The sequence below is a fragment of the Blastococcus xanthinilyticus genome (assembly GCF_008124835.1).
GTDB classification, from domain to species: Bacteria; Actinomycetota; Actinomycetes; order Mycobacteriales; family Geodermatophilaceae; genus Blastococcus; species Blastococcus xanthinilyticus.
On sequence record NZ_VNHW01000010.1, the window covers coordinates 111,362 to 169,032 of the forward strand.

The following is a 57,671-nucleotide window of genomic DNA, read 5'->3' on the forward strand; positions in this document are numbered from 1 at the left end:
GACCTTCGCAGCGGTCACGCGCGCCCGCGGCGCCTACTGACGCGGCGCGACCCCGGACCGCCTGACGGCGGCGAGCCGGCTGCTACCGCAGCCGCTCGCCGCCGTCGGGCGTTCGGCCCCTCTGCCGGGGCGTCAGCGCGGTTCGACGATCTCCGAGGGGACGCCCAGTGCGACCCCGCCCGGAGCCACGTCCCGGAGGACGAAGGAGCGCGCCCCGAGGAAGGCGCCGTTTCCGATCCGGACGGGCCCGAGCACCGTGGCGTGCGCGCCGAGGTACACGCCGTTCCCGATCACCGGCGCACCGGGAGTGGGGTAGGCGGCACCGACCGAGGCATACGGAGCCATGACAACGTCGTCTCCGAGTACCGCGTCGCGGACGACGATGATGCCGCGTCCGCCGTGGGCCAGGACGAGCCGGCGTCCGCAGGCCAGACCGCCCGGGAGCTCGCAGTTGAGCCCCAGGCGGGCGAAGGCGACCAGGGGCAGCGAGGCCACCCGGACCGTCGATGCCACGACCCCCGTGTGGCGCGTGCCGTAGTGGTTGAGCCGGAAGATGCCGGCCGCCAGGACGCTCAGCGCGCCTCCGCCGCGTCGGCGGTTCACCTGGGCGTCCTCGGCCATCCACTGCAGGAGCTCCCGGAAGGACGACGGGTGGGTCGGCGCCGCCGGGGCATCGGGGATCGCGTCCACGGCCGCGCCGGCCAGCCTTCCCAGCTCGCCGAGCGTCGGCCGGGGGACGAAGTCGCTGATGGCGACCTCGCGGCCGACCTCGGCGCGCAGCCGCTGGAGCAGGCTCATCACCTGCCGGGAGGTGCCCCCAAGGTCGAAGAAGTGGCTCTCCGGATCGGCGGCGGACAGCCCGAGGGTCTCGCGCCAGATCCGGGCCACCGCCGCCTGGACCTGGGGCCCGGGGACGTCGCCGCTGGTCCGCGGCGCCGGAACGGTCTCTGGCGCCAGCGGTACTGCCTCCGGGCCCGGCACCGCGTTCCGGATGGCGGTGAGGCTGGCGGGGTTCCGCAGCGCCGCCTCGTTGGCCACGGGGTCCCCGTTGACGGCGTCGCGCGCAGCCCGTTCGGAGCGCTTGCCGTTGTGCGTCAGCGGGAGCTCGGGAACGGCGACGACCAGCGAGGGCACGTGCGCCGCCGACGCCTTCCGGCGCAGCGTGCGCCGGATGTCCCGTTCCAGAGCGCCGTCGAGGCGGGCGCCGTCGGCGAGGACGATCAGGAGCACCATGCGGGAGGAGCCGGGGTGCACGGGATCGCGCTGCTCGACGGCCATGGCCTCCGTCACAGCGGTCACCTCGCGCAGGGCCGTGTAGATCTCCGCCGGGCCGATCCGGATGCCGTTCACGTTCAGCACGCCGTCCGACCGGCCGTGCACGCGGGCCGAGCCGTCGGGATCGAAGTCCACCAGGTCACCGTGGGTCCACACGCGCGGATGATCGGCGAAGTACGCGCCGTGGAACCGGCTGCCGTCGGGATCGCGGAGGAAGTGCACGGGACGCGACGGGAAGGGGCTGCGGCAGACGAGTTCGCCGACGGAGCCGACCACCTCCGCGCCGGTCTCGTCGACGGCGACGACGTCCAGTCCGAGGCTGCGTGCCTGGCTGCGCCCGCGACGGACGGGCAGTTCCGGGTGCCCCAGGACGAAGCAGCCAATGATGTCGGTGCCGCCGGAGATGGACTGCAGGGGCTGCGGTCCCACCGCTTCGGCGACCCAGTCGAACTGCCAGTCGTGCAGCACGGCGCCGGTGGAGAGCACGGCCCTCAGCGCGTGGAGGTCGACGGCGTCGACGGGCCGGTAGTTCTCGTCTTGGCACATCTGCAGGTACGGCGGACTGGTGCCCAGGACCGCCACCTGGTGCTCGGCGGCCAGCTCCCACAGCGTGTGCGGCCCGGCGATCGGGCCGTCGTAGACGACGACGTGGGCGCCGACGGCCAGGGCGGACAGCTGCCAGTTCCACATCATCCACGCGGTGGTGGTGTGGAAGTACAGGGTCTCGCCGGCGCGGAGGTCCCCGTGCAGCCGGTGCTCCTTGACGTGCTCCAGGAGCGTGCCGCCTGCCCCGTGGACCATCGCCTTGGGTGGGCCGGTGGTGCCCGACGAAAACATGACGAAGAGCGAGTGATCGAACGGCAGGCGGGGCCACTCCACCCGCGGGCCGTCGGCCGCCGCGGTGACGAGGTCGGCCCAGCGGTGCACGGGGAGGGCGGGGACGTCGGGCAGCGGGGCGTCGTCCAGGACGACCAGGCTCCGGACCGTGGGCAACCCTACGAGGAGGGCGCGCGTCGCCTCGTCGGGGTCGTCCATCGACGTGCGGTCCAGGACCAGCAGTGCCGGCTCCACCTGCTCGAAGCGGCCGAGGAGGGCTCCGGGGCCCATGTCGGGTGTCGACGTGGACAGCGTCGCCCCGAGGGCCGCCACCGACAGGGCCGCGACGGCGGCGCCCGCGGTGTTCGGGGCGACAAGGACGGCGCGGTCCCCGACCGTCAGGCCGAGGCCGGCGAGTGCACCGGCGCCGTGCTCGACCGCCTCCCGGAGCTCGCGACGGGTATAGGTCTCCGATGGCCGGCCCGCGTGCGCGCCGGTGAGGGCAGGTGCATCGTCGTCGCCACCGTCGAGAGGCTGCAGCAGGGCCTCGGCGTAGTTCAGGCGGACGTCGGGGAAGAAGCGTGCGGTCTCGACGTCGGAGCCGGTGAGTACGCGCTCCGCGGACCCGGACCAGGGGAGTGCCGTCCAGTCGAGGAGGGTCCGCCAGAACAGGTCCGGGTGTCCGACGGAGAAGGCGTGGAGCGCTTCCGGGTCGCCCAGATCGAGGCCGGTGAGCTCCTCGCAGCGACTCCGAAACCCGGCCAGCTGGGTGCCGGGCACCGGGTGACCGGTGCCCGTCGTCTCAGTGGTGGGCGTGGCCATGGGAGCTCCGCTCTGGGGTGGGCGTGCCGAAGGGGTCCGTGCCGACGGGGAGCATCGCGATGCTCGCGACCGCACCGGGCGGGACGGGGACGTCGTGGACCCGCCAGCCGGCGACGAGGACGACGTCCTCGCCGATGCCTGCCTCGAGGTCCGCGACCGCGTCGGTCATTCCGGTGCCGATGCCCTTGAGCACCGCCTCCTTGCGAGTCCAGCAGCGGGTCGCGGCGGCGGCTCTGGCGCCGGGATCGAGCCACCGGAGCGCGTGCTGCTCCGCGGGGGAGAGCCAGTCCTCGTCGAGCACGTCGTCGTGCCACGGGGTGATCGCTTCGACGTCGATCCCCAGCCGCAGCCCGGCGGCGACGGCGATGAGTCCCACGTCACCGGTCCGGGAACAGGCGACGTCCACGCCGTCCACGTCGAGCTCCGGGCGGCCGTGGGAGCCCGACCGGAGGGGGACCGTCGCCGGGGGGACGGCGAGGACCTCGCCGACGAGTCGACGCAGCCCGGCGCGCAGCATCGCGCGGCGACGGGCGACCGACGTCGTTCCCCGGTCGGCGTGCGCCCGTTCTGCAGGGGCGAGGAGCAGCCGTTCCCGTTCGAGCGCGCGGTCGTCGGCGGCCAGGGGGACGACCCGTACTTCGGGCGAACGCAGGTGCGCGGGCGGTCGGGGACCACCCGCGGGAGCGCGACGTCCTCCGACGGTGACCGGCATGCTCCGAGGGTGTCACCGCGGGCACCCCCGGGACGTCCCTCGAAGTGGCGAAAGTGCAGGTGGACCAGCCTGAGGGAGGACGTCGGGTCACTCGTCCGGGAAGCCGCCTCGCCGACGCCCCGCGCCACTCGGACTAACCTCGGGGGCGGCCCCCGCCGCGATGGACGGTGCGCGCGGCCCGCAGAACCCTCAGGAGTGAATAGCCCGTGACCTTGCGCGGCGTGCTCGACGTCGTCCTCACCGACCCCGGCATGGCCCGCGTCGTCGCCGCCGCCGGGAACGCCGAGCTGTCGGTCACCGCGCCGCCGTCGGTGCAGCCGCTGGTGGCCGCCGCGCTGGCCCGCGGCGGCGACGTCCCGGTGCTGGTGGTCACGGCCGGTGAGCGGGACGCCGACGTCACCGCGGAGCTGCTGCGCTGCTTCCTCCCCGGCCGGCGGGTGGAGACCTTCCCCGCCTGGGAGACGCTGCCCCACGAGCGGCTGAGCCCGCGTGCCGACACCGTCGGCCGCCGGCTGGCCGTGCTGCGCGACCTCACGCACCCCGGCGAGAACGGCACCGTCGACGTGCTGGTGGCCCCCGTGCGCAGCGTGCTCCAGCCGCTCGCCCCGGGGCTGGGCGACCTCGTGCCGGTCGAGCTCAAGCCGGGCGACGCCGCCGACCTCGACGACATCGCCCGCGCGCTCTCCGACGCCGCCTACACCCGGGTCGAGCTGGTCGAGAAGCGCGGCGAGTTCGCCGTCCGCGGCGGGCTGCTCGACGTCTTCCCGCCGACCGAGCCGCACCCGGTGCGGGTCGAGTTCTGGGGCGACGAGGTCGACGAGCTGCGCTACTTCTCCGCCGCCGACCAGCGGTCCCTCGACGAGCGCCCCGACCGGCTGTGGGCGGCGCCGTGCCGGGAGCTGCTGCTCACCGACGAGGTGCGCGCCCGCGCCGCCGCCCTCGGGGTCGAGCACCCCGGCCTGCTGGAGATCCTCGGCAAGCTGGCCGAGGGCATCGCGGTCGAGGGCATGGAGTCGCTGACGCCGGCGCTCATCGGGGACACCGGTGGGGAGGGTGGGGACAGTTCCGCCATGCAGCTGCTCACCGACCTGCTGCCGGCGGGCACGCACGTGCTGGTCTGCGACCCCGAGCGGGTGCGCAGCCGCTCGGTGGACCTCGTGCGCACCGCCGAGGAGTTCCTCGCCGCCTCCTGGGCCACCGCCGCCGAGGCGGGCGAGGCGCCGCTGGACCTCGGGGCGTCGACCTTCCGCGACCTCGCGGACGTCGAGGCCGCCGCCCGCGGCCGGGGCCTGCCGTGGTGGACGACGGGGTCGTTCACCGTCCAGTCCGAGGATGACGAGCACCAGGTCACCCTCGACGCCACGGTCGTCGACCGCTTCGCCGGCGACGTGCCCAAGGCGATCGAGACGATGCGGAGCTGGCACCGCGAGGGCTGGCGGGTCGTGGTCACCTTCGCCGGCCCGGGCCCCGCCCAGCGCGCCGCCGAGCAGTTCGCGCAGGCCGAGCTGGGCGCCGCCCTGGTCCCGGGCGTGGAAACCGCACCCGAGCCCCGGCTGACCTCGGTCACGCAGGGCAACCTCGAGGCCGGTTTCGCCTTCCCGGTCATCGGGCTGGCCCTGCTCACCGAGCACGACCTGACCGGTCAGCGCGGCACCTCGATGCGCGACGCGGTGAAGATGCCCGCTCGTCGGCGCAACGCCGTCGACCTGGTGCAGCTGCAGCCCGGCGATCTCGTCGTCCACGAGCAGCACGGGGTCGGCCGCTACATCGAGATGATCAGCCGCACCGTCAACGGTGGCCAGCGCGACTACCTGATCGTCGAGTACGCGCCGTCGCGGCGGAACCAGCCGCCGGACCGGCTGTTCGTGCCCACCGACGCCCTCGACCAGTTGACCCGCTACGTCGGCGGGGAGGCCCCGGCGCTGTCCAAGCTCGGGGGCGCCGACTGGCAGAAGACCAAGAGCTCGGCCCGCAGGGCGGTCAAGCAGATCGCCGGCGAGCTCATCCGGCTGTACTCGGCGCGCATGGCGACGACGGGCCACACCTTCGGCCCCGACACCGTCTGGCAGCGCGAGCTGGAGGACGCCTTCCCGTTCCAGGAGACGCCCGACCAGCTGGCCGCGATCGACGAGGTCAAGGCCGACATGGAGCAGTCGGTGCCGATGGACCGGATCATCTGCGGCGACGTCGGCTACGGGAAGACCGAGATCGCCGTCCGCGCCGCGTTCAAGGCGGTGCAGGACGGCAAGCAGGTCGCCGTCCTGGTGCCGACGACGCTGCTGGCCAACCAGCACTTCAAGACCTTCGCCGAGCGGTTCGCCCAGTTCCCGGTGACGGTGAAGGTGCTGTCCCGGTTCCAGTCCGACGCCGAGACCCGGCAGATCCTCGCCGAGCTCGCCGACGGTCGGATCGACGTGCTCGTCGGCACCCACCGGCTGCTGCAGCCGACCACCCGGTGGAAGGACCTCGGGCTGGTCGTCGTCGACGAGGAGCAGCGCTTCGGCGTCGAGCACAAGGAGTACCTCAAGACGATGCGGACGGCGGTCGACGTGCTGTCGATGTCGGCCACCCCGATCCCGCGCACCCTGGAGATGAGCCTCACCGGCATCCGGGAGATGTCGACAATCCTCACCCCGCCCGAGGAGCGGCACCCGGTGCTCACCTACGTGGGCGCCTGGAACGACAAGCAGATGGCCGCCGCGATCCGCCGCGAGCTGCTGCGCGACGGGCAGGTCTTCGTCATCCACAACCGGGTGCAGTCGATCGACAAGGCGGCGGCGAAGATCCGCTCCCTGGTGCCCGAGGCCCGGATCGCCGTCGGGCACGGCCAGATGAAGGAGCACGAGCTCGAGCGGATCATGGTCGGCTTCTGGGAGAAGGAGTACGACGTCCTGGTCGCGACGACGATCGTCGAGTCGGGCCTGGACATCCCCAACGCCAACACCCTGATCGTCGACCGCGCGGACACCTTCGGGCTCTCCCAGCTGCACCAGATCCGCGGCCGGGTGGGCCGTGGGCGGGAGCGGGCCTACGCCTACTTCACCTACGACCCGACCCGCACGCTCACCGAGACCTCGGTCGACCGGCTGACCACCATCGCGAACAACACCGACCTCGGTGCCGGCATGGCGGTGGCGATGAAGGACCTGGAGATCCGCGGCTCGGGCAACCTGCTCGGCGGCGAGCAGTCCGGGCACATCGCCGGCGTCGGCTTCGACCTCTACGTCCGGCTGGTCGGCGAGGCGGTGGCCGACTACCGCGCGCAGGTCACCGGCGAGGAGGCGCCCGCCGAGCCGGTGGAGGTGCGGGTGGACCTGCCGGTCGACGCGCACCTGCCGCACGACTACGTGCCGGGGGAGCGGCTGCGCATGGAGGCCTACCGGAAGGTGGCCTCGATCCAGGACGACGACGCCGCCCAGGCCGTCCTCGACGAGCTCACCGACCGGTACGGCGCCCCGCCGGCGCCGGTGCTCAACCTGCTGGCCGTCGCCCGGTTCCGGGTGGCCATGCGCGCGCTCGGCGTCAACGAGGTCTCGCTGACCGGGCGCAGCATCCGCATCGGCCCTGTGGACCTACCGGAGTCCAAGCAAATGCGGCTGGCCCGGATGGCCGACGGCGCCTCCTACAAGGCGGCGGTGCGGACCCTCTCGCTCAAGGTGCCGGTCGGCCCGGACCGCCGCACCCCGCTGCGCGACGTTCCCCTGCTGGAGAATCTGCACTCGCTGCTGAAGGCCGTCCTCCAGCAGCCGTAGTAGCACCCGTCTCCCGACCCCCTCGCCAGTCGTGCCGGTCGTTGGGGACCGGGGCTCCACGTCGAGCATCCCGCGTGTCCCTCGAATGCCTGACATGCCCTACCCGGAATGGGCATCGGATGCGCTGTTCCGTTCGCTGTGAGGAATCGGCCCGGAGAATGGACGGCATGGTGGCTACCGTTCCCTTCACCGTGCTCGTGGTGTGTACCGGGAACATCTGCCGTTCCCCGCTGGCGGAACGCGTCGGCCAGGCCCACCTGTCCCGGGTGCTCCCCGACCCCACGGTTCTCCGACTCGACAGTGCCGGTACCCGGGCCGTCGTCGGCTCGGGGATGGACCCCGCGAGCGCCCGTGTTCTGCGCGTCCTCGGCGGGGACCCCGCCGACTTTCGCGCCCAGCAGCTGACCGACGGCATCGTCGGCTCGGCCGACCTCACGCTGACGATGACCCGGTATCACCGCCAGAACGTCCTCGCGCGCGCCCCCCGCGCGCTCTCGCGCACTTTCACGCTCGTCGAGGCCGCTAGCCTGATCGACCTTCTCGGCCCGGACGTCAAACTTCCCGACGGCGATCCCGCCGACCGCGCCCGCGCCCTCGTGAAGCGCATGGCCAAGGCCCGGGCCCTGCGCCCGAGCAGCGCCGCGGACGACGTCGTGGATCCCATCGGGCAGCCGGATGAAGTGCATGCCGCGGTGGGGGAGACCATCGCCGCCGCGACGCGTCCCGTCCTTGGCCGATTCGCCGCACTCCTCGGCGCAACGGCCGACTCGCGGACGTGACCGCTCCTCCTGATCCGCCCGCGCCGGGTCGGCGCGCGCTGGGCCGACGGGGATTCGTCGTCGCCGCGCTCGCCGGCGGGACCGCGGTGGGCGCCGCGGCCGCCACGCAGCTCCCCGGCCTGCGCGGTTCTGAGGCGACCTCGATCGAGGCACCCACCGGCGTCACGGTGCTCGCCGGACCGGAAATCGACGTCTCCGGGACCGGGGACAGCACCGCCGCGCTGCAGGCCGCCATCGACGCCGCCCCCGAGGGTGCGCAGCTGTGGCTGCCCGGGGGGCTCTACCTGGTCGACGGCATCACACTCCGGCACGGCCAGTTTCTCACCGGGCCGTCGGGACGCTCCTACACCGACCGGGCCGAGAGCGGAGCCCGGCTGCGGGCGCGCTCCGCCGACTCACCCGGACCGGTGCTGACCGTCGGCGAGCTCGGCGTCGTCACCGACATCGCCGTCGAGGGGGAGGGGCGGGCCCAGCCGGCAGTCCGGCCGGCCGGCATCGGCGTGGTCCTCGAGCGGGTCACCATGGCCGAGGCATCGGTCGGCTTCGACGCCACCTACGTCAGCGGCAGCATCCTCACCGAGTGCCAGATCCACCAGAACGGGATCGGCATCAAGGACATCGTCGACTCGATGGTGCAGAGCACGGTGATCAACGCCAACGCGGGCGACGGAATCTCGCTGGGCTCTGGCGCCAACGACAACACGTTCCTAGGCAACAAGATCGAGTGGAACGATGGCTGCGGCCTGCGGGCCTTCCAGACCGAGCACAACGTGCTCATCGGCGGAGTGATCGACCGCAACGGCAAGGCCGGCGTCCGGCTGGTCGAGTGCTCGCACGGCACGATCGTGGGCGCGGTGCTCCGCCGCAACGGCCGGCTCGCCGAGGGGATGCCGGACGACGACTGCCACCTCTTCCACGCCGGGTGCACGGCGCTCGTCGTCACAGGGCTCAGCACCAACTCCGGCAGGGACGACGGCGGGACGAAAGGCTACGACTCACCCGCTGTCGCCCTCCGTGCGGACGGCGGCACCGACGTCACGATCATCGGCAACGACCTCACCGGCTCCACGTCCGGAACCGCCATCGCGACCCCCGCGCCGGGTCTCCGCGGGACGCAACTGCTCAACGCCGGCCCCGGCCTGCAGAGCGCCTCCGGGACCCAGGTGCGGATCGGCGCCGCGGAGATCGTGGTGGAGGGCGGGTCCACCGAGCCGGCCGAGTTCGCGGTGGACGCCGGCGACCCGGACGGCCCGGGGCGGGTCTATCGGCTGCTGCTGTCATCCCGGAGCGACGGGTCCGGCGTCCGCGGGGCCGCCGAGGCCCTGGTCCTGGTCAGCCGGGACGACGCCGGCTCCGAGGTCGCCCTGGCAGCGCCCGAGGACCGGATCGGCGCCGAGTTCGGGCCCACCGGACGGCTGCGCGTTACCGCCGACGTCACGGCCGACGGGCTGGTCCTGACTGTGGCGGTCACCAACACCGGTGCCGCCGCGGCGCGGATCCGGCTGGAACTCCTCTAAGGAAGGTCGCCCGACCTGCCGATGAGAGGAGGCCGGGCACAGCTCCGCCCGACTGCTGCACGCGACGACCGGGAAGGACATCGCAGACCACCGTGCCCGCACCGCTGAACTCCTCGCACCCGGTGGATGCCCCGGCCGGCCCCGGCCCCGAGGTGACCGCGGGGGTCGAGGGCGGTCGCGGCAGGGGCGCTCGGATCCGGCGGCGGGCTTTGGGCGGCGCGGGGACGGCCGACCGGGCGAGCTGGTCCGAACGGGTCCTCTACGGAGCGCTGCTGGTGCTCGCCGTCACGGGCGTGGTCTCGCCCGGCGAGTACAACTACAACCTGCTGCCCGCCGGCTCGCTGCTCGAGCTGGCGCTGATTGGCTGCGCCGCGCTCCTGGCCGTCCGTCTCACGGCGGGTGCGTGGCCGATCCTGGTCCTCGGGGGCCTGTACGTCTTCGTGAAAACGCTGACCTGGTTCACCTACAGCTCGGCGAGCGTCGTCGACTTCGTGCAGGCCTACAAGGCCTACATCTACCTCGTGGCGCTGGCGTTCTTCGTCGGGAAGAAGGTCTTCTCGGCCCGCCGCCTGGCGCACTTCACGACCGTGCTCGTCGGCGTCTTCCTGCTGAAGTACAGCTACTCCGTCGTCCTGGGCCTTGCGCAGCGGCCGGGCGTCTACATCGAGAACAACTTCGAGCTGATCCTGCTGATGGGCCTGGTCTACCTGGCCTGGCCACACCTCGGCGAACGCCGGAACTGGCTCTTCCTCGCTCTCGCAGCCACCGTGCTGCTGTCCGGGTCCCGGAGCGCCGCGCTGGCGCTGCTCGTGGTCTACGTCTTCCTCTACGTCCGGACGAGCAACCGCACCTGGCCGTTGCACATCGCGGGTGTTGCGGCGGTCGGCTACGCCGTCTTCGAGGTCATCACCAGCCGGCTCAGCCAGGACGGTGGTCTGTCGAGCCTGGACCGGCTGAACTTCCTCCAGGTGTATCTGGACGACGTCGACAGCTGGCCGGTCTGGCAGTTCTTCACCGGGTCCGCCCCGCTGACGCCGCTGTCCTCCGGCGCGTGCGCCGACCTGTCGTACTACGCACCGCTGTTCAGCTCCACCGACCCCGGTATCTGTTACTCGGTCATCCTGCACTCGTTCGTGCTGCGCGCCCTGTTCGACCACGGGATCCTCGGCCTCGTCCTCCTGTACGCGCTCGTCTGGCTCGGCCTGCGCCGCTCCGGGGTCAGCGTCCGCGACGCGCTCGCGCTCCTGGCGCCCATCACCGCCAGTGCCTTCTCCGTCTCGGCCTTCAACAGCGTCTTCACCGCGATCCTGCTGGCCATCGCCATGGGCCTGGACCGCAGCGGTCCTCCGGTCGCGACGTCGCCGCGACCGGAGCGCGGGCGCCGGCGTCGGTGGCCGGTCGATAAGGGAGAGGACCGTCGACGGCCGGGTGTATCCCGCCGCGCTGCTGCTGTCCGGCGTCGGGTCGTCCGCACCGTGCCGTAGGCCGCCGGCCTCCCGGCACAACGGGGCCCACCACCACGCGCGGTCGTCACGGCGGAGGACGCTCCCGTGAGGCGTACGCGAACGAACGGAGGGGAGGACGGCGAGCAGCCGTCCTCCCCTCCGTTCGTTCAGCGGTGTGTCACTCCAGGGCAGGTAGGCCCGAAGAGACGTTCGCCTCGCCCTGCGGCTCGCGGCCGGCATCGGCCGGGGTCTCGTGGACCATGGCCTCCCCCGGGGTGGGGGTCGGCTCGGTCACCGGGGGCGCCACCGCCTCCGGAACAGCGGTACGGGCAGCGGATGCGGGGACCGGGGGAGCAGGCGCGGTGGCCACTGCCGGAGTGACGTCGGCCTGCGCCGTCCAGGCCTGGACCTCCGACAGCCCGGCGTTGCCGGTCCACTCGCCGACCGAGGTCAGCGTGATGCGCACCCAGCTGACCGAGCGGGCAGGGAAGTCCACCGCGACCGCACCGCCGGCGTTGTCCAGCGCCGGCACGGCGACGGTCGAGCCGTCGGAGAACGTGAGGGTCGCCCCGGTCACGTGCTCCCACTCGGTCGGCCGGTCGTGGAGCACCACTCGGGTCAGGTCGACCGGAGCGGTCCAGTCCAACTGCAGCCAGGCGCCGGCCCGCTCACCGAGGGAAGCCCATTCGGCGGTGTAGTCACCGGGGTAGCCGTCGATGACGTCGTCGATGGCCTTGGCCGCCGTCTGGCCGTGCTCGGTGTTCTCCGAGGACGCCGTCGCCGTCGCGGAGGGGGCGACGTTCGTGCCGAGAGCTGGCTCGGGCTGCGGCTCGGGCTGGGGCTCCGGCTCCGGCTCCGGCTCCGGCTCGGGCTCCGGCTCCGGCTCGGGCTCGGGCTCGGGCTCGGGCTGCGGCTCCGGGTCGGGCGTGCTCCCCGCAGTCCACGTCTGCACTTCGGACAGGCCGGCGTTGGACGTGTACGCGCTGACCGAGGTCAGGGTGATCCGCACCGACGTGGTGGCACGGGCCGGGAAGTCGACCACGGCGGCCGCGCCGGCGTTGTCGAGCGCCGGGACGTTCACCGTGGAGCCGTCGGTGAAGGCGATCGTGGCTCCGGTGACCTGGTCGTACTCGTTCGGTCGGTCGTGCAGCACCAGCCGTGTGAGTGTCGCCGGCGAGGCCCAGGTCAGCTGGAGCCAGCTGCCCGGACCCTCGCCCTGCGTCGCCCACTCCGCGGTGTGGTCGCCGGGGTAGCCGTCGATGACGCCGTCCACGGTCTTGACCCCTGTCTGGCCGGTCTCGGTGTTCTGCGACGACGCCGTCACGGCGGCGGACGCGGCCACGTTCGATCCGAGGGGCGGCTGGGGCTGCGGCTCGGGATCCGGCTCCGGGTCCGGCGCCGAGCCGTCGGTGAAGGCCTCGACCTCAGACAGGCCGGCGTTCGCCGTGCTGCCACTCACCGCGGTGACGTCGATGCGCACCGAGGTGGTGGTGCGCGCGGTGAAGTTCACCTGGGTCGCGGCGCCGCTGTTCTCGAGCTCGCCGGCAGTCATCGTGGAGCCGTCGGAGAACGTGATCGTCGCGGCGGTCACCTGGTCGGAGTCGTTCGGCCGGTCGTGCAGGACAAGGTGGTTGAGCGCGACGGGGGAGGCCCAGGTCAGCTGCAGCCAGCTGCCCGCACCCTCGCCCTGCGTCGCCCACTCGGCGGTGTGGTCGCCGGGCCACCCGTCGACGAGACCGTCGACCGCCTTGGCCGCGGTCTGCTGAGTCTCGGTGTTTTGCGACGAGGCGGTCACCGTCGCCCGGGAGGCGACGTTGATGCCCAGGCTCGGGGGCGGCTCGACCGCGCCCTCACCCGAGGCGAGGTAGGAGCGCTGCAGCCACGCACCCTCTGCGCCCCACGCGCACTCCTGCACCGAGGTGCACACAGCGGAGTCGTGGGCGGCGTAGGCGAACAGCGCCGCCCGCTTCGCGTCGAGGTCGGTGCCGACGACGTTGGCCGGCAGCTCCTCGCTGTCGTAACCCATGTAACCGGTGAAACCGGCCGAGGGAACGGAGAGCGTGCGCGCCTCGGCCGCGAGCCGGCCCACCGCGTAGTGGTCGCTGTGGTCGCCGTCTCCGAAGTCACCCAGGTGGTCCAGCGAGCGGACCACGGACGGGGACGCCGAGGCCATCAGCTCGCCGAGCGACGTCACCAGCTCGGTGCGGGTGTAGGTCTGCGCCGGGGAGCTCTCGACGGTGAAGAGGGCGGGGATCTCGCCGGTGTAGAGCTGCTGGAGGCTGGTGTAGTCCGAGCGCGGGCTGCCGGTTCCCTCGGGGTAGCCGTCGGGCAGGCGCATGAAGTACAGCTCGACACCCGGCCGGCCCACGAGCTCGCTGCGCACGACCGATTTGCCCGCGAACGTGACGCGCGAGGTGGTCCAGTTGCTGGCGACGCCGGCCATCTGGGCATACGCGGCTCGGGCGCCGACCTCGCGGCCCTGGTAGTAGGCGTCGGTGCCGCCCGCGTCCGCGGCGGTCACGTAGATCGTGGTGCTGCAGCGGCCGGCCCGGATGTCCTTGAGGATCGCCGGGTTGACGAAGAAGAAGTCGTCGTCGGGGTGGGCGACGACGTTCACCGCACCCGCCCCGCAGGTGGCCGCGCTGGCCGGAGCGGCGGTCAGGCAGCCCGCGGCGACCATCCCGGCGAGGACGACGAGGGCACGGACGAGACCCGGCCGGCGGAACCTGCGCCCGGAGGCGTCGCCGCGCCGATGACGGCGCAGTGCCTCGGCCGGGTTCCTTGCGGACAACGGGCCAGCCACGATGGTCCCCCTCGGTGCGTCTGAATCTCTCGGTAAGAGCACGGACAGTAAGTGGGCTGCTGCCCGATCTGGCCCTCTGCTGGGGTTCCTCCGTCTATGGAGTGAGGGCGAGGGGCCCATTTCTTACTGAGAGTTACCGGATGGCTGCGCCACGCACCGGGAGAGTCGCGTGCGCCCGCCTACCCCGAAAAGTCCGGGTCAGTGCCGCTTGTCGCCCGTGAGAAGAGCGCGCCGAATGCGTCCGGGTACAGCGATTCGCCTGTCCGGGGGACGAGTCGACCTCCCCCATGGGGGTGATGAAGGGCTCTAAACCAGGGCTTTTCCGTCCGGAATCAACTTAGCTCTAGTCGCTTCTCGTGATGTGCGACTCGTCAATTCCCGGGTCGTAAGACTAACGCGACGACAAAGGATTCCCGATGGCGGCGACACATCCGGCCTCACTCAAAGAACTCGTCGAGTGGATGGCTGAGGACATCAACGTGAACCGCCGTCGCGGCGGCCTGCTGAGTGTTGCCGCGGTCGTGGCATTTCGGCTGAACCAGTTCGGCGTGCGAGCGTCCGGGCCGGCCGCTGCCGTCGCCCGCATCGTCTCGCTGCCGGTGGTCGCCTTCGCCCGTCTCGGGATCGGGGTCGAGATTCCGGGCAGCCTGGCCTGCGGCCGCCGCTTGGTCCTCGCTCACGGTGGACGCGGCGTGATCTTCCACCCCGACGCACGCCTCGGCGACGACGTCGCGGTCGCCTCCGGCTGCGGCGCCGGCGTCGCCTTCCCGCACCCCGGCGCACCGGTGATCGGTGACCGCGTCTACTTCGGCGCCAACTCCAGCATCATCGGGGACGTCACGGTAGGCGACGACGCCGTCATCGGCGCCCACACGCTGGTCACCCGGTCGGTGCCGGCCGGCATGGTCGCGGTCGGCGTGCCTGCGAAGGTCCTGGGTGCCGCACCAGGCCGGCCCGCCGACCCGACGATCCCCACGCCGGTGGACGGTGCGGCCGACACCGCTGCCGCTTCTGCGGGCGACCCCCGGCGGTCGTCATGGTGACGGTGGTCCCCGTCCCTGTCGAACCCGCCGAGCGGTTCGCCCAGATGCTCGCCGACAACCTGGCGGCGGGCGTCGGCGGCACGCTCACCTGGCTCAACCACTACACGGCGCTGCAGACCATGCAGGCAGAGGTGCCGCTCGACTGCTTCGACTACGTGGGACTGGACGGCATCCTGCTGTGCCGCCTCGTCCAGGCGGAGTGCGAGCGCACCAGCGCCGACCTCGTCATGCCGGCGCTCCTCGCGCGCACCAGTGGCCTGCGCATCGCGCTGATCGGCTCCACCGAGGAGACGCTGCGCACGGTGGCCGCCGCGATCGAGGAACAGAGCGACCACCGGGTCGTCCTGATCCGCGACGGCTACGAGGGCCTGCCGGAGCCCGCAGTCCTGCGGCGGCAGCTGCGGGCGGCCCGTGCGCAGCTCGTGATCGTCGGGCTCGGCGCTCCGCGTCAGGACTTCTACGTCCTGAGCCTCGCGATGTCCGGGATGCTGATCTCCACCTGCGGTGGCTGGCTGGACCAGTACGCCGGGGACGGCGACTATTACCCGGCCTGGGCCTACCCGCTGCGGCTGAACTGGCTCGTCCGGCTGGTGCGGGAACCGCGCCGGCTGTGGCGGCGTTACAGCATCGACGTCGTGCGCGCGCTCCGGATGAGGCGGGCGCTGACCGAGTTCGTCACCGGCCTGGGTGGCGAGCCCCTCCGGGCTGCAGGTGGCGCTTCGGCGCGCGTCGCCGGCCGACCCGCTGCCTAACGGGGAACCGTGCTGATCAGCGTGCAACCGCACCTCCGCTTCGGCGGCGCGGAGCGGCAGACCGTCCTGCTCGCCAACGTCTTGCAGCGGCGGGGGAACCGCACCGCTGTCGTCCTCCACGAGAAGGTCGGCGGCCTGCTGCCCGAGCTGCACCCCGACGTCCGAATCGAGGCGCTCGGGCTGGACAACCATCTACTCACCCCCGTGGTCGCCCGGCGGCTGCGATCGCTGCTGGACCGGAAGTTCCGGGACGGTGAGAAGTCGATGGTGTCGCTGCACCTCTGGGGCAGCGTGCTCGCGGGCGCCCTGGCCGAGCGGCGCCGGGACGACGACTTCACGTTCGTCTACTACGAGGACCTCGATCCCTCTGAGCACGCTCGGTTCATCCGGCTCGGCGGGCTCAAGCAGCGGCTGGTGCGGCCGATCTACCGCCGCAGCGACGTCGTGGTGGCGAACACCGAGCGGGTGGCCGACGCGATGGTGCGCGTCTACGGTCTCGAGCGCCGTCCCCGGGTCATCAGCCCTGCCGTCGACCTCCTGGCCCTCCGCGCCGCCGCGGAGGCGCAGGGACCTGCCGCCGAGCGGGTGCGCCCGCTCAAGGTCGTCACCGTCGGCTCGCTGGTGCCCCTCAAGGGTCTCGATGTCGTCTACGAAGGGCTGCTCGCCTCCCGCCTGGAGGTCGAGTGGCACGTCATCGGCGAGGGGCCGCTCCGTGGGTGGCTGGACTCCCTGCCGGTCGACGGTCCAGTCGTCGTCCGGGCTCACGGCGGCACCCCCCGGCCCTACGAACTCGTCCGCGACGCCGACCTTCTGGTCCACGGCTCGCACTCGGAGGCGCTTGGGCTCGTCCTGCTCGAGGCCATCGGGGTCGGTGTGCCCGTGGTGAGCGCAGCCGCCCTGGGTCCGGCGGAGATCGCCGAGACGCTGGGCGACCGACCTGAGATCCTCAGCCTGTTCCCAGTGGGCCAGGCCGATGCGCTCGCCGTCCTGCTGAAGGAGCGCGCCGCGGAACTGGCCGGCACGCCGGGCCTCGACGAGATGCAGCGCCACATCGCCCGCTTCTCGATCGAGGCGACCGCCGACGCATGGACGGAGCTGGCCGACGAGCATGGCTGCTCCCTCTAGCAACGGGGGGCCGGCGGTCCGCGCGACGCTGCCGTGGCGGCGGCTCGCGTCCTTCGCCAGCCTGCCGTTGATCTCGCTGGTCTCCTCGGTGGTGATCATCCCGGTCATCGCCTCGGTCGCCGGCGCCCAGGGCTGGGCCGCTGTCGCGCTCGGCCAGGCCCTCGGCGCGGGTGCGGCGACCGTCCTGCAGTACGGCTGGGGGTTCACCGGGCCCACCCTGCTGGCGCCCCTCGGCCCCGCCGAACGGGCCCGTCTGCTGTGGGTCAGCACCCTGTCGCGACTGATGCTCGCCGTGATCCTCGTTCCGGCGGCGGCCGGGGTCGCCGCCTTCCTGGCGCCGGACGGCCGGGTGCTGCTCGCCGCCCTCACGACGGTGGCGACGGCGACGTTCGGGCTCTCGGCGTTCTGGTTCTTCGTCGGCACGGGGCGTGCAGGTCACGCCGCGCGGTACGAGACGGTGCCACGGTTGCTGGCGGTCTCGGGCTCCGCCGCGCTGGTGCTCGCGACCGGTGACCCCATCTACTACCCGGTGGTCTTCCTGGCCGGCCAGGTGCTGGCCCTGGGCTGGCTCACGGTGAAGCTGGCGTCGATCTCGTTCTCCGCGCAGACCTGGTCGGAGGCGTTCGCTGCCTTTCGCACCCAGCGCTTCGCAGCTGGCAGCGACGTCGTCGTCGCCGTCTCCCAGTCGGTGCCCACCAGCATCGTGGCCGGCGTCGCGCACGACGCGCTTGCCGTCTTCGCCGCGGGCGACCGGCTGCAGAAGCTCGCCCAGTCGGCGATCCAACCGCTGTTCAACGCCTTCCAGGGGTGGGTGTCGGAGTCGCCCCGGGAGAGCCGGGCGAGCCGAATGAAGCTGTCCGTCCTCGCCACCTCGGTCTCCGGGGTGCTCGTCGGCGCGGTTCTCGCGATCGGACTGCCACTCGTCGACGACGTGCTCTTCGCCGGTGAGGTGGAGGTGCGCTACGGCGTCGCCATCCCGGTCGGCATCGCGCTGGCGCTGTACTCGTTGACGTCGTCCATCAACTTCAACGTCCTGGCGCCGGCCGGGCGCACCGCGCACATCTTCCGCAGCACCGCTGCCGGTGCCGGCGTCTCCGTCGTCGCCGTCGGTTCCCTGGCGCACGAGTTCGGTGCACCGGGTGGCGCGTGGGCGATCGTCCTGGCGCAGCTGACCGTGCTCGTGGTCCAGCTCTCCGGACGTCGCCGTCCGCAGCGCGCCGGCGCTCCTGCGCCGGCCGAGGTCGCCGGTGGGGTGTCGGTCGCCTAGACATCACCCGAATGGTGCAGGCAGTCCCTGGATCGGGGGACGCGCGCATTCCAGCCGTGGCACGCTGTGTCCAGAGAAAATGGGCGTGGCAGTGGCCTTTCCGGCCAATTCACACATGGGGGTAGTTCGTGGATCCGAGGGCTGTGTGGTCCGCCCTGCGAAAGGGCTGGAAATTCTCCGTCGCGGGTCTGGTTCTCGGCGCCCTTCTCGGATTCGGCGTGGGCTTCGTCGTGGGCCCCAGCTATTCGACGAGCATGCAGTTCTTCGTCTCCACGACGGAATCGGCATCGACCTCCGAGGCGTTTCAGGGCTCTCAGCTCGCCCAGCAGCGGGTGGCGTCCTACGCCGACCTGCTGACCGGCAAGGAGCTGGGTGAGCGCGTCGCGCAGCGGCTGGACTCGGACATGGCTCCGGAGGAGCTGGCGGGCAAGGTCTCCGCCTCGACCGTCACCGGCACCATCCTCATCGACGTGACGGTCAGCGACTCCACCCCGGACCGGGCAGAGGAGATCGCCGAGGCGATCGGCATCGAGTTCCCCGAGCTCGTCGCCGACCTGGAGAATCCCACCGGTGAGGCGCAATCCCCGGTGTACGTGGCCCAGACCGACAAGCCGGGCGCTGCCTTCGCCCCCTCGCCTCCGCTGACGGTGCGCAACGCGCTGTTCGGCGCCGTCCTCGGACTTCTGGCCGGTGCCGCCCTCGCGATCACCCGGGTGCTTCTCGACCGCTCGGTCACCACCCAGGAGGACGTCGAGGAGCTCACCGGCGCCGCGGTGATCGGCATCGTCTTCCGGGACGACGCTCTGGATGAACGGCACACGTTCGAGCAGGTGGAGAGCCGCACTGCCGAGCACTACCGGCAGCTACGCACCAACCTGCAGTTCCTCAGCGTCGACGACCCTCCCGAGGTCATCATGGTGTCGAGCTCCGTTCCCGCCGAGGGAAAGACCACCATGGCGATCAACCTCGCCATCGCCCTCGCCGACGCCGGCCGCCGCGTCACCGTGGTGGAGGCCGATCTGCGTCGTCCCAAGGTGACCGAGTACCTGCAGCTGGTCTCCGGCGTCGGCCTGACCAACCTGTTGGCGGGGACCGCCGACGTCGACGACGTCGCCCAGCAGGTCGGCGACCGCGACCTGTACGTCATCGCTGCGGGCCCGACTCCGCCGAACCCGAGCGAGCTGCTCGGCTCGAGCAGCATGGCGGCGCTGCTGGAGAAGCTGCGCAGCGAGAACGACTACGTCATCGTCGACGCCGCGCCGCTGCTACCGGTCGCCGACTCCTGGGGCCTGGCCGCGCACACCGACGGCGTCCTCCTCTCCGTGCGCCACGGCAGTACCCGGATGGAGCAGCTCGCGGAGGCAGGCGTAGCGATCACGCGCGTGGGGGCCAAGCTGCTGGGCGTCGTGCTGAACATGGTCCCGCTCAAGGGGGAGCTGGCCGCCGCGCACGCCCAGGGCTACGACTACGGCTATGCCGCCCACCGGCGGCCGACCGGGTCGGCCGCCCCGTCTCCGTCGGCCGTGGCGGCGCGCCCCGGGGTGTCCGACGGCGCGGTCGCGAGGGTGCCCACCTCGGTGGCGCGCCCGCCGGCCGGGGGCGAGTGGAGCTTCATGGAGCCGGCCGGTCAGCGCGCGGCTCCGGTGCCGCCGGTCCCGGCCATCCCCAGGACCAACCGCGTCAAACCGCGCACGTTGCCAAAGTCGGCTCACCCCGATTCCGCTGGCTGACTGTCTTACTTTCCTGATCTTGGTCGTGGCGGGGTGGATGCGTGGAGGGCATGAGTGGTCTGCCGGTCGTATCCGGCTGCTCCACCTCGTGTCGTTCCTCACGCCGCACTGCGGCTGGGGCGGTCAAGTGGTGGCTGTGCCTGGTGGCCCGCAGGCGGTGGTGAAGAGCTGGGGCCAGGCGGTCTCCCACGGCCGGTACCGAAATCGTGGTGCGTAGCCGGCGAGCGGAGCGGGTCGGCCGGAGAACTTAATCAGCCGGACGCGGATCGTGGCGGTGATCGTCTTGGCGTCGAGCACCGAGGCCAGGGCCCCGGCGGCGCGGAAGAGGGCGGAAGAGGATGGATGCAATTGCGAGCGACTGACCCCGATGAGCGAGTCGCGCCCCCGTACCCGGCGAAGAAACCTAGCGTGGGCGCTCGCTGCGTCGGCCGAACGGGCCGTCGCCGAGTCATGGGATGTGGAGGAATGGGCATTCGGACTCGATGGAACCTCGTCGCTCTCGGGGCGGCCGTCTGCGTCCTCGTCACGGCGTCGTGTTCTTCGTCCGAGGCGCCGGATGGCCTCGCTGCCAGCAGCCTGCGCACCAGCGGGAGCTACCTGGCGTTGGGCGATTCACTTCCCTTCGGGTCGTACGACGGCGCAGGGGACGCGTACGAGGACGCCGACAACTTCGTCGGGTATCCACAGCTGGTCGGTGCGCAGCTCGGCCTCGCCGTGAGCAACGCGGCGTGTCCCGGAGAGACGACGGTGTCCTTCCGGGACGGCGGCTGCGGCTACCGGGACTCGTACCCGCTGCACCTGTCATACGGGTCGGCCGGTCAGTCGCAACTGGACTTCGCCCTGGAGAAGCTCGCTGAGCTTGACGACGTGGAGTTGGTGACGGTGCAGCTCGGTGCGAATGACGCGTTCGGGTGCCAGCGATCCACCCGGAGTCGCTGCACTGCTGCAACGGACGTGGAGGCATTCGCGCGGTCGGTACAGACGAACCTGGACTCGATCTTGTCGGCGCTGCGCGAGAAGGCGGGTTACGAAGGGCAGCTCGTCGTCGTGACGTACTACGTTCCCACCGCCGATGACGCGATCGAGCAGGCGCTCCGGGCCTTGGCCGAAGTGATCGACACGGTGGCAAGGGCCCACGACGCTGCCGTCGCGGACGGCTACGAGGCCTTCCGCGAGAAGGCCGAGGCGACCGGTGGCGATCCGGTCGAGGCGGGTCTCGTCTACCCGAACGACGTGCACCCCACCGACGCGGGACAGGAGCTGATCGCCGACGCGGTGCTGGCCGTAGTCAACTGAGTGAAGCGCGCACGAACTCGCCGCAACCGTCGACGCCGTGCGTCACCCCGGGTGTGGCAACCTGCGGGCGTGCTGAAAATCCGAGCTCGCCGGGTGGTCGTGTCCGGGTTTCTCCTGGCCGTCACGGTCTCCGGCCTGTCGGCGTGCCGGTCGGCCCCCGACGTGGCCGCGTACGTGGGCGACGAGCAGATCTCCGTCGACGAGCTCGAGGCGGCCGTGGCCGAACGGCTGTCGGACGAGTACCTGGCCCCCGTCGTCGGGGACAGCACGGACGAGCTGACCCGCCGGGTGCTGGGCCAGCTCCTCGAGGCCGAGGTGCACGACGCCGCCGCCGGGCGCTACGACGTCTCGGTCAGCGAGGGCGAGGTCACCCGGCAGGTCGAGCTGCTGCTGGGCGACGACGACCCCGAGCAGGTGTACGAGCAGCTCGCGCAGCAGCAGGGCGCGACCGCCGCCGACCTCCGCGAGGGCGTGCGCCAGCTGCTGCTGCGCCGCGAGATCGCCGCGGCGCAGGGCGGTGCCGAGGGGCTGGAGGAGACGGCGCTGCGCGCCCGCTACGACGAGGTGCGCGAGCAGCTGGCGCAGGTGGAGTTCGGCTACGTCACGGTGCCCGACCAGGCCACCGCGGACGCGGTTGCCGCCGAGCTGACCGCGAACCCGGCCGGGTACCCGGCGGTGGCCGCCCGGTTCCCCGGCCAGTACACGCTGGCCGAGCTGGACAGCGCGCCGGCCGCGCAGGTGCCGCCCGCACTCGGCCAGCAGCTCGTCACGGCCGCCCCGGGCACCGCGTTCACCGTGCCGGTCCCCGAGGCCGGCGGGGTCGTGGTGGCCTTCCGGGCGGGCACGACCTACCCGTCGTTCGAGGAGCTGCGCCCGCAGCTGGAGGCGGAGGCCGGCCAGGCGGTCGAGGAGGAGGTCCAGCCGCTGCTCGCCGACGTCCGGGACGACCTGGGCATCACGGTGAACCCGCGGTACGGCGTCCTCGGCGAGGACGGTCGGCTCGCGCCGCCGACCGGTGGCGTCGTGGACATCGTCGGGGACGGTGTCGCCGGCCCTTCGGCAGACTGAGCGGGTGCCGATCACCCTCGCCGTCAGCGTCAGCCCCCGGCTCCCCGGCCTGCTGAGCCCCGCCGGGTGGCGGGCGGTCTCGGCCGGCGGCCCGCTGGCCGCCCTGCCGGGTGCGGCGGGCACGGCCGCGGTGCTGCGGGCCGAGGGCTTCGCGGTCGCCGACGTGCCCGACCGGGCCGCGGCCGGCCGGCTGCCCGGGGACGTCGTGCTCCTCGTCCCGGCCGGCGGGGGAGCGGACGGCCCGGCTCCCGTCGACGGCGCCCCGGAGCCCGCCGGGGCCCGGCTGCTCGACGTCGTGGCGGTCATGGACCGGCTGCGCTCGCCCGGCGGCTGCCCCTGGGACGCCGAGCAGACCCACGCCTCGCTGCGCGGCTACCTGCTGGAGGAGGCGCACGAGGCCTACGACGCGATCGTCGACGACGACCCGGTCGGGATGCGGGAGGAGCTCGGCGACGTGCTGCTCCAGGTGGTCTTCCACGCCCGGGTGGCCGCCGAGGCCGCGCCGCAGCGCCGGTTCGACGTCGACGACGTGGCCGGTGACCTGGTGGACAAGCTGGTCCGCCGGCACCCGCACGTCTTCGGCGACGCCGGACCCCGTGACGTGGCGCAGGTCGAGGCCGGCTGGGAGGAGATCAAGAAGGCGGAGAAGCAACGCCGCTCGCCCACCGAGGGGGTCTCCCGCTCCCAGCCCGCCGCCTCGTGGGGCGCGGCCCTGGTGCGCCGGGCCGGGCGGGTGGGGCTGCCCACCCCCGAGCCGGCCGAGCTGGCCGACGCGAGCCCCGAGGCGCTCGGCGAGCGGCTGCTGGCCGTCGTGGCCGCCGCCGAGGCGCGCGGGTGGGACGTGGAGGACGCGCTCCGGGAGGCGGTGCGGCGCTACGCCGGGGAGCTGGACGCCGCGGCGCACCGACCCGACGGGGGGACGCCGGCCTGACGGACGGCGCCCGGCTGGCTAGCGTGGACCCCGCTCACCTGCGCTGATCCTGAGAGGAGCCGGTCCGCTGGCCGCCACGCTGTCCGCCCCCGCGACCGACCCGGTCGGGCCAGACGAGGCCGTCGAAGGCGTCTCCGGGCTGGTCCCGTCGGAGCCCTGGCAGGTCGCCCTCGTCCTGGTCGGCGCGGCCCTGGCGGCCTGGCTGCTCGGCGTGCTCATCGGCGTCGTCGTCCGCCGGGTGGGCCGCGGCTCACCGGTGACCGCCGACCTCTCCCGCCGGGGCCGCACCCCGCTGCGCGCGCTGCTGGTGCTGGTGGCGCTGACCGTGGTCCTGGAGGCGGCCGACGACCTCGGCGACTGGACGGAGGTCGTCGTCCACGTGCTGGCCCTGGCGGTGATCGCGACCGTCGGTTGGCTGGTCGCGGTGGCCGTCTTCGTCGCGGCCGACGCCTGGCTGGCCCGCTACGACGTCGACGTCGCGGACAACCGGCACGCCCGGCGGGTGCGCACCCAGATCTCGCTGCTGCGCCGGCTGGTCGTGGTCCTCGTCGCCGTGCTGACCCTCGCGGCGATGCTGTTGACCTTCCCCGGGGCGCGGGCGGCCGGCGCCAGCATCCTGGCCAGCGCGGGCGTCATCTCCATCGTCGCCGGCCTGGCCGCCCAGACCTCGCTGGCCAACGTCTTCGCCGGCCTGCAGCTGGCGTTCACCGACGCCATCCGGGTGGACGACGTGGTCGTCGTGGAGGAGGAGTGGGGGCGGATCGAGGAGATCACCCTCACCTACGTCGTCGTGCACGTCTGGGACGACCGGCGCCTGGTGCTGCCCTCGACGTACTTCACCACCACGCCGTTCGAGAACTGGACGCGCAAGGAGTCCGCCGTGCTCGGCGCGGTCGAGTTGGACGTGGACTGGACGACGCCGTTCGACCGCATGCGCGAGGAGCTCGACCGGCTCGTCGCCGGGGACGAGAACTGGGACGAGCGGGTCAAGGTCCTGCAGGTGACCGACGCCGTCGGCTCCCTGGTGCGGGTGCGGGTGCTGGTCAGCGCCCAGGACGCGGGGACGCTGTGGGACCTGCGCTGCGCCGTCCGGGAGGGGCTGGTCGGCTGGCTGCAGCGGGAGGCCCCGCACGCGCTGCCGAGGGTCCGCAACGAGGGCGCGCCCGGCTACGAGGTCGCCGGGCGGCGCGGGCCGCGACCGGCTCCGGACCCGCGCACCGCCCCGCGCCCGGCCCGGCCGGCCGACCGGGGGCCGGCTGCCGGGGAGGGGCTGTTCACCGGCAGCCTGGAGGCGCGCCGGCGCTCGCAGGCGTTCGCCGGCCCGAGCGAGGAGGACCAGGCCGAGCGCGCCCGGCACGACCGGTCGGCCGCGGACGGGGGCACCGCGGAGCAGAAGACCGTCCCGCCGGCGCACTGATCCGGGCGGGTACGGCCGGGTGAACGCCGCACCGGGCGTTCGGGCTGGTTAGGCTGCCCCCGTGCCGAGCATCGATGCCGTAGGCGCGCGGGAGATCCTCGACTCGCGCGGAAACCCCACCGTGGAGGTCGAGGTCGCCCTCGACGACGGGACGATCGCCCGGGCCGCCGTGCCCAGCGGCGCCTCCACGGGCGCCTTCGAGGCGGTCGAGCTGCGGGACGGGGGGGACCGCTACGGCGGCAAGGGCGTGACCAAGGCCGTCGACGGCGTCCTCGACGTCATCGGCCCCGAGCTGGTCGGCTACGAGGCCACCGAGCAGCGGCTGGTCGACCAGCGGCTGATCGACCTCGACGGCACGCCGGACAAGTCGCGCCTGGGCGCGAACGCCATCCTCGGCGTCAGCCTCGCCGTGGCCCGGGCCGCCGCTGACTCCACCGGCCTGCCGCTGTTCCGCTACGTCGGCGGCCCGTCGGCGCACCTGCTGCCCGTGCCGATGATGAACATCCTCAACGGGGGAGCGCACGCCGACAGCAACGTCGACGTCCAGGAGTTCATGATCGCTCCGATCGGCGCCGGCAGCTTCGCCGAGGCGCTGGCCATGGGCACCGAGACCTACCACGCGCTGAAGGGCGTCCTGAAGGGCCGCGGGCTGGCCACCGGCCTCGGCGACGAGGGCGGCTTCGCCCCCGACCTCCCGAGCAACCGCGACGCGCTGGACCTGATCGCCGAGGCGGTCGAGAAGGCCGGCTACGCGCTGGGCACGGACATCGCGTTCGCCCTGGACGTGGCCGCGACCGAGTTCCACACCGACGGGGGCTACGACTTCGAGGGCCAGTCCCGCTCGGCGGAGTACCTGGTCGACTACTACCGCGGCCTGGTCGACGCCTACCCGATCGTCTCCATCGAGGACCCGCTCTCGGAGGAGGACTGGGACGGCTGGATCGCGATGACCGCCGCCCTCGGGGACCGGGTGCAGATCGTGGGCGACGACCTGTTCGTCACCAACCCGACGCGGCTGGCCGACGGCATCGCCCGCGGCGCGGCCAACGCGCTGCTGGTGAAGGTGAACCAGATCGGCACGCTGACCGAGACCCTGGACGCGGTCAACCTGGCCCACCGCAACGGCTACCGCTGCATGATGAGCCACCGCTCGGGCGAGACCGAGGACACCACGATCGCCGACCTCGCCGTGGCCACCGACTGCGGTCAGATCAAGACCGGCGCCCCGGCCCGCAGCGAGCGGGTGGCCAAGTACAACCAGCTGCTGCGCATCGAGGAGGAGCTGGACGACGCCGCCCGCTACGCCGGTGCCGCCGCCTTCCCGCGGCTGAACGGCTGAGCAGGGGGCGATGAGCAGCGTTCGGGGCCGGCGGGGCGGGCCCGCGGCCGACGGACGGCGCGCCACCGGCCGGGTCCCGCGGGTGCACTCCACCCGGCCGGTGCGCGCCGGCCTGCGGTCGACCGCGTCCAGCCGCCCCGGCCGGCGGCGGCCCAGCCGCCGGCCCGAACGCCGTCCCGCCGCGGCGGCCCGCCGCAGCCCGCTGTTCACCGGCCGGGCGGTCGTGCTGGTGGGGCTGGTGCTGCTCCTCGCCCTCACCCTGGCCGGACCCATCCGGCAGTACCTCGCCGGCCAGGCCGAGCTGACCCGGCTGGCCGCCGAGGGCGAGGCGCTCGACCGGCGGGCCGCCGACCTGGCGGCCCAGCTGGAGCGGCAGTCCAGCCCGGCGTACGCCGAGCGGCAGGCCCGCGCGCGGCTGGCCTACGTGCTCCCCGGCGACCGGCTGGTGGTCGTGGTGGACGGGGAGGCCGTCGACGGCGATGCCGGCACGCTGGCCGAGGCGGTCGCCGAGCCCGAGCCGGTGCCCTGGTACGAGGGGCTGATGAGCTCGGTGGCCGACGCCGACGGGTGAGGACGTCCGACGGGCCGTCGCAGCCCGTCGCCGGGGGCCGGACGCCGGTCCGCCGGAACTCTCCCGCACACTCATCCGGTGGACGAACGCGTGAGCGACACCGACCGCGAGGTCGTCGCCCGGCAGCTCGGGCGGCCGCCGCGCGCGCTGGTCGGGGTGGCGCACCGCTGCCCGTGCGGCCAGCCCGACGTGGTCGAGACCTCGCCGCGGCTGGAGGACGGCACCCCGTTCCCGACGCTGTACTACCTGACCTGCCCGCGGGCGTCGGCCGCGGCCAGCCGGCTGGAGTCCGCCGGCCGGATGCGGGAGTGGCAGGAGGAGCTGGCCACCGACCAGGAGCTGGCCGCCGGGTACCGCGCGGCGCACGAGGCCTACCTGCACGAGCGCGACGCGCGGGACGTGCTGCCCACCTGCGCCACCGCCGGCGGGATGCCCGACCGGGTGAAGTGCCTGCACGCGCTGGCCGGCCACGCGCTCGCCGCCGGCCCCGGGGTCAACCCGATCGGCGACCGCGCGGTCGAGGGCATGGGGGAGTGGTGGGCCAAGGGGCCCTGCGCGCTGCCCGACGGCGGGACGGACGGGGACGGCGCGTGACGCGGGTGGCCGCCATCGACTGCGGCACCAACTCCATCCGGCTGCTGGTGGCCGACGTGCCGGCGTCCGGCGGGCACGCCGACCTGCTCCGCCGGATGGAGGTCGTCCGGCTCGGGCAGGGCGTCGACGCCACCGGCCGGCTGGCGCCGGAGGCGATCGAGCGCACCCGGCTGGTCCTCGCCGAGTACGCGGCGCAGGCCCGGGAGCTCGGCGCCGCGGACGTCCGGATGGTCGCCACGAGCGCCACCCGGGACGCGGCCAACCGGGCCGACTTCGAGCAGATGGTGCAGGCCACCCTGGGCCGCACGCCGGACGTGGTGACCGGCCGGGAGGAGGCGGAGCTGTCCTTCCTCGGCGCCACCGGTTCGGTCGACGCGGCGGCGGCCGCGCACGGGTTGCAGCCGCCGCGGGCGCCCTACCTGGTGGTGGACATCGGTGGCGGATCGACCGAGTTCGTCCTCGGCGACGCCGACGGTGTGCGAGCCGCGCGGTCGGTGGACATCGGCTGCGTCCGGCTCACCGAGCGGCACCTGCGCGACGACCCGCCCACCGCCGACCAGGTCGGCCGGGCCGAGCGGGACATCCGGGCCGCGCTGGCCGACGTCGCCGCGGAGGTGCCGGTGGGCCGGGCGGCGAGCCTGGTCGGGCTGGCCGGCTCGGTGACCACCGTGGCGGCGCTGGCCCTGGGCCTGCCGGGCTACGACTCCACCGCCATCCACGGCTCCCGCATCCCGGTCGGCGACGTCCGGCGGGTCTCCGCCGACCTGCTGGCGGCCACCCGGGCGCGCCGCGCCGCCGAACCGGTCATGCACCCCGGCCGGGTCGACGTCATCGGCGCCGGGGCGCTCATCCTGCGGGTGCTCATGGACGAGTTCGGCCTGGCCGAGGTGACGGTGAGCGAGCACGACATCCTCGACGGCATCGCCCTGCGGCTGGCCCGTGACCAGGCATAGGAAGCTATGCCTGCGGTTTCGGCGCCCAGAACGCATGCATAGCTTCCTATGCCGGTAGACGCCGGGGGCTTTCCGGTCACGCGGACCCCGGCCGGCGTGGTGCGCAGCGCGCGGGCGGTCCGGGAGCTCGCCGTCCTCGACGACCGGATCTCCGGGTGCTACGCCTGCCCCCGGCTGGTCGCCTGGCGGGAGGAGGTCGCGCGGGTCAAGCGCGCCTCGTTCCGCTACCAGGACTACTGGGGGCGGCCGGTGCCGGGGCTCGGCCCGGCGGACGCGCGGATCGCCGTCGTCGGGCTGGCACCCGCCGCGCACGGCGGGAACCGGACCGGCCGGGTGTTCACCGGCGACCGCAGCGGCGACTGGATCTTCGCCGCGCTCTGGCGCGCCGGGCTGGCCAGCCAGCCGACGTCGACGCACATCGGCGACGGGCTTGAGCTCACCGACGTGCGGGTGGCCGCGGCGGTGCGCTGCGCCCCGCCGGCCAACGCGCCGACGCCGGAGGAGCGGGACACCTGCTCACCCTGGCTCGCCCGGGAGCTGGAGCTGCTGCCCCGGCTGCGGGTGGTCGTGGTGCTGGGTGGGTTCGGCTGGACGGCGCTGTGGCCGGTGCTCGCCGCCGCCGGGTACGCGCTGCCCCGCCCCCGGCCGGCGTTCGGGCACGGCGTCGAGGTGGAGCTGGCCGGGCCGCGCGGGCCGCTGACCCTGCTGGGCAGCTACCACGTGAGCCAGCAGAACACCTTCACCGGCAGGCTCACCGAGCCGATGCTCGACGCCGTCCTCTCCCGCGCCACCGCGCTGGCGGTGACCGGCGCGGAGGAGCCCGGCCGTTCCGGCTAGCGTGCGGAGCGCGCCCCCGTAGCCCAATCGGCAGAGGCAGGCCCCTTAAAAGGGTCCCAGCGTCGGTTCGAACCCGACCGGGGGCACCGCGGAGCCGGTCGGCCCGGTCAGCCCCCGAGCCGGGCGCGGGCGGCATGGACCAGCGCCTCGGCGACCCGGTCGAGCGGGGCGGACCGCAGCCGCCACTGCTGCCAGTGCAGCTCCACGTCGATGGCGCCGCCGGGGTCGAAGGAGGCGATCGGCCGCGTCTCCCCGAGGAGCTGCCGGTCGTCGAGCTGGAGCTCGGGCAGCATGCCCCAGCCGAACCCGAAGGCGACGGCGGAGAGGAAGTCCGCCGACGAGGGGATGTGGTGGACGGGCACGTCGGCCGTCGTCCCGAGGTGCCGGCGCAGATAGGCGTGCTGGAGGTCGTCGCGGCGGTCGAAGACCACCACCGGGGCCCGCCGCAGCGCCGCGGGGTCCGGGCCGTGGGGGAACCAGCGGTCGGCGAACCCGGGAGCGGCGCACGGGAGGTACCGCATCCGGCCGAGCGGGGTCACCCGGCAGCCGGCCACCGGCTCGGCGTCGGAGGTCACCGCGCCCATCACGGTGCCGGCCCGCAGCAGCGAGCTGGTGTGCGACTGGTCGGAGCTGTGCAGGTCGAGGCAGATCTCCTCGGCCAGCGGCGCGAGCGCCGGGAGCGCCCAGGTGGCCATCGAGTCCGCGTTGACCGCGATCGGCACCACCGCGACGCCGGTGCCCGCCGGGTCGAGCTGCCGGCCGGTGTCGGCGACGAGGAGACCGACCTGGCGGGCCAGCCGCAGCACGGGTTCGCCGGCGGCGGTGACGGCCGCCGGTCGCGTGCGCTGCACCAGCACCCGGCCGGTGGCGACCTCCAGGGCGCGCAGCCGCTGGGAGACCGCGGACGGCGTGACGTGCAGCCGGCGGGCGGCGGCCTCGAGCGTGCCCTCGTCGATCACCGCGACCAGCGTGCGCAGCTGCGCGAGGTCCACGTCCACGACAGGAAGTCTAACGGTGGGTAAGAATCTTCAGCTGGACTGTCGATGCCGCCGTCCCTAGCGTCGGATCCATGACGACCGGACTGCTGGCTGCGGCGACCGGGCTCGGGATGGGCCTCTCGCTCATCGTGGCCATCGGGGCGCAGAACGCCTTCGTCCTGCGCCAGGGGTTGCGACTGGAGCACGTGACCGCGGTGGTCGCGGTGTGCGCGGTCTCCGACGCCGTCCTCATCCTCGCCGGCGTGGCCGGCAACTCCTGGCTCGCCGCCCGGCTGCCCGACGCGATCACCGCCATCCGGCTCGGCGGCGCGGCCTTCCTGCTCGGCTACGCCGCCCTGGCCGCCCGCCGGGCCCTGCGGCCGTCGGCGATCGCCGTCGATGCCGGAGGCACCCGCAACGGCCTGCTGGCCACCGTGCTGACCTGCCTGGCGCTCACCTGGCTGAACCCGCACGTCTACCTCGACACCGTGCTGCTGCTGGGCTCGGTGGCCGACAGCCACGGCGCCGCGCGGTGGTGGTTCGGCGTCGGTGCGGCCGTGGGCAGCATCATCTGGTTCGGCGCGCTCGGCTACGGCGCGCGCCTGCTCCGCCCGCTGTTCGCCCGCCCGGCGGCCTGGCGGGTCCTCGACGCCGGAATCGCCGTCGTCATGGCCGCGCTCGGGGCCACGTTGCTCGCCAGCGCGATCTGACGCCGGGACGCTGCCCCGTCTCCCCTTCTCGTGTGCGGTCCGCCACCCGGTCGAGGGGATCCGGACGGTGCGGAACGCTCCGGGCGTGTCGGGCGTTGACCTGACCGAGTGGAGTGCGTCAAGTTGGCTCCACGACCCAGAAGTCACCTCGAGGAGATGACGATGCCCAGTAAGAACCCGGCGTTCAGCCGAGGGTTCGGGAACAACGCCGGCCCCGGCCAGCAGTACGCCGGTTGGGGCAACGCGCCCCAGTACGGCGCCCCGCAGTACGGCGCCCCGGCGCCCCAGCAGGACGCGTACACCGCGCCGTCGCCGTACGGCACGACTCCCGACACCCGCTACATGACGATGGACGACGTCGTCCAGAAGACGGGTCTGTCCTTCCTCGTCACCGTCCTGTCCGCGGCCGCGGTCTGGGCGATGCCCGGCCAGGCCGCCTGGGGCCTGGCGCTCCCGGCCGTCCTGGTCGCCTTCGTGCTCGGCCTGGTGATCTCGTTCAAGCAGATCGCCAACCCGGTCGCGACGCTGGCCTACGGCGCGCTCTACGGTGTCGCGCTGGGCGCGATCAGCGAGGCGTTCAACGACGTCTACCCGGGCATCGTGATGCAGGCGCTGATCGGCACGTTCGGTGTCTTCGCCGGCATGCTGGTGGTCTACAAGACCGGTGCCATCCGCGTCACCCCGAAGCTCACCCGCTGGGTCGTGGGCGCCCTCGTCGGCGCGCTCGTGCTGCTGGTCGTCAACTTCGTGGTGGGCATGTTCACCACCGGTGACCCGCTCGGCCTGCGCGATGGCGGTGCCGTGGCGATCGGCTTCAGCCTGCTGATGATCGGCATCGCGGCGTTCATGCTGCTGCTGGATTTCGACATGGCCGACGAGGCCATCCGTCGTGGAGCTCCCGCGAAGTTCGCCTGGTACGTGGCCTTCGGCCTCCTGGTGACCGTCGTGTGGCTCTACATCGAGATCCTGCGGCTGCTGTCCTACCTCCAGGAGGACTGACCCGCACCCGCACCACCGAACAGTGGCCCGGCCCCGCGAGGGGGCCGGGCCACTGTCGTTCCCGGGGGTCCAGTCGTTCCCGGGGTTCAGCCGTCCGCGGGGATTCAGCCGAGAGCGCGGAAGAAGGCGCGGACGTCGGTCACGAACGCCTCGGGCCGCTCCATCGCGAGGAAGTGGCCACCGCGGTCGAGCTCGGTCCACCGCACCACGGTGTGCTCCCGCTCGGCGAATGCCCGCACGGTGACGTCGTTCGCGGACAGCAGGAAGCCGGTCGGGACGGTACCGCGCTGCGGTGCCCACCCCCCGTCGCCGGTACCCTCCCAGCCCGTCGCCTCCTCGTCCGGTCCCTGGCTCCAGGCGGCCGGGTTCATCGCCTCGAAGTACACCTGGGCGGAGGACCCCGCCGTCCGCGTGAACCAGTAGAGGGAGACCCCCGTCAGGATGCGGTCCCGGTCGACGGCGTCCTCCGGTGGCCCGTCGGCCGGCAGATCGGCCAGCCGCTGGAACATCTCCACGATCCAGGCGAGCTGCCCGGCGGGTGAGTCGGTCAGCGCGTAGGCGAGCGTCTGCGGCGACTTCGACTGGATCTGCAGGTAGCCGTCGTTGTACTCCTGCATGCGTTCCCATCGCCGGCGGTCGGCCCCGTCGAGCCGCTCGACGTCCTCATCGCCCAGCGGGACGGTGATCGCCGCGTTCAGGTGCACGCCGAGGACGTGCTCGCCGTCCTGCCGGCCGAGCTCGGGAGCGACGAACGAGCCGGTGTCCCCGCCCTGCACGCCGTACCGGCCGTACCCGAGGCCGGACATGAGGGCGGCGAGGATCCGGCCGGTCCGGGCCGCGTCCATCCCCGGTCCGGCGAGCGGGGTCGAGAACCCGAAGCCCGGCATCGACGGGATCACCACGGAGAAGGCGTCCGCCGGGTCTCCGTCGTGCGCGCGCGGATCGGTGAGCGGACCGATGACGTCGAGGAAGTCGGCGACCGTGCTCGGCCAGCCGTGCAGGAGGAGCAGCGGGGTTGCGGCCGGCTCGGGCGAGCGCACGTGCAGGAAGTGGATCGGCTGGCCGTCGATCGTGGTGACGAACTGCGGGAACGTGTTCAGGTGCGCCTCGTGCGCCCGCCAGTCGTACCTCGTACACCAGTGCTCCGCGAGGACCTGCAGGGGAGCCTGCGGCACGCCTCGCGTCCAGCCGACTCCTGGCAGGTCGCCGGGCCACCGGGTGCGTGCCAGGCGGCCGCGCAGGTCGTCGACGTCCTCCTGGGGCACGTCGATGCGGAACGGGCGGATGTCCAGGGGCGATGAGGTCATGCCGGGACGTTAGGAGGCGCTTAGGACAGCAGCGGTCCCAAGCTGTCGGGCATCCTCATCCCGTGCTCGAGACCTCGGCCCGGCTGCTGCGACTGCTCTCGCTGCTGCAGGCCCACCGCGACTGGTCCGGCGCCGCCCTCGCCGAACGGCTCGGTGTCACGACCCGCACCGTCCGCCGCGACGTCGACCGGCTCCGGGAGCTGGGATACCCCGTGCAGGCGTTGCAGGGGCGGGCGGGCTACCGCCTCGGCGCGGGGGCGGCGCTGCCGCCGTTGCTGCTCGACGACGACGAGGCGGTGGCCGTCGTCGTCGGCCTGCGCACGGCGTCCGCCGGCTCGGTCGCCGGGATCGAGGAGACCTCGCTGCGTGCGCTCGCCAAACTGGAGGCGGTGCTGCCGTCCCGATTGCGCGACCGGGTGCAGACGCTGGCGCGGGCCACCGTGCGCACCGGGACGGCGCCCGGGCCGCAGGTCTCGGCCGACGCGCTGGTGGTGATCGCCGACGCCTGCCGGCGCTCCGAGCGGCTCCGACTGGACTACACCACAGCCACCGGCGCGGAGAGCCGGCGGACCGTCGAGCCGCACCGCCTGGTGAACTTCGGCCGGCACTGGTACCTGGTCGCCTGGGACCTCGACCGGCAGGACTGGCGCAGCTTCCGGGTGGACCGGATCGTGCCGCGGCCGCCGACGGGGCCGCGGGTACCGCCGCGCGACCCGCCCGACGGGGACGTCGCCGCCTACCTGGCGCGGCAGCTGTCGGCGCGGGCCTGGCCGCGCCGGGCGACGATCCAGGTGAGCGAACCCGCCGACGCGGTGAGCGCCCGCATCTGGCCGGGCATGGGGGTCGTGACACCGGTCGACGAGCGCACCTGCTCGGTGCACCTGGGAGCGGACACCGCGGCCGGGCTGGTGTGGATGATCACCTCGCTCGACGCCGACTTCCGCCTGATCGAGGGCCCACCGGAGCTCGCCGCAGCCTTCCGGGACCAGGCTCGCCGCTGCCGGGAGGCCGTCGGCGGCTGATGGCGGGGCGTCACCGCCCGTGCACCCGCCCGGCGCGGTGGCCGAGCGGGTGCACGGGCGGCAACGGCCGGATCAGGAGAGGCGCTCGAGCACCATCGCCATGCCCATGCCGCCACCGACGCACATGGTCTCCAGGCCGAAGGTCTTGTCCTTGGTCTGCAGGCCGTTGATCAGCGTGCCGGTGATGCGGGCGCCGGTGCTGCCGAAGGGGTGCCCGACGGCGATGGCGCCACCGTGCACGTTCAGCTTCTCGATCGGGATGCCCAGGTCCCGGTAGCTCGGGATGACCTGGGCGGCGAAGGCCTCGTTGATCTCGACGAGGTCGATGTCGTCGATGGTCATGCCGGCCCGCTGCAGGGCCAGGCGCGAGGCGTCGACCGGGCCGTAGCCCATGATCTCCGGCGAGAGGCCGGTGACCGCGGTGGAGACCACGCGGGCCAGCGGGGTGAGGCCCAGCTCGGCGGCCTTGGTGTCGCTCATGACGATGACCGCGGAGGCGCCGTCGTTGAGCGGGCAGGCGTTGCCGGCGGTGACCCGGCCGTCGGGGCGGAACACCGGCTTGAGGCCGGAGATGCCCTCCAGCGTGGTGCCGGGGCGCGGGCCGTCGTCCTTCGTGACGACGGTGCCGTCGGGCAGGGTGATCGGGACGATCTCCCGGTCCCAGAAGCCGTTGTTGATGGACTCCTCGGCGAGGTTCTGGCTGCGGACGGCGAACTCGTCCATCTCCTGGCGGGAGACGCCCTTGAGCAGCGCCAGGTTCTCCGCCGTCTGCCCCATCGCGATGTAGACGTCGGGGACGTCCCCGTTCTCGCGCGGGTCGGTCCAGGAGTCGGCGCCGCTCTCGGCCACCTTGGCCACGCGGGCCTCGGCGTCGGCGAACACCGGGTTCCTGGTGTCGGGGATGGCGTCGCTGTTCCCCTTCACGAAGCGGGAGACGGTCTCGACGCCGGCGGAGATGAAGACGTCGCCCTCGCCGGCCTTGATGGCGTGCAGCGCCATGCGGGTGGTCTGCAGCGACGAGGAGCAGTACCGGGTGATCGTCGTGCCGGGCAGGTGGTCCATGCCCAGGAGCACGCTGACGACGCGGCCCATGTTGTAGCCCTGCTCGCCACCGGGCAGGCCGCAGCCGAGCATCAGGTCGTCGATGTCGGTCGGGTCGAGCGAGGGCACCTTGTCCAGCGCGGCGCGGACGACGGCGGCGGCCAGGTCGTCGGGCCGCATGTCCTTCAGCGACCCCTTGAACGCACGGCCGATGGGTGAGCGCGCGGTCGCGACGATGACGGCTTCAGGCATGGGTCCTCCACGATGAGGGGGGTCCGACGCGGCTCGCCGGACATCGGTCACCTCGGAAACTACCCCCGACCGCCGGCGGGAGATCCCGGCCGCCGGTCAGGATCCCGGGGGTGTGGTACGGGTCACGACCGTCAGCCGACGGCGGTCGGCGACGCCTCGGCACGTTCGGCCTGGTCGGGCGTGGGCATGTCGGTCGGCCGGCGCCGCCGCAGCAGCGCCCACGGTCCGCGGGGCCCGGTCCCGGAGCCGGCGACGGCGGCCGGCTGCACCTCGGTGCCCGGCCGGTTGACCGCCCGCGCCGCGGCGCGGGCCACCGGACGCACGGTGTCCCGGCGCAGGGCCCGGAGCCCGCGGTCGGCTCCGGCCGGCCACACGTGCAGCGCGTCCGCGACCGAGGGCAGCAGGACGGCGGCGGCCGCGGCGTAGCCGGCGGCGCTGGGGTGGAACTCGTCGACGCTGAACATGGTCGCGTCGGAGGCGAAGGCGGGGCCGAGCAGCGAGCCGAGCGACACCGAGCGGCCGCCGGCCTCGACGACGGCGATGGTCTGGGCCTCGGCCATCTGCCGGCTCCAGCGGCGGGCGAGCGTGCGCAGCGGCTGGGCGATCGGGCGGATCGTGCCGAGGTCGGGGCAGGTGCCGACGACGACCTCGCATCCGGCCGCGGTGAGCCGGCGGACCGCGTCGGTGAGGTGGCCGACCGAGACCGACGTGGGCGTGCGGGCGGTGACGTCGTTGGCGCCGATCATGATCACCGCGACCGCCGGCTCCTCGGCCAGCGCCCGGTCGACCTGGGCATCGAGGTCGGCGGCGCGGGCGCCGGACTTGGCCAGCCGCACCAGCCGCACCGGGCGCTCGGCCAGCTCGGCCAGCCCGGCGGCGACCAGGACGCCGGGGGTCTCCGCGGCCCGCCGCACCCCGAGGCCGACGGCGCTGGAGTCGCCCAGGACGGTGAGCACGATCGGGGCGCCGCGCCCCCGCCCGTAGACGCCGTCGCCCGAGGGCGGGTCGCTCTTGTCGGTGCGGGCCTCGACCTTGCGGCGGGCGGCGCGGGCCTCCTCGTGCAGGAGCGCGACCAGGGCGGCGCCGGCGATGCCGACCCCGCCGCCTCCGTAGGCGGCGCCGGTGGCGAGCCATCGGGCCGTGGCGGTGCGGGTCATGGTCCCTCCGTCCCTGAGCATCGGCGTCCTGGTGGCGCCACCGACGTTATCGGCCGCCTACGGTGCAAGCTGTGGCCTCCTCCCTCCCTGGTGTGACCCCTCCCACATCCGACGACGACCGTGCGCGGCAGATCGTCGACGTCCTCGTCGAGGCGTTCGGCGACCTCATGGACGCCGATGCCGACGCCTTCCGGACCAAGTTCCGGAAGATGGCGGCCGATCCGTTCGCCTTCTACCGCGGCAGCGCGCCCCTGTTCTACGCCGACATGGCGACATTCGAGGATCGCTGGTGCGACGAGCGGACGTCGCGCGTGTGGATCCAGGGTGACCTGCACGCGGAGAACTTCGGCACCTACATGGACAGCGCCGGCCGGATCGTCTTCGACGTCAACGACTTCGACGAGGCCTACCTGGGCCACGTGAGCTGGGACCTGCGCCGGTTCGCCGCGAGCTTCGCGCTGCTCGCGTGGCGCAAGGCGCTGGGCGACGAGGTCATCGGCGAGCTGCTCGGCGGCTACCTGAACGCCTACCTGGACCAGGTGGAGGCGTTCACCCGCTCCGACGAGGACCGCTCCTTCGCGCTGCGGGCGGACAACACCGAGGGGGCGGTGCGGGAGGTCATCTTCGAGACGACCACCCGCACGCGGCTCGGGCTGCTGGAGCGCATGACGGTGATCGAGGGCTACCGGCGGCGGTTCGCCGACCGCCCGCGCAACCGCCGCCTGGAGGACGACGAGCGCGAGCGGGTGCTGGCCGCCCTGGAGCGCTACCGCGAGACCGTGCCCAAGGGCCAGCGGCGCCGCGAGGTCACCTACGACGTCAAGGACGTGATCGGCACCGGCGGCTTCGGCATCGGCAGCGCCGGGCTGCCGGCGTACAACGTGCTGCTCGAGGGGTACGACCAGGCGCTGGAGAACGACGTCGTCCTCTCGCTGAAGCAGGGCAACGTGCCCGCCCCCAGCCGGGTCGTCACCGACCCGGAGATCCGGGCGTACTTCGAGAACGAGGGGCACCGGACGGCGCTGAGCCAGCGGGCGCTGCAGGCCAACGCCTCCCAGTTCCTGGGCTACACCGAGATCGACGGCCGCGGGTTCGTCGTCGCCGAGCTCTCGCCCTACGAGCTGGACCTGGACTGGGAGGACCTCACCGAGCCCGAGGACATCGCGCCGGTGATGGTGCAGCTCGGGCGGGCGACGGCGAAGCTGCACTGCGTGGGGGACGCCGACAGCGACCACACTCTCGTGCCGTTCCAGACCGAGGAGGCGATCACCGCGATGATCGGCGACCGGCGGGCGGAGTTCGTCGCCGACCTGGTCGACTTCGCGCACGGCTACGCGCACCGCACGCAGGACGACTTCCGGCTGTTCGTGAACGCCTTCCGCGCCGGGCAGATCCCGGGCATCAGCTCCAGCGGCTCGCACCCGCTGCCGGCGGACCGGGCATAGGAAGCTATGCATACGTCTGCGCGGCCGAAACCGTATGCATAGCCTCCTATGCCTGGGTGGCCGGTCAGCGGGCGCGGCGCCCCCTCCGGCTGCGCAGGTAGTCGGCGACGACGTACTCGCCCAGCCGGTCGGCGTCGGGCTCGAACACCCGCCCGCCGGCCCGCTGGGTGAGGTCGTGCACGAAGTGGATCAGCCCGGGGTCGGGGTCGAGGGCGAACACGTTCACCGTGGCGCCCGACCGGGCCACCTTCTCGACCTCGGCCACCGTGCGGGCGATCGTCTCGGGCATGGGGGGCCAGCAGAAGAACGGCGTCCCGTCGTCCTCCAGGTGCGCGGTGGGCTCGCCGTCGGTGACCACGAGCACCACCGGCTCGGCGTCCCGGTGCCGCGCGAGGAACCGCCGGGCCAGCATCAGCCCGTGCTGCAGGTTGGTGCCCTGCAGGGTGTCCACGCTGAGCTCGGCGAGGGTCTCCGGGCGCAGCACCTGGGCGGTGGAGGAGAAGCCGATGATCTCGATCGCGTCCTGCGGGAAGCGGGTGGTCACCAGCGAGTGCAGCGCCATCGCCGTCGACTTCGCCGCGCCCCACGTCCCGCGCAGCGCCATCGAGTAGGAGAGGTCGACCAGCAGCGCCACGGCCGCGCCGGTGCGCCGCTCGGTCTCCACGACCTCGAAGTCCTCGACGGCGATGCGCACCCGGGTGCCGGTGCGGGGTGAGCCCGCCGTCCGCAGGACGGCGTTCTTCACCGTGCGGACGACGTCGAGGGGCTGCTCGTCGCCGAACCGCCACTCCCGGGAGCTGCCGGTGAGCTCCCCGGCGGCACCGGCGTCGGCGACGTCGTGCTCGCCGCGGCCCGTGGCGTCCAGCGTCGCGAACACCCGGCGCAGGGCGGTCGCGCCGAGCCGGCGGACCGCCTTGGGGGAGAGCTCCAGGGTGCCGCCGGAGCGGTTCAGGTAACGCTGCCGCTCCAGCTCCCGTTCCAGCTGCCGCAGCGCGGCCAGGTCGTCGGCGGCGGGCCGGCCCAGCGCGCGCTCGAGCAGCTCCTCGTCGACGTCGGCCAGCGAGGCGCCGGCGTAGCCCTGCGACAGCTGGTTGGACAGCGCCTCGAGGTCGGCGAGCTCGGCGACCGCGCTGGTGGCGTCGCCCATGCCCAGGGACTGCTCGCCGTCGGGCACCTGGCCGCGCTGGCCCCACGGCAGGTCCGGCCGGGCCTGCCGCAGCGCGTCGGAGAGGTGCGCCATCTCGCTGGCCAGCCCCATGTCCTCCATCGTCTGGGCCATGAGGTCGGCGAGCTCGGCCCGCTGCTCGGCGGAGAGCCCGGCCATCATCCGCTGCTGGGCGGCGGCCCGGCGCGCCAGGGAGTCGATCAGCTCCTCGACCGACCCGGGCTGGTCGGGGAAGAACTGCCCGTGCTTGGCCATGAAGTCGGCGAACTGCTGGTCGGTGTCCTCGCCGCGGTTGTGCGCGTCCACGAGCCGGGACAGGTCGGCCACCATGTCCTTGACCGCCTGCATGTCCTGGTCGGTGGCGTTCTCCAGCGACTGCTTCATGGAGGCGAACGAGCTGTCGAGGACCTCGCGCCGGAGCAGGTCCTGGATCTGCTCGTAGGCCTGGCGGGCCTCGGCCGAGCGCCAATCGTAGTCCTTGAGCGCCCGCACCGCCCCGGAGGTGTCCTCGGGGAGGGCGTCGAGCTCGGCCTCCTTGAGCCGGGCCAGGTCGTCGGGGTCGGGGAACAGCTCGGTCCGCTCGGCCTGCACCGCCCGGTCGAGCAGCTCGCGCACCTCCTGCAGGGTGCCGTCCATGCGGCCGGCGGTGCGCGCGGTGCGCAGCCGGTCGCGCACCGCCCGGCGCAGCTCGTCGAGTCCGCGCCGGCCCTCGGTGCCGCGCCGGAGCAGCTCGCGCAGCGCCTCCCGCACGCCGCTGCCGCCCAGCACCGAGTCGCCGATCTCGTCGACGGCGTTGCCCAGGTCGTACGGCGGGGCGAGCGGGTCCGGGCCGCCCCGCCAGGCGCCGTACCGGTAGCCGCGTGGGCGGCGTTCGCTCACCTCAGGCCCCGTACACCGTGCGGCCGCCGTCGGTGTCCTTGGCCAGCCGGCGGGTCAGGTAGAGCCCCTCCAGGGCGAACTCGACGGCGGCCGCCGCCTGCTCCGGTGACTGGTCGCCCTCGGGCACCCCGAGCCGGCCGAGCAGCTCGGCGAGCCTGGGCACCGTGCCGAGCTGGCCCATCAGCGCCGGCGCGCTGACCAGGTCGCCGGACTCGACGGTCTCCCCGCCGGTGAAGTGCTCCTGCAGGCCGGACAGGTCCAGCCCGGCGCAGCGGGCCCGGAAGGTCTGCGCGGTGGCCTGGCGGAGCAGGTGCTCGAGCACCTCCAGCTCGCGGTCGTCGTCCGGGTCGGAGCCGGAGTCGGCGAACTCGACCTTGCCGCGACTGGCCGGGACGATGCTCGGCAGGTCCACCACCCGCGCCACCGGCCGGGTCTCCCCGGCCACGGCGGCGCGGCGGACGGCGGAGGCGGCGACGGTCTCCAGCCCGGCGATGGCGAACCGGGCGCTGACGCCGGAGCGGCTGTCGACGTGGCTGGACTCGCGGACCAGGCGGGTGAAGCGGGCGACGATCTCGACCAGGTGGTGCGGGACGACCGGCTGGGCGAGGTGGTCGGCGCCGAACGCGGTCGGCCAGCTCAGCTCGGCCTCCTGCTGCAGCAGCCGGATCTCGTCGGCGAGCTCGATCGGGTAGTGCGTGCGCACCTCGGCGCCGAACCGGTCCTTGAGCGGGGTGATGATCCGGCCGCGGTTGGTGTAGTCCTCGGGGTTGGCGCTGGCCACGAGCAGCAGGTCCAGGGGCAGCCGGACGCGGTAGCCGCGGATCTGGATGTCGCGCTCCTCCAGCACGTTGAGCAGCGCCACCTGGATCCGCTCGGCGAGATCGGGCAGCTCGTTGACGCTGAAGATGCCGCGGTTGGTGCGGGGCACCAGGCCGTAGTGCACCGTCTCCGGGTCACCGAGGGTGCGGCCCTCGGCCACCTTGATCGGGTCGACGTCGCCGATCAGGTCGCCGACGCTGGTGTCGGGCGTGGCCAGCTTCTCGCCGAACCGCTCGCTGCGGTGCAGCCAGCCGACCGGGGTGGCGTCGCCGTGCTCGGCGATCTGGCGGTGCGCCCAGACGCTGACCGGGGCCAGCGGGTGCTCGTTCAGCTCGCTGCCGACGAGCACCGGCGTCCACTCGTCGAGCAGGCCGACCAGGGTGCGGATCAGGCGGGTCTTGCCCTGGCCGCGCTCGCCCAGCAGGACGAGGTCGTGGCCGGCGATGAGCGCGCGCTCGACCTCGGGGAGCACGGTGTCCTCGAAGCCGACGATGCCGGGCAGGGTGGGCTCCCCGGCGGCCAGGCGGACGAGCAGGTTGGCGCGGATCTCGGCCTTGACCGGCCGGAAGGCGGCGCCGCTGGCGCGGAGGTCGCCGAGTGTGGTGGGTGCGGGGGAGGGGGTTGCCGGTGCGGGGCTGTCCGTCACCCCCGCCACGGTACGACGGTCTGCCCATTCGTCGTCCTCCGGACGACACCGCGGCCACTGTCCGTCCCGACTTTCGCGGAGCCGCTGCGTCGCGCCTGCGCGATCACACGGTCGTCCTCCGGACGACACCGCGACCACGTGCCGTCCCCGTGGTGCGCGGAGCCGCTGCGTCGCGCCTGCGCGATCACACGGTCGTCCTCCGGACGACACCGCGACCACGTGCCGTCCCCGTGGTGCGCGGAGCCGCTGCGTCGCGCCTGCGCGATCACACGGTCGTCCTCCGGACGACACCGCGACCACGTGCCGTCCCCGTGGTACGCGGAGCCGCTGCGTCGCGCCTGCGCGGACCCCTCCGGGGGCCACTCGGCACGACAGCCCGGTGGTGCGTTCCGGCGGCGCCCTCCTGGAATGATCGCTGCATGCCGACGCCCGAGGTCCCCCTGGTCAGCGGTGCCGACGTCGAGGCGGCGGCGGAGCTCATCGGGGGCGTGGTCCGGCGCACCCCGCTGGAGCACTCCCGGGGCCTCGCCGACCTGGTGGGCGGTCCGGTGTGGCTCAAGTGCGAGAACCTGCAGCGCACCGGCTCGTTCAAGATCCGCGGGGCCTACACGCGGATCGCGCGGCTGACCGACGCCGAACGGGCCCGCGGCGTCGTCGCCGCGAGCGCCGGCAACCACGCGCAGGGCGTGGCCCTGGCCGCGCGGCTGCTGGGCGCCACCGCCACCGTCTACATGCCGGAGACCGCGCCGCTGCCGAAGCTGGCCGCCACCCGGGCCTACGGCGCCACGATCGAGATGCTCGGGCAGTCGCTGGCCGAGCCGCTGGTGGCCGCCGCCGAGCACGCCGAGCGCACCGGCGCGGTCTTCATCCACCCCTTCGACCACCCCGACGTGATCGCCGGCCAGGGCACCGTCGGGCTGGAAGTGCTCGAGCAGTGCCCCGAGGTGGCGACCGTGCTGGTCTGCGCCGGGGGCGGTGGCCTGGTCGCCGGGCTCGCGGCCGCGGTGAAGAGCCGGCGTCCCGACGTCCGGGTGGTGGCGGTGCAGGCCGAGCAGGCCGCGGCGCTCCCCGGGTCGCTGGCGGCCGGCCGCCCGGTGGCGCTGGAGTCGATGGCGACGATGGCCGACGGGATCGCCGTCCCCCGGCCCAGCGACCTCTCCTTCGCGCACGTGCAGGGTCTGGTGGACGAGGTGCGCACGGTCAGCGAGGAGGACCTCTCCCGCGCGCTGCTGTTCTGCCTGGAGCGGGCCAAGCTGGTGGTCGAGCCGGCCGGGGTCGCCGCGGTGGCGGCGGTGCTGGCCGACCCGACGGCGTTCGCCCCGCCGGTGGTGGCGGTCGTCTCCGGCGGCAACATCGACCCGGTGCTGCTGCTCAAGGTCGTCCAGCACGGCATGGCCGCGGCGGGCCGCTACCTCTCGCTGCGGCTGCAGGTGCCCGACCGGCCCGGCTCGCTGGCCGCCCTGCTCGCCGAGCTCGCCGCCGGAGGGGCCAACGTGCTGGAGGTCGAGCACGAGCGCACCGGCACCCGCCTGGGGGTGGGCGAGGTGGAGATCGGGGTGGTCCTGGAGACCCGTGGGCCGACGCACGCCGAGGAGGTCGTGGCCGCGCTGCTGCGCGCCGGCTACGCCGTCACCCCGGAGTGAGTTCCCGGGGCCGGCGATGAGTCCCGGCCCCTGCCCCGGTCCTAGCTCCCGACCCCGTACCGGGCGGGGCGGGAGACCGAGGAGTCATGGGTGTGCGCACCGTGGAGAACGGCGTCCGGGAACTGTCGGTGGGCGCGGCTAGCGTCCGCGGCATGAGCGACGCGATCGTCGTCGAGGGGTTGGTCAAGCGTTTCGGCGCGACCACCGCGCTCGACGGAGTGGACCTGACCGTGGCCGAGGGCTCGGTGCTCGGCCTCCTCGGCCCCAACGGGGCGGGGAAGACGACGGTGGTGCGCGTGCTGACCACCCTGCTGCAGGCCGACGCCGGACGGGTCGAGGTCGTCGGGCTGGACGTGGCCCGCGACGCCGACCGGGTACGTGCGGCCATCGGCCTCACCGGCCAGTACGCGGCGGTGGACGAGTACCTGACCGGCTTCGAGAACCTCGAGATGGTCGGGCGGCTGTACCACCTGCCGAAGGCGGAGGCCCGCAGGCGGGCCGGGGAGCTGCTGGAGCGCTTCGACCTCTCGGACGCGGCCGGCCGCCCGGCCAAGACCTACTCCGGCGGGATGCGGCGCCGGCTGGACATCGCCGCGTCGCTGATCAACCGCCCACGGGTGCTGTTCCTCGACGAGCCGACCACCGGCCTGGACCCGCGCAGCCGGCTGGCCATGTGGGAGTTCATCGCCGAGCTGGCCGACGGGGGGACGACGATCCTGCTGACCACGCAGTACCTGGAGGAGGCCGACCGGCTGGCCGACCGGATGGTGGTCATCGACCGGGGCAGGGTCATCGCCCGCGGGACGGGGGACGACCTGAAGGCGCAGGTCGGCGGGCAGCGCCTGGAGTTCACTCTGGCCCGCGCCGTCGACCTGGGCGAGGTGGCCCGGCGGCTGGCGCCGCTGGCGGTGGAGGACCCGCACAGCGACGAGCAGTCGCGGCGGCTGAGCCTGCCGGTGCGCGGTGGCACCGAGGTGCTGGCCGAGGCGCTGCGCCTGCTGGAGGGCAGCGGGGTCGAGGTGCTCGACGTGGGGCTGCGGCGTCCCGACCTGGACGACGTGTTCCTGACCCTGACCGGCCGCGCGGCCGAGGAGGTCGCCACCGACGAGCCCACGCCCGAGCCGATTCCGACCGGAGCAGCCCGATGACCAGCCTCGCCACGACGCTCTCCGACAGCGTCGTCATCACCAAGCGGAACCTGATCAAGGTCAAGCGGGTCCCCGACCTGGTCGTCTTCGCGACCCTCTCGCCGATCATGTTCGTGCTGCTGTTCCGGTACGTCTTCGGCGGCGCGATCGGCGGGCTGCCCCCCGGGGTCTCCTACGCGGAGTTCCTGCTGCCGGGGATCTTCGCCCAGACGATCGTGCTCGGGTCGACCACGACCGGCGCCAGCATCGCCGAGGACCTGCAGAAGGGCCTCGTCGACCGCTTCCGCTCGTTGCCGATGGCGCCGGCGGCCGTGCTCGTCGGCCGGACCGTCGCCGACGCCGGGCTCAACATCATCTCGATCGCGGTCATGGCGCTGACCGGGCTCGTGGTCGGCTGGCGGATCAACTCGTCGGTGCCCGAGGCGGTCGCCGGTTTCCTCGTCCTGCTGCTGTTCGCCTTCGCGATCTCGTGGCTGATGGCGCTGGTCGGCCTCCTGGTCCGGACGCCGGAGGTGGTCAACAACGCCAGCTTCATCGTGATCTTCCCGCTGACCTTCGTGGCCAACACGTTCGTGCCGCTGGAGACGTTCCCGTCGGTGCTGCGCACCTTCGCCGAGTGGAACCCGGTGTCCGCGGTGGTCCAGGCGGCCCGCAACCTGTTCGGCAACACCTCCGACCAGGTGCCGGTGCCCGATGCCTGGTCGCTGCAGAACCCGGTGCTCTACACGCTCATCTGGGTGGTCGTCATCCTGGCGGTGTTCGTCCCGCTCTCGGTCCGCCAGTTCCGCCGCACCGCCAGCCGCTGAGCCTGCGCCGGGCCTCACCCGCCGACCGGAACGTCGTGGTCGGACCGAGTGGGGCCCGGAGGGCTCCGCGCAGGGACGACGCAGCGGCTCCGCCCGCCTCGACGTCTGGTCGGCACGGAGTGGGGCCCCGAGGGTCCCCGACGTGTCGACGGATGGGCTCAGCGCCGGCCGGGGACGGCACGTGGCCGCGGTGCGGCCCGGAGGGTCGCGATGTGATGGCGGTGCGTCGTGGTCGGACCGAGTGGGGCCCGGAGGGCTCCGCGCAGGGACGACGCAGCGGCTCAGCGCCGGTGGGGGACGGCACGTGGCCGCGGTGCGGCCCGGAGGGTCGCGATGTAATAGCGGCGATGAGTGCCGCCGAGAACCCTGCCCTGTCCGCCGACAACCCGCTGGCCGCACCCTCGGAGCTGCCGTTCCGGCTGCCGCCGTTCGCCGACATCAGCCTGGAGCACTGCCGGGAGGCGCTCCTGGCCGGGATGGCCGAGCACCGCCGGGAGATCGCCGCGATCGCCGGGTCGGCGGAGCCGCCGACGGCGCAGAACACGATCGTGGCGCTGGAGCGCTCGGGCGCACTGCTCGACCGGGCGTGGTCGGTGTTCGGCAACCTCTCCTCCTCGGTCGCCACCCCGAGGCTCCGGGAGATCGAGCGGGAGATCGCGCCGCTCGCCGCCGCCCACGACGATGCGCTGCGCCTGGACCCGGCGCTGTTCGCCCGGGTGGACGCGGTGCACGAGGGGCGCTCCGACGCCGGGCTGGACCCGGAGACGCTGCGGCTGGTCGAGCGGTACCACCTGGACTTCGTCCTCGCCGGCGCGCGCCTCGACGCCGACGGCCGGGCGCGGTTGAGCGAGCTCAACCAGGAGCTCTCGGAGCTGTCTACGACGTTCGGCCAGAACCTGCAGCTGGCCACCGAGGCCGCGGCCGTCCGCGTGACCGACGCCGCCGAGCTCGACGGCCTCACGCCGGAGGAGGTCGGGGCGGCCGCGCGGACGGCCACCGACCGCGGGCTCGACGGGTACCTGATCACCCTCGTGCTGCCGACGGGCCAGCCGGCGCTGACCAAGCTGCGGAACCGCGACCTGCGCCGCCGGGTGTTCGAGGCGTCGGTGACTCGGGCGGCGGGCGGCGAGCACGACAACCGCCCCGTCGCCGAGCGGATCGCCCGGGCCCGGGCCGAGCGGGCCCGCCTGCTCGGTTTCGCCACCCACGCCGACCTCGTGCTGGCCGACTCCACCGCCGGCACGGCGGCCGCCGTCGACGAGATGCTCGCCTCGATGGTCCCGGCGTCGGCCGCCAACGCGGAGGCCGAGGCCGGCGTCCTCCGCGAGGCCGCGGCCCGGGACGGCGTCGAGCTCGCCGCCTGGGACTGGGCGTTCTACAGCGAGCGGGTGCGGGCCGAGCGCTACGCCGTCGACACGGCGGCCCTGCGGCCGTACTTCGAACTGGACCGGGTGCTGGTCGACGGGGTCTTCACCGCCGCCGAGCGGCTCTACGGCTTCCGGTTCACCCCGCGGACCGACCTCGCCGGCTACCACCCCGACGTGCGGGTGTGGGAGGTCCGCGACGCCGACGGGGCCGACGTCGGCCTGTACCTCGGCGACTTCTTCGCCCGGGAGGGCAAGCGCGGCGGGGCATGGATGAGCTCGTTCGTCCGCCAGTCGGGCCTGCTCGGCACCCGCCCGGTCGTGGTCAACAACCTCAACGTCTCGCGGGCGCCGGAAGGGCAGCCCACGCTGCTCACCCTCGACGAGGTGAACACGCTCTTCCACGAGTTCGGCCACGCGCTGCACGGGCTGACCTCGGCGGTCACCTACCCGCGTTTCGCCGGCACCGCCGTCCCGCGGGACTTCGTCGAGTTCCCGAGCCAGGTCAACGAGATGTGGGCGCTGTGGCCCGAGGTGCTCGGCGGCTACGCGCGGCACGTCGAGACCGGTGAGCCGCTGCCGGCCTCGGTCGTGGCGGCCATCGACGCGGCGCAGCTGTGGGGCGAGGGGTTCGGCACGCTCGAGTACCTGGCCGCCACGCTGCTCGACCAGGCGTGGCACCGGATCACGCCCGAGACGGAGATCGGCGACCCGGTCGAGTTCGAGCGCGTGGCACTCGCCGCGGCGGGGGTCGCCTCCGACCTGGTGCCGCCGCGCTACCGCACGACCTACTTCCAGCACATCTTCGCCGGCGGCTACTCCGCCGGCTACTACTCCTACATCTGGTCGGAGGTGCTCGACGCCGACACGGTGGAGTGGTTCACGGAGAACGGTGGCCTGCGGCGGGAGAACGGCGACGTCTTCCGGCAGCGGCTGCTCTCCGTCGGCGGCTCGGTGGACCCGCTGGAGGCGTTCCGCGCCGTCCGCGGCCGCGACGCCGACCCCCTGCCCCTGCTCAAACGACGTGGGCTGGTGGCATCGGGACCGGGTGACGGGACCACCTGAGCCGGGAACGGCAGGGGCCTGCAGTGGACCCGTCGCGGGGCCCGGAGGGCTCCCGACGGGGACATGGGCAAGGGCTCAGCGGCGCCGGGGAACGGCACGTGGCCGCGGTGCGATCCGGAGGATCGCAATGTCATAGCCAGGGCAGGCTGAGCACCAGGTCGAGGTCATCGGGGGCGTCGCCGTCGCGGACCAGCCGGTTGGGCTGGTGGTGGCCGCAGGCGGTGCAGCGGTGCACCACCTGCCAGCCCTTGCCCGACTTCTCCACCAGCCCGACCGGCTCCATCGGCTGCCGGCACTCGCTGGCGCGGTCACCGGGCAGGTCGTCGACGTGCAGCGACCACAGGCAGTACGGGCAGTGGTTGCGGTAGTGCCCGTCGGTGTTGGCCGGCACCGGTGCGGTGCAGTGCACGCACGGAAAGCCGGTGTTCTCCGCCCGCCGGGAGCGGGCGCGCGGTGCGGTCACCTGCCGGTCAGGGGACGAACGGCTCGATGCCGACGACCTCGACGGTGATGTCCCGGCCGTTGGGGGCCTGGTAGGTGACCTTCTTGCCCGGCTTGGCGCCCATGATCGCCGCGCCGAGGGCCGACTCCGGCGAGTAGACGGTCAGGTCGGTGGTGCCGGCGATCTCGCGCGATCCGAGCAGGAACTTCTCGGTGTCGTCGTCGCCCTCGAACCGGATGGTGATGACCGTGCCGGTGGCGGCGTGCGTGACCTTCGTCGGCGGCTCGCCGACGTGGGCCTTGCGGAGCAGGTCGGTGACCTGGCGGATCCGGCCCTCCTGCTTGCCCTGCTCGTCCTTGGCGGCGTGGTAGCCGCCGTTCTCCTTGAGGTCGCCCTCCTCGCGGCGGGCGTTGATCTCGGCGGCCATGGCCGGGCGGTTCGCCACCAGCTGGTCGAGCTCGGCCTTCAGCCGGTCGTAGGCGTCCTGGGTCAGCCAGATGCCGTCGTGCTCGTCAGTGGGGGTGGACACGGGGGAGAACTCCTGGAAATCGGGGTGCCGTCCCCTGCGGACGGCGGTGGTCGATCCGGCCAAGCTAGCACCGGAGAGCCGGCGGACGCAGCGGTGCGACGTGCGCGGCGGTTGCGGAACCCGAGCGTACCCAGCGCGGGTGGGCGATGCCCGCCACCCGTCCGGAGGGCCGCGGGAGAGGTGTGGGCCACACCTTCGGGAGGGTCGCTCCGCAGGGCCCTCGGGCGAGGGACACTGTCCTGGTGACCCAACCCGATCAGTTGCGACTGCTCGCCGTGCACGCTCATCCGGACGACGAGTCGAGCAAGGGCGCCGCCACGATGGCGAAGTACGTCGCCGAGGGCGCGCGCGTGCTGGTGGCGACGGCGACCGGCGGCGAGCGCGGCTCGGTGCTCAACCCGGCGATGGACCGCCCCGACGTGTGGGACCGGCTGCCGCAGATCCGTGCCGAGGAGATGGCGAAGGCCCGCGAGATCCTCGGCGTCGAGCAGGAGTTCCTGGGCTTCGTCGACTCCGGGCTGCCCGAGGGCGACCCGCTGCCCCCGCTGCCGGAGGGGTGCTTCGCGCTCGTCCCGATCGAGGAGGCGGCGGCTCCGCTGGTCGCGCTGATCCGCCGCTTCAAGCCGCAGGTGATCACCACCTACGACGAGCGCGGCGGCTACCCGCACCCCGACCACATCAAGACCCACGAGATCTCGGTGCACGCGTTCGAGGCCGCCGGTGACCCGGACCGCTACCCCGAGCTCGGCGAGCCCTGGCAGCCGAGCAAGCTCTACTACCACATGAGCTTCACGCTGCCCCGGACGAAGGCGCTGCACGAGGCCATCCTCGCGACCGGCGCGGAGTCCCCCTACGCCGAGTGGCTGGAGAAGTGGGACCCCGCCCACGACATCTCCCACCGGGTGACCACCCGGGTGCCGTGCGGTGAGTACTTCCCGGTCCGCGACGCGGCGCTCATCGCGCACGCGACCCAGATCGACCCGCTCGGCCGGTGGTTCGCCTGCCCGGTGGAGACCCAGCAGCAGATCTGGCCCACCGAGGACTACGAGCTGGCCCGGTCGCTGGTCGACACCCCCACCCCGGAGGACGACCTGTTCGCCGGGATCCGCAGTGAGGTGACCGTCCGATGACCTCGTCCGCCGCCGTGCAGGTCCTCGCCGCTGCCGAGCAGCAGCTGCCCGAGGACGTCGGCAAGGCCGGCCCGCTGGGGCTGCTGCTCCTCGTGGTCCTGCTCATCGCCGTCGCGTTCCTGGTCAAGTCGATGAGCGGCCACCTGAAGCGGGTGCCGCGCAGCTTCGACGAGGCCGACCAGGAGCCGCGCATCGTCGTCCCCGACTCCCCGGCCGGGCTGGTCGACGACCGGGAGCCCGGTCAGGACCTGCTGGAGACCCTGCGCCGCGCGCCGCGGGCCATCGAGGCGCCGCGGGACGACGAGGGCCGGACGCCGCGCGGCTGACCCGCAGCCGGGGCGGCGCTGCGCTCACCAGCGGTGCGCGACGTCGACCACGAGGCGGACCTGGCCGCTGTCCGGCCCGGCCAGGGTGAAGGTGCGGAAGGGCAGCCGGGCGCGGGTGCCCAGCCCCACGCTGGTCTGCCCCTCGAAGGAGCCGGCCAGTGCGACATGCCGGAATGTTCCGTAGCCGTCGACGTCGACCAGCTCGGCGCGGTCGGCCGGGACGTAGGTCGGCTGCCGCTGCTCGCCGTGGGCGGGCGCGCCGACCACGACCTGGAGGGCGGCCCCGCCGCGGAGCGGGACCGTGTGCCCGGAGCCGGGCTCCCGCACCTGCGGGGCGTACCGCACGGTGTAGGTGAGCGGCCGGTCCGCCTCGCCGTGCAGGTCGACGACCAGGCGGTCGAAGCACTCGTGCCGGCCGGCGCGGACGTCGGTGACGACGGCGTCGGCCACCCGCATCGGTACCGCCTCCGGCAGCGATCCCCACACCTGCCCGCAGAACGGCTGCGGGGTGCCGGCGGCCGCGGCCGGGGCAGCGCCGAGCGCCATCACCGCCCCGGCGCAGAGAGCCAGTGCACGTCTCCGGATCACGGTCGACCACATCCCTCCGTGCGCCCCTCCGGCGCCCTCCGGCTCCTGCCCGTGGGGCGGGCCCGGACGCATGGCCGGCCCGATCGTCACCGGGTCGTCATGCGCGGTGCGAGCCGTGCCGGGACGGAGCCGGGAGCCGCTGCGCCAGGACCAGGCTGCCCAGCGCCACGGCCGCGCCGCCCAGCTGCACCGGCGTCAGTGCCTGGCCGAGCAGCCCCCACCCGATCGCGGCCGCGACCACCGGGGAGAGGAGGGTCAGGAAGCTGATCCGTTCGGCCGGCAGCAGGTCCAGGCCGCGGAGCCACAGCGCGTAGGCCAGGGCGGTGTTGACCAGGCCGAGGTAGGCGAAGCCGCCGAGCTCGCCGCCGGTGACCCCGGACGGCAGGCCTTCCACGAGCAGGAGCACGGGCAGCAGGAGGAGGCCGCCGGCCAGCAGTTGCCAGCCGGTGAAGGCGAGGAGCGGGGCTGGGCGGCCCCAGCGCTGGGTGAGCACGACGCCGGTCGCCATCGACGCGGTGCCGGCGAGGCCGGCGAGCACGCCGACCGCGTCCAGCCGCGCCCCGTCGTCGACGACGATCAGGGCCACCCCGGCGACGCCCGCGAGGCCGAGCCAGAGCGTCCGCGCCCGGGGGCGACGCCCGAGCAGTGGCAGGGCGAGCAGGGCGACGATCAGCGGCTGCGCCGCACCCAGCACCGCGGCGATGCCGCCGGGCAGCCGGTAGGCGGCGACGAAGAGCAGGGCGAAGAACGCGCCGATGTTGAGCGCCCCGAGGGTGGCCGCCTTCCACCACCACGCCCCCCGGGGCAGCTGACGGCCGAGGACGACGAGCAGGAGCCCGGCGGGGAGGGCGCGCGCCGCCGCGGCCAGGAGCGGTCGGTCGGGAGGGAGCCACTCCGTGGTGACGGCGTACGTCGTCCCCCAGGTGGCCGGCGCCAGCGCGGCGAGCGCGGTGACCGTCCACACGGTCCGCCTGCGGGCCCCGCCGGTGGCCGCGCCGGTGGCCGTGCCGGCGCCGGCTGCGGGGACATGGGGGAGCGAGACGGTGGGCACGGCGGCACCTCGTTCGGGTGGAAGAATCTTGCTCCCAAGATACTTGGCTCGAAGAATCTGTCAACCGTGGAAGATGAGGTCGGCGCGACGACGAGGGGTGTGCGAGATGGTCGAGAAGGATCGGGTCGACGAGATCGTCGAGCAGTGGGCGCGGGAACGGCCGGACCTCGAGACCGGCCCCATGGCGCTCCTCGGCCGGATCTCGCGCACCGCGCGGCTGGCCGGTGATGCGCAGGAGCGGTGCTACGGCCGGTTCGGGATCACCCGCGCGGATTTCGACGTGCTCGCGACGCTGCGCCGGGCCGGGGGTGGCAGTGGCCTCTCGCCCGGCCGGCTCACCAGCTCCCTCATGCTCACCAGCGGCGGCATGACCGGCCGGCTCGACCGCCTGGAGCGCGCCGGTCTGGTCGTGCGGACGCCGGATCCCGAGGATCGGCGCGCGCTGCTGGTCGACCTCACGCCCGCTGGCAGGGAGCTGATCGACGAGGCCGTCACCGCCAGCGTCGCCGAGCAGCGCCGGCTCCTCGGTGACCTCACGGTCGACCAGCAGCGGAAGGTGAGCGCCCTGCTCCGCGAGGTGCTCGGGTCGGTCGAGCGGCACGCGTGAGCCGGCGTGCGTGTCCGCTGTCGGCGGAACCGCCACCCTGGCGCGGGGGACCGGGGCTGCTTACCGTGTAACCACGTAATCAACGCCTCGGAGGTTGCCATGCACGGAGCCCGGTCCCCGTTCTCGGATCCGTCGTTCGACCCGATCCGCGCCGCGTTCTTCCCCGGCGGCCGTGGTCGCGGCCCGGGTGGGCCCCGGGGCCACGGCGGCCGCGAGGGCCGGGGAGGGCGTGGCCGCGGTGCGGAGTCGCCGCCGGTGGACCGCGCCGAGGTGGCCGGCTGGTTCGCCGGCAGGCTGCCCGACGACTGGTTCACCGGCCCGGTCGAGCTGGTGCTCGACCGCGACGAGATCACCGTCATCGGCGTGCTGGCCGAGCCCGCGGCCGGCGAGGGCGACCCCGCCGCGGCGCGCGCCGGCCGGATCGCCCGCTTCCGCGAGGAGACCCGCGCCGAGCGGATGGCCATCGCCGAGGCCGCCCAGCAGCGGTACGGCCGGTCGATCGCGTGGGGCGTCGCCTGCGGGGAGGACCGCGAGGTGTTCACCAACGCCTCGGTGCCGGTGATGACCCGGCTGCGCCAGCCGGAGCGGCTGGTCCTGGACACCCTGGTCGATGCCGGCGTCGCCCGGTCCCGATCCGAGGCGCTGGTCTGGGCGGTCCGCCTGGTGGGGGAGCACACGGAGGACTGGCTGGCCGAGCTGCGGGCGGCCATGGCCTCGGTCGAGGAGGTCCGCGGCCGGGGCCCGACGGTGGGCTGACGGCGCCGTCGGCCCGTTCGGGGACACTGGGCGCGTGCCCGCCAGCCCCGCGCCGTCCGCGACCGACGTCCTCGTGGTCGGGGCCGGGCCCGCCGGCTCCGCCGCGGCCGCCTGGGCGGCGCGGTCCGGCCGCGACGTGGTGCTGGCCGACGCCGCGGTCTTCCCGCGCGACAAGACCTGCGGCGACGGGCTCACCCCGCGGGCGGTCGGGGAACTCGATCACCTGGGGCTGGGGGAGTGGGCGCGCTCGCGGGCCCGCAACCGGGGCCTGCGGGCCGCCGGCTTCGGCCGCGAGTGGCAGCTGCCCTGGCCCGGCGGCGCCTTCCCCGACCACGGCAGCGCCGTGCCGCGCACCGAGCTGGACGCCCGCATCCGGGCGGTCGCCGTCGAGGCGGGCGCGCAGGCCGTGGACGGCGCGCGGGCGGTCGACGTGTGCCGCGACGGCGACCGGATCACCGGGGTGGTGTTCGAGCACGCCGACGACAGCCGGTCGACCGTCGCCTGCCGGCGGCTGGTCGTGGCCGACGGCGTCCGCTCGCCCCTGGGCCGGGTCCTGGGCCGGGAGTGGCACCGCGACACCGCCTACGGCGTCGCCGCCCGCGGGTACGTCCGGTCCGGCCGGGCCGACGACGAGTGGATCTCCTCCCACCTGGAGCTGCGCGGCGCCGAGGGCGAGCTGCTCTCGGGGTACGGCTGGGTCTTCCCGCTGGGGGCCGCGGCCGGTGAGGTCAACATCGGCGTGGGCACCCTGGCCACGGCCCGGCGACCGGCGGGGGTCGCGCTCAAGTCGCTGTTGGAGACCTACGCGGACTCCCGGCGCGAGGAGTGGCGGCTCGACGGCGACGTCCGGCTGCCGGCCTCGGCGCTGCTCCCGATGGGCGGCGCGGTGTCCGGGGTGGCCGGCCGCAACTGGGCGCTGATCGGGGACGCCGCCGGCTGCGTCAACCCGCTCAACGGCGAGGGCATCGACTACGGCCTGGAGACCGGCCGCTCGCTGGCCGGCCTGCTGGACGACGACGACTGGACGACGGCGTGGCCGGCCACGCTGCGTGACCACTACGGCGAGGCGTTCTCCATCGCGCGGCGGCTGGCCGGCCTGCTCACCGTGCCGCGCTTCCTGCCCGCGGCCGGGCCGGTGGGCATGCGCTCGCGGGCGCTGATGACCGTCGCGCTGCGGGTCATGGGCAACCTGGTCACCGACGAGGACCGGGACCTCACCGCCCGGCTCTGGCGCCTGGCCGGCAGGCTCTCCGTGAAGCTCGACGACCGCGCCCCGTTCTCCTGACCACCGGCGCGGCGCAGCCGCGGTCCGCGGGAGCGAGGGCCCGGAGGGTCCTCCGAGCGCGGACGGGATGCGAGCCGAGGAGGGATCGTGCGGCGCAGCCGCACTCGCGCCGAGTGTGGCCCGAAGGGTCCCGCGCAGGCGCGAACCAACGGCTCGATGCAAGCCGGGACGGCAGCTGGCCGCGGTCGTCTGACGGAGTCAGACAAAAGGAGAGCTGTACACCGCGAAGTAGACCGCGATGTAGTGGCAGATCGCGGCGACGACGGTCATCGCGTGGAAGACCTCGTGGTAGCCGAACGTGCCCGGCCAGGGGTTCGGCTTCTTGATGCCGTAGGCGATCCCGCCGACGGTGTAGAGCACCCCGCCGACGGCGAGCAGCACCAGCGAGGCGACCCCGGCGATGTGCAGGATGTCGGTCAGGATGAAGACCGCGACCCAGCCGAGGCCGATGTAGAGCGGGACGCCCACCCACCGCGGCGCCGTCGGCCAGGTCATCTTGAGGCTCACCCCGGCCAGGGCGCCGGCCCACACGATGCCCAGGATCCAGAAGCCGGTCGGCTGGTCGACGGCGAGCAGGGCGAACGGCGTGTAGGTGCCCGCGATGAACAGGAAGATCATCGAGTGGTCCAGCCGCTTCATGATCTTCCAGCCGCGCGGTGACCAGCGGCGGCGGTGGTAGAGCGCACTGATGCCGAACAGACCGCAGATGGTCAGGCAGTAGACCGTCACCGACCAGCCGGCCCGGGCCCCCTGCACCGAGGCCAGCGGGATGAGCACCGCGCCGGCGACGATCGCGCCGAAGAAGGAGAACAGGTGGATCCACCCCCGCGCGCGGGGGCGGGTGTCGGGGTGGTCCCAGTCGTCGTCGTCGAAGTCCTCGGCGACCCAGGTCCGCTCGACCTGCTCGCCCTCGGCGGCCACCGTGGCGACCGCCTGCCGGGCCGGGGCCTCGAACTCGGCCCCGTCGGCCTCCACCCGGACCTGGTCGTGCTCGTGGGGGAAGACGCTCATGTGCCGAGGTTACGGAGGTCGCCGGTGCCGGGCACCAGAACGGACCTGTGACCTTCCTGCCGATCTCCCGCCGGACCGGCCGGGCGGCTCCCGGCCGACCGGCTGCCGGGGGCCTAGGGTGACCGCCGTGGGGGTGCGTCGGCGGGTTCGGGACGCGCTGATCCAGGTCTACGAGCGGCGGCTGGCGCGCGCACTGGTCGACGCGGACGTGCCCCGGCACGTCGGCGTGATCATGGACGGCAACCGGCGGTGGGCCCGGGCCATCGGCCTGGAGGACGTCGCCCACGGCCACCGCCGTGGCGCGGACAAGATCGCCGACCTGCTCGGCTGGTGCGACGACGCCGGCGTGCAGGTGGTCACCCTCTTCATGCTCTCGACGGACAACCTGCGCCGGCCCGAGAGCGAGCTCAGCGCCCTCCTGCGGATCATCGAGGACGTCGCCGTCGACCTGTCCCGGCCCGGCCGGCGCTGGAAGGTGCGGCAGATGGGCGCGCCCGAGCTGCTGCCGCCGGAGACCGTGGCCGTGCTCAAGCAGGCCGAGGAGGACACCTGCGACCGGGACGGCGCGACGGTGAACCTGGCCGTCGGATACGGCGGCCGGCGCGAGATCGCCGACGCCGTCCGCTCGCTGCTGACCGAGCACGCGTCGCGCGGCACCTCGCTGAGCGAGCTGGTGGAGGTCCTCGACGTCGAGCACATCGCCGAGCACCTCTACACCCGCGGCCAGCCCGACCCCGACCTGGTGATCCGCACCAGCGGTGAGCAGCGCATGTCCGGGTTCCTGCTGTGGCAGACCGCCAACGCGGAGTTCCACTTCACCGACGTGTACTGGCCGGACTTCCGCCGGATCGACTTCCTGCGCGCCCTGCGCGACTACTCGGCCCGGCACCGCCGCTTCGGCGGATAGGCGCGGCTGCGAAACTGCCTGCATGACCGCCGGAGCTCTCGACCTCGCCCTGGAGTACGTGCGGCTGGGCCTGCGCTTCGACCGCCTGGAGTCCGGCTTCGTCGACGCGTACACCGGCGACCCCCGGATCCGGGCGCAGGTCGAGGACGAGCCGGCGCCCACGCCGCGGCAGCTGCGCGACCGCGCGCGGGAGCTGCTGCGCGAGCTGGACGCCGCCGGCCTGCCCGGGGACCGCGCCGACTTCCTGCGGGGGCAGCTCACCGGGCTGGAGTGCAGCGCCCGGAAGATGAGCGGCGAGCCGGTCGGGTTCGTCGAGGAGGTGCGCAGCTACTTCCAGGTCGACGTCGCCCTCGGCGACGAGGCCACCTACGCCGCGGCGCACGCCGACCTCGAGGGGCTGCTGCCCGGCGAGGGCTCCCTGGCGGAGCGGTACGCCCTGCACCGCCGCCGCGAGGAGTGCCCGCCGGACCGGCTGGAGAGTGCGGTGCAGGCGCTGTCCAGCGCGCTGCGCGACCGGGTCCGCGGGCAGTACGGCCTCCCGGAGGCGGAGACGGTGCGGTACGAGGTCGTCACCGACAAGCCGTGGTCGGGCTTCAACTACTACGAGGGCGGCTACCGGTCCCGCGTCGCCATCAACGCCGACCTGCCGCACCGGCTCTCCCAGCTGCCGCACCTGGTGGCGCACGAGTCCTACCCCGGCCACCACACCGAGCACTGCCGCAAGGAGCGCGGGCTGGTGGAGCGGTCCGGGCACCTGGAGCACACGGTCTTCCTGGTCAACACCCCCGAGTGCCTCATGGCCGAGGGGCTGGCCGACCTCGGCGTCCCCGCCGCCATCGGCGCGGGGTGGGGGACCTGGTCGGAGGAGATCCTCGGTGACCTCGGGCTGCGGTTCGACGGCGGGCTGGCCGAGCGGATCGCGGCCGCGGCCGCTCCGCTGAACCGGGTGCGGCAGGACGCCGCGGTGCTGCTGCACGACCGCGGAGCCGACGCCGACGAGGTCAGCGGCTACCTGCAGCGCTGGGCGCTGGTCAGCCCGGACCGCGCGCGCCAGCAGATCCGGTTCCTGACCGACCCGCTGTGGCGGGCCTACATCTCCACCTACGTGGAGGGCTTCGACCTGCTGTCGCGGTGGCTGGACGCCCGGCCGGCGGAGCAGCCGGTCGCCGACCGCTTCCTCCGGCTGCTCGACGAGCCGCTCACCCCGCAGCGGATCGCCACCGAGATCCAGGCCCCCTGACCCGTGCGCCCCCGATCCCCGGCGCGCGCCCGCTTCCTGGGCCTGTGGACGGCGGGCTGGCTCGCCGTCCTGCTGGTGCTCGGGATGGTGCGCTTCGGCGACCCGGCGCTGCAGTGGCCGGTGCTGGTGGTGCCGGCGATCTGGGCGCTGGTCGCGCTGCGGCCGCGGCGGGCGACGCGTACGGGCGGACGGCGGCCGCCCGCCCCGGACGGGGACGCGTGGCCCGGGCACCCCGGCGACGACGACCGCGGCGCGCGGGGAGAGCCCGGCGCCGGTGGCGGCGGGGCGTGGACGGACGGGGCGTGGACCGACGAGGCGTGGACCGACGAGGGGTGGACCGACGAGCACCCGCGGGTGATCCCGCCGGCGGAGCGCACCGACACCGTCGAGCGCCCGGCCCTGCGCCGGCGCTCCGACGGGGAGAGCAACCGCCGGTGAACGGCCTGCGCCGTCGGTGAAATCGCTACCGGCCTGTCGGTGCCCCGGGAGATGCTGTCGCGCGTGATCCAC

51 protein-coding genes and 1 tRNA gene (2 of these 52 running past the window's edge) are annotated in these 57,671 nt (G+C 73.8%); 37 read left to right on the forward strand and 15 right to left on the reverse strand.

Annotated features, from left to right (window positions below; genetic code table 11):
* Positions 1–40 carry the end of a sugar transferase gene (locus BD833_RS15770; protein WP_166534090.1) on the forward strand. It extends 1,460 nt beyond the left edge of the window, so only the last 40 of its 1,500 coding nucleotides appear in the window; the start codon falls outside the window, past its left edge; its stop codon occupies positions 38–40.
* Between the two features lie 92 nt (positions 41–132).
* On the opposite strand, the gene BD833_RS15775 is transcribed toward BD833_RS15770, so the two are convergent.
* Both BD833_RS15775 and BD833_RS15780 read right to left on the reverse strand, forming a co-directional pair.
* Positions 133–2,913, reverse strand: a complete 2,781-nt coding sequence (locus BD833_RS15775) for an acetoacetate--CoA ligase (RefSeq protein ID WP_166534091.1) — start codon at positions 2,911–2,913, stop codon at positions 133–135.
* Positions 2,894–3,625: a 4'-phosphopantetheinyl transferase family protein gene (locus BD833_RS15780; protein WP_166534092.1), complete on the reverse strand. Its 732-nt coding sequence runs from the start codon at positions 3,623–3,625 to the stop codon at positions 2,894–2,896. Before BD833_RS15780 ends, BD833_RS15775 begins: the two co-directional genes overlap by 20 nt.
* 206 nt (positions 3,626–3,831) lie before the next feature.
* Here BD833_RS15780 and mfd point away from each other — a divergent pair, with 206 nt between their 5' ends.
* From mfd to BD833_RS15800, 4 genes are all read left to right on the forward strand, one after another.
* Positions 3,832–7,377: a transcription-repair coupling factor gene (mfd, locus tag BD833_RS15785; protein WP_166534093.1), complete on the forward strand. Its 3,546-nt coding sequence runs from the start codon at positions 3,832–3,834 to the stop codon at positions 7,375–7,377.
* Positions 7,378–7,535: 158 nt separating this feature from the next.
* A complete protein-coding gene (locus BD833_RS15790; RefSeq protein WP_166534094.1) occupies positions 7,536–8,156 on the forward strand; it encodes an arsenate reductase/protein-tyrosine-phosphatase family protein in 621 nt (206 codons plus the stop codon).
* Entirely contained in the window at positions 8,153–9,673 is a 1,521-nt protein-coding gene (locus BD833_RS15795) for a right-handed parallel beta-helix repeat-containing protein (RefSeq protein WP_166534095.1), read from the forward strand. The genes BD833_RS15790 and BD833_RS15795 overlap by 4 nt, the downstream gene beginning before the upstream one ends.
* A 92-nt stretch (positions 9,674–9,765) precedes the next feature.
* Positions 9,766–11,157, forward strand: a complete 1,392-nt coding sequence (locus BD833_RS15800) for a hypothetical protein (protein ID WP_166534096.1) — start codon at positions 9,766–9,768, stop codon at positions 11,155–11,157.
* Positions 11,158–11,296: 139 nt separating this feature from the next.
* On the opposite strand, the gene BD833_RS15805 is transcribed toward BD833_RS15800, so the two are convergent.
* Both BD833_RS15805 and BD833_RS23045 read right to left on the reverse strand, forming a co-directional pair.
* Positions 11,297–13,909 carry a DUF7402 domain-containing protein gene (locus BD833_RS15805; RefSeq protein ID WP_166534097.1) on the reverse strand — a complete coding sequence of 871 codons (2,613 nt, stop codon included), beginning with the start codon at positions 13,907–13,909 and terminating at the stop codon, positions 11,297–11,299.
* A gap of 449 nt (positions 13,910–14,358) precedes the next feature.
* Positions 14,359–14,601, reverse strand: a complete 243-nt coding sequence (locus tag BD833_RS23045) for a hypothetical protein (protein WP_166534098.1) — start codon at positions 14,599–14,601, stop codon at positions 14,359–14,361.
* A gap of 12 nt (positions 14,602–14,613) precedes the next feature.
* On the opposite strand from BD833_RS23045, the gene BD833_RS23050 reads away from it, so the two are divergent.
* The 15 genes from BD833_RS23050 (at position 14,614) to BD833_RS15885 (ending at position 28,930) form a co-directional block, all read left to right on the forward strand.
* Positions 14,614–14,964: a DapH/DapD/GlmU-related protein gene (locus BD833_RS23050; protein ID WP_166534099.1), complete on the forward strand. Its 351-nt coding sequence runs from the start codon at positions 14,614–14,616 to the stop codon at positions 14,962–14,964.
* A 2-nt stretch (positions 14,965–14,966) separates the two neighbouring features.
* Complete coding sequence (locus BD833_RS15820) at positions 14,967–15,716, forward strand: WecB/TagA/CpsF family glycosyltransferase (RefSeq protein ID WP_166534100.1); 750 nt, start codon at positions 14,967–14,969, stop codon at positions 15,714–15,716.
* 9 nt (positions 15,717–15,725) lie between these two features.
* On the forward strand, positions 15,726–16,841 hold the full coding sequence (locus tag BD833_RS15825; protein WP_166534101.1) for a glycosyltransferase: 1,116 nt from the start codon (positions 15,726–15,728) through the stop codon (positions 16,839–16,841).
* A complete protein-coding gene (locus BD833_RS15830) occupies positions 16,825–18,108 on the forward strand; it encodes a lipopolysaccharide biosynthesis protein (RefSeq protein WP_166534102.1) in 1,284 nt (427 codons plus the stop codon). Before BD833_RS15825 ends, BD833_RS15830 begins: the two co-directional genes overlap by 17 nt.
* Positions 18,109–18,326: 218 nt before the next feature.
* A complete protein-coding gene (locus BD833_RS15835) occupies positions 18,327–19,838 on the forward strand; it encodes a tyrosine-protein kinase domain-containing protein (protein ID WP_166534103.1) in 1,512 nt (503 codons plus the stop codon).
* 465 nt (positions 19,839–20,303) lie between these two features.
* Positions 20,304–21,134: an SGNH/GDSL hydrolase family protein gene (locus tag BD833_RS15840; RefSeq protein ID WP_166534104.1), complete on the forward strand. Its 831-nt coding sequence runs from the start codon at positions 20,304–20,306 to the stop codon at positions 21,132–21,134.
* Positions 21,135–21,203: 69 nt separating this feature from the next.
* Positions 21,204–22,202, forward strand: coding sequence for a SurA N-terminal domain-containing protein (locus BD833_RS15845; protein WP_166534105.1), 999 nt, complete (start codon positions 21,204–21,206; stop codon positions 22,200–22,202).
* Positions 22,203–22,206: 4 nt separating this feature from the next.
* Positions 22,207–23,133, forward strand: a complete 927-nt coding sequence (locus tag BD833_RS15850) for a nucleoside triphosphate pyrophosphohydrolase (protein WP_166534106.1) — start codon at positions 22,207–22,209, stop codon at positions 23,131–23,133.
* Between the two features lie 211 nt (positions 23,134–23,344).
* Positions 23,345–24,550, forward strand: a complete 1,206-nt coding sequence (locus BD833_RS15855; RefSeq protein WP_243737706.1) for a mechanosensitive ion channel family protein — start codon at positions 23,345–23,347, stop codon at positions 24,548–24,550.
* A gap of 61 nt (positions 24,551–24,611) precedes the next feature.
* On the forward strand, positions 24,612–25,889 hold the full coding sequence (gene eno / locus BD833_RS15860; RefSeq protein WP_166534107.1) for a phosphopyruvate hydratase: 1,278 nt from the start codon (positions 24,612–24,614) through the stop codon (positions 25,887–25,889).
* A 10-nt stretch (positions 25,890–25,899) separates the two neighbouring features.
* Positions 25,900–26,460, forward strand: a complete 561-nt coding sequence (locus tag BD833_RS15865) for a septum formation initiator family protein (RefSeq protein WP_166534108.1) — start codon at positions 25,900–25,902, stop codon at positions 26,458–26,460.
* Between the two features lie 78 nt (positions 26,461–26,538).
* Positions 26,539–27,054 carry a DUF501 domain-containing protein gene (locus BD833_RS15870; protein WP_166534109.1) on the forward strand — a complete coding sequence of 172 codons (516 nt, stop codon included), beginning with the start codon at positions 26,539–26,541 and terminating at the stop codon, positions 27,052–27,054.
* On the forward strand, positions 27,051–28,007 hold the full coding sequence (locus BD833_RS15875) for a Ppx/GppA phosphatase family protein (protein ID WP_208092706.1): 957 nt from the start codon (positions 27,051–27,053) through the stop codon (positions 28,005–28,007). Before BD833_RS15870 ends, BD833_RS15875 begins: the two co-directional genes overlap by 4 nt.
* 96 nt (positions 28,008–28,103) lie before the next feature.
* Positions 28,104–28,844, forward strand: a complete 741-nt coding sequence (locus tag BD833_RS15880; RefSeq protein ID WP_279536023.1) for a uracil-DNA glycosylase — start codon at positions 28,104–28,106, stop codon at positions 28,842–28,844.
* Positions 28,845–28,856: 12 nt separating this feature from the next.
* Positions 28,857–28,930, forward strand: a tRNA-Leu gene (locus BD833_RS15885).
* 21 nt (positions 28,931–28,951) lie between these two features.
* On the opposite strand, the gene BD833_RS15890 is transcribed toward BD833_RS15885, so the two are convergent.
* Positions 28,952–29,842, reverse strand: coding sequence for a LysR family transcriptional regulator ArgP (locus BD833_RS15890; protein ID WP_166534111.1), 891 nt, complete (start codon positions 29,840–29,842; stop codon positions 28,952–28,954).
* Between the two features lie 71 nt (positions 29,843–29,913).
* On the opposite strand from BD833_RS15890, the gene BD833_RS15895 reads away from it, so the two are divergent.
* Entirely contained in the window at positions 29,914–30,531 is a 618-nt protein-coding gene (locus BD833_RS15895; protein ID WP_166534112.1) for a LysE/ArgO family amino acid transporter, read from the forward strand.
* Between the two features lie 162 nt (positions 30,532–30,693).
* The gene (locus BD833_RS15900; RefSeq protein WP_166534113.1) at positions 30,694–31,530 is read left to right on the forward strand and encodes a Bax inhibitor-1/YccA family protein; all 837 of its coding nucleotides are present in this window, start codon (positions 30,694–30,696) and stop codon (positions 31,528–31,530) included.
* Between the two features lie 104 nt (positions 31,531–31,634).
* On the opposite strand, the gene BD833_RS15905 is transcribed toward BD833_RS15900, so the two are convergent.
* Positions 31,635–32,837 (reverse strand): epoxide hydrolase family protein, encoded by a 1,203-nt coding sequence (locus BD833_RS15905; RefSeq protein ID WP_166534114.1) that lies wholly within the window; start codon positions 32,835–32,837, stop codon positions 31,635–31,637.
* Positions 32,838–32,899: 62 nt separating this feature from the next.
* Between BD833_RS15905 and BD833_RS15910 the strand changes: the two genes are divergently transcribed.
* On the forward strand, positions 32,900–33,859 hold the full coding sequence (locus BD833_RS15910) for a helix-turn-helix transcriptional regulator (protein WP_166534115.1): 960 nt from the start codon (positions 32,900–32,902) through the stop codon (positions 33,857–33,859).
* 72 nt (positions 33,860–33,931) lie between these two features.
* Here BD833_RS15910 and BD833_RS15915 read toward each other — a convergent pair whose 3' ends face one another.
* Positions 33,932–35,152: an acetyl-CoA C-acetyltransferase gene (locus BD833_RS15915; RefSeq protein WP_166534116.1), complete on the reverse strand. Its 1,221-nt coding sequence runs from the start codon at positions 35,150–35,152 to the stop codon at positions 33,932–33,934.
* A 131-nt stretch (positions 35,153–35,283) separates the two neighbouring features.
* Complete coding sequence (locus BD833_RS15920) at positions 35,284–36,309, reverse strand: SGNH/GDSL hydrolase family protein (protein WP_166534117.1); 1,026 nt, start codon at positions 36,307–36,309, stop codon at positions 35,284–35,286.
* A gap of 92 nt (positions 36,310–36,401) precedes the next feature.
* On the opposite strand from BD833_RS15920, the gene BD833_RS15925 reads away from it, so the two are divergent.
* Complete coding sequence (locus tag BD833_RS15925) at positions 36,402–37,754, forward strand: DUF2252 domain-containing protein (protein ID WP_243737707.1); 1,353 nt, start codon at positions 36,402–36,404, stop codon at positions 37,752–37,754.
* A gap of 64 nt (positions 37,755–37,818) precedes the next feature.
* On the opposite strand, the gene BD833_RS15930 is transcribed toward BD833_RS15925, so the two are convergent.
* Positions 37,819–39,798, reverse strand: coding sequence for a VWA domain-containing protein (locus BD833_RS15930; RefSeq protein ID WP_166534119.1), 1,980 nt, complete (start codon positions 39,796–39,798; stop codon positions 37,819–37,821).
* Position 39,799: 1 nt separating this feature from the next.
* Positions 39,800–41,263: a sigma 54-interacting transcriptional regulator gene (locus BD833_RS15935; protein WP_243737708.1), complete on the reverse strand. Its 1,464-nt coding sequence runs from the start codon at positions 41,261–41,263 to the stop codon at positions 39,800–39,802.
* 419 nt (positions 41,264–41,682) lie between these two features.
* Here BD833_RS15935 and ilvA point away from each other — a divergent pair, with 419 nt between their 5' ends.
* The 4 genes from ilvA to BD833_RS15955 all read left to right on the forward strand — a co-directional run bounded on the left by ilvA (position 41,683) and on the right by BD833_RS15955 (position 47,289).
* A complete protein-coding gene (ilvA, locus tag BD833_RS15940) occupies positions 41,683–42,906 on the forward strand; it encodes a threonine ammonia-lyase (RefSeq protein ID WP_166534121.1) in 1,224 nt (407 codons plus the stop codon).
* Between the two features lie 152 nt (positions 42,907–43,058).
* Positions 43,059–44,054, forward strand: a complete 996-nt coding sequence (locus tag BD833_RS15945) for an ATP-binding cassette domain-containing protein (RefSeq protein ID WP_166534122.1) — start codon at positions 43,059–43,061, stop codon at positions 44,052–44,054.
* Positions 44,051–44,860 (forward strand): ABC transporter permease, encoded by an 810-nt coding sequence (locus tag BD833_RS15950; RefSeq protein ID WP_166534123.1) that lies wholly within the window; start codon positions 44,051–44,053, stop codon positions 44,858–44,860. Before BD833_RS15945 ends, BD833_RS15950 begins: the two co-directional genes overlap by 4 nt.
* A gap of 347 nt (positions 44,861–45,207) precedes the next feature.
* Entirely contained in the window at positions 45,208–47,289 is a 2,082-nt protein-coding gene (locus tag BD833_RS15955; RefSeq protein WP_166534124.1) for a M3 family metallopeptidase, read from the forward strand.
* A 130-nt stretch (positions 47,290–47,419) separates the two neighbouring features.
* Here the strand turns inward: BD833_RS15955 and BD833_RS15960 are convergent, their stop codons facing one another.
* Both BD833_RS15960 and greA read right to left on the reverse strand, forming a co-directional pair.
* Positions 47,420–47,752 carry an RNHCP domain-containing protein gene (locus BD833_RS15960; protein WP_166534125.1) on the reverse strand — a complete coding sequence of 111 codons (333 nt, stop codon included), beginning with the start codon at positions 47,750–47,752 and terminating at the stop codon, positions 47,420–47,422.
* 7 nt (positions 47,753–47,759) lie between these two features.
* Positions 47,760–48,260, reverse strand: a complete 501-nt coding sequence (gene greA / locus BD833_RS15965) for a transcription elongation factor GreA (protein ID WP_166534126.1) — start codon at positions 48,258–48,260, stop codon at positions 47,760–47,762.
* Positions 48,261–48,502: 242 nt separating this feature from the next.
* Between greA and mca the strand changes: the two genes are divergently transcribed.
* Both mca and BD833_RS15975 read left to right on the forward strand, forming a co-directional pair.
* Positions 48,503–49,390, forward strand: coding sequence for a mycothiol conjugate amidase Mca (mca, locus tag BD833_RS15970; RefSeq protein WP_166534127.1), 888 nt, complete (start codon positions 48,503–48,505; stop codon positions 49,388–49,390).
* A complete protein-coding gene (locus BD833_RS15975; protein ID WP_166534128.1) occupies positions 49,387–49,716 on the forward strand; it encodes a hypothetical protein in 330 nt (109 codons plus the stop codon). The genes mca and BD833_RS15975 overlap by 4 nt, the downstream gene beginning before the upstream one ends.
* A 24-nt stretch (positions 49,717–49,740) precedes the next feature.
* Here BD833_RS15975 and BD833_RS15980 read toward each other — a convergent pair whose 3' ends face one another.
* Positions 49,741–50,304 (reverse strand): AMIN-like domain-containing (lipo)protein, encoded by a 564-nt coding sequence (locus BD833_RS15980; protein ID WP_243737709.1) that lies wholly within the window; start codon positions 50,302–50,304, stop codon positions 49,741–49,743.
* Positions 50,305–50,401: 97 nt separating this feature from the next.
* A complete protein-coding gene (locus tag BD833_RS15985) occupies positions 50,402–51,355 on the reverse strand; it encodes an EamA family transporter (protein ID WP_243737710.1) in 954 nt (317 codons plus the stop codon).
* Positions 51,356–51,461: 106 nt separating this feature from the next.
* Between BD833_RS15985 and BD833_RS15990 the strand changes: the two genes are divergently transcribed.
* The 3 genes from BD833_RS15990 to BD833_RS16000 all read left to right on the forward strand — a co-directional run bounded on the left by BD833_RS15990 (position 51,462) and on the right by BD833_RS16000 (position 54,003).
* Complete coding sequence (locus tag BD833_RS15990; RefSeq protein ID WP_166534129.1) at positions 51,462–51,962, forward strand: MarR family winged helix-turn-helix transcriptional regulator; 501 nt, start codon at positions 51,462–51,464, stop codon at positions 51,960–51,962.
* A gap of 255 nt (positions 51,963–52,217) precedes the next feature.
* Positions 52,218–52,718, forward strand: a complete 501-nt coding sequence (locus tag BD833_RS15995) for a hypothetical protein (protein WP_243737711.1) — start codon at positions 52,218–52,220, stop codon at positions 52,716–52,718.
* A 34-nt stretch (positions 52,719–52,752) separates the two neighbouring features.
* Positions 52,753–54,003, forward strand: a complete 1,251-nt coding sequence (locus tag BD833_RS16000; RefSeq protein ID WP_166534130.1) for a geranylgeranyl reductase family protein — start codon at positions 52,753–52,755, stop codon at positions 54,001–54,003.
* Positions 54,004–54,201: 198 nt separating this feature from the next.
* On the opposite strand, the gene trhA is transcribed toward BD833_RS16000, so the two are convergent.
* Entirely contained in the window at positions 54,202–55,014 is an 813-nt protein-coding gene (trhA, locus tag BD833_RS16005) for a PAQR family membrane homeostasis protein TrhA (protein ID WP_166534131.1), read from the reverse strand.
* Positions 55,015–55,141: 127 nt separating this feature from the next.
* Between trhA and BD833_RS16010 the strand changes: the two genes are divergently transcribed.
* From BD833_RS16010 to BD833_RS16025, 4 genes are all read left to right on the forward strand, one after another.
* The gene (locus BD833_RS16010; RefSeq protein ID WP_166534132.1) at positions 55,142–55,921 is read left to right on the forward strand and encodes an isoprenyl transferase; all 780 of its coding nucleotides are present in this window, start codon (positions 55,142–55,144) and stop codon (positions 55,919–55,921) included.
* 22 nt (positions 55,922–55,943) lie between these two features.
* Entirely contained in the window at positions 55,944–57,161 is a 1,218-nt protein-coding gene (locus BD833_RS16015; RefSeq protein ID WP_166534133.1) for a DUF885 domain-containing protein, read from the forward strand.
* A 3-nt stretch (positions 57,162–57,164) separates the two neighbouring features.
* The gene (locus tag BD833_RS16020) at positions 57,165–57,599 is read left to right on the forward strand and encodes a hypothetical protein (protein WP_166534003.1); all 435 of its coding nucleotides are present in this window, start codon (positions 57,165–57,167) and stop codon (positions 57,597–57,599) included.
* 63 nt (positions 57,600–57,662) lie between these two features.
* On the forward strand, positions 57,663–57,671 hold the beginning of the coding sequence (locus tag BD833_RS16025; protein WP_166534134.1) for an ATP-binding cassette domain-containing protein. It continues 981 nt past the right edge of the window; only the first 9 of its 990 coding nucleotides appear in the window; its start codon is at positions 57,663–57,665; the stop codon falls past the right edge of the window.

Bases quoted from the DNA above. Each gene is read 5' to 3' on its own strand.
- BD833_RS15775 (WP_166534091.1), bottom strand. From the start codon at position 2,913: ATGGCCACGCCCACCACTGAGACGACGGGCACCGGTCACCCGGTGCCC.
- BD833_RS15780 (WP_166534092.1), bottom strand. From the start codon at position 3,625: ATGCCGGTCACCGTCGGAGGACGTCGCGCTCCCGCGGGTGGTCCCCGA.
- BD833_RS15790 (WP_166534094.1), top strand. From the start codon at position 7,536: ATGGACGGCATGGTGGCTACCGTTCCCTTCACCGTGCTCGTGGTGTGT.
- BD833_RS15830 (WP_166534102.1), top strand. From the start codon at position 16,825: ATGGCTGCTCCCTCTAGCAACGGGGGGCCGGCGGTCCGCGCGACGCTG.
- BD833_RS15840 (WP_166534104.1), top strand. From the start codon at position 20,304: ATGGGCATTCGGACTCGATGGAACCTCGTCGCTCTCGGGGCGGCCGTC.
- BD833_RS15865 (WP_166534108.1), top strand. From the start codon at position 25,900: ATGAGCAGCGTTCGGGGCCGGCGGGGCGGGCCCGCGGCCGACGGACGG.
- BD833_RS15895 (WP_166534112.1), top strand. From the start codon at position 29,914: ATGACGACCGGACTGCTGGCTGCGGCGACCGGGCTCGGGATGGGCCTC.
- BD833_RS15900 (WP_166534113.1), top strand. From the start codon at position 30,694: ATGCCCAGTAAGAACCCGGCGTTCAGCCGAGGGTTCGGGAACAACGCC.
- BD833_RS15905 (WP_166534114.1), bottom strand. From the start codon at position 32,837: ATGACCTCATCGCCCCTGGACATCCGCCCGTTCCGCATCGACGTGCCC.
- BD833_RS15915 (WP_166534116.1), bottom strand. From the start codon at position 35,152: ATGCCTGAAGCCGTCATCGTCGCGACCGCGCGCTCACCCATCGGCCGT.
- BD833_RS15920 (WP_166534117.1), bottom strand. From the start codon at position 36,309: ATGACCCGCACCGCCACGGCCCGATGGCTCGCCACCGGCGCCGCCTAC.
- ilvA (WP_166534121.1), top strand. From the start codon at position 41,683: ATGCCGACGCCCGAGGTCCCCCTGGTCAGCGGTGCCGACGTCGAGGCG.
- BD833_RS15945 (WP_166534122.1), top strand. From the start codon at position 43,059: ATGAGCGACGCGATCGTCGTCGAGGGGTTGGTCAAGCGTTTCGGCGCG.
- BD833_RS15950 (WP_166534123.1), top strand. From the start codon at position 44,051: ATGACCAGCCTCGCCACGACGCTCTCCGACAGCGTCGTCATCACCAAG.
- BD833_RS15955 (WP_166534124.1), top strand. From the start codon at position 45,208: ATGAGTGCCGCCGAGAACCCTGCCCTGTCCGCCGACAACCCGCTGGCC.
- BD833_RS15975 (WP_166534128.1), top strand. From the start codon at position 49,387: ATGACCTCGTCCGCCGCCGTGCAGGTCCTCGCCGCTGCCGAGCAGCAG.
- BD833_RS15990 (WP_166534129.1), top strand. From the start codon at position 51,462: ATGGTCGAGAAGGATCGGGTCGACGAGATCGTCGAGCAGTGGGCGCGG.
- trhA (WP_166534131.1), bottom strand. From the start codon at position 55,014: ATGAGCGTCTTCCCCCACGAGCACGACCAGGTCCGGGTGGAGGCCGAC.
- BD833_RS16015 (WP_166534133.1), top strand. From the start codon at position 55,944: ATGACCGCCGGAGCTCTCGACCTCGCCCTGGAGTACGTGCGGCTGGGC.